Genomic DNA, 56,350 nt, shown 5'->3' on the forward strand with positions numbered 1-56,350 from the left:
CCGCCACCAATCCGCACCGCCACCAATCCGCACCGCCACCAATCCGCACCGCCACCAATCCGCACCGCCAGCGATCCGCACCGCCAGCGATCCACCCGCCAAAGATCACGCCGCCCACCCGCCCGACGGCGAGTTAGCCTGACGGCATGCTGACCGTGGCCGCCCGCGCCGACGTCCCGCCCTTCCACGTCATGGACGTGCTGTCCGCTGCCGCGCAACGCCAGCGGACCCACGGCGACGTCATCTCCCTGGCCGCCGGCCAGCCCTCCAGTCCCGCGCCGCGCCGGGTGCGCGAGGCCGCGGCGCGCGCGTTGCAGGAGCAGCCCCTCGGGTACACCGAGCAGCTGGGGATTCCCGAGTTGCGCGGTGCCATCGCGGGGCATTACCGGCGGTTGTACGACCTCGACGTCGCGCCGGAGGACGTGGTGGTGACGACGGGGTCGTCGGGTGCGTTCACGTTGGCGTTCCTGGCCGCGTTCGACGCCGGGGACCGGGTGGCGCTGGCTCGGCCGGGGTATCCGGCGTACCGGAACATCCTGAGGGCGTTGGGGTGTGAGGTCGTCGAGCTGCCGTGTGGGCCCGAGACGCGGTTCCAGCCCACGGTCGACATGCTCGACGAGGGGCTCAAGGGTGTGATCGTGGCCAGCCCGGCCAACCCCACGGGCACGGTCGCGCACGTCGAGCCGATCGCGCGGTGGTGTGCGGACAGCGGGGTTCAGCTGATCAGCGACGAGATCTACCACGGGATCAGCTACGGGGAGCCGTTGCGGTGTGCGTGGGAGACGTCGCGGGAGGCCATCGTCGTCAACTCGTTCTCCAAGGCCTTCGCCATGACCGGGTGGCGGCTCGGGTGGATGTTGCTGCCGGAACGCCTGCGCAGGGCCGTGGACTGCCTGACGGGCAACTTCACGCTGTGTCCGCCGGCGTTGGCGCAGTACGCCGCGGTCGAGGCGTTCCACGAGGACTCGTACGCGGAGGCCGCCGAGGACCTGCAGCGGTACCGGGTCAACCGGGACCTGCTGGTCCAGGGGCTCACCGACCTCGGGATCGACAGGCTGGCGCCGGCGGACGGGGCGTTCTACGTCTACGCGGACGTACGGCACCTGACGGACGACTCGATGGGGTTCTGCCGGCGGTTGCTGGACGACACGGGTGTGGCGATCGTGCCGGGGATCGACTTCGACCCGGTGGACGGGCATCACTTCGTGCGGATGTCGTTCGCGGGGGCCACCCAGGACATCGAGGAGGCCCTGCGGCGGCTCAAGGCGTGGATCTAGGAAAGCAACAAAACGGGCCCGGACGACGTTCAGACCACGAGAGAGAGGGGACCTATGTGGGCGATCATCGGGTGGCTGGCGGCGATCTGGATCGTGCTGGCCGTCGTCGGGGCCGTGGTGAAAGGGCTTTTCTGGCTCGCTGTGATCGGAGGGCTACTCCTCGCGGGCACGGCGGCTTTCGGAGCGGTCAAGTCCAAGCGGTGACCCTGGATTAAGCGGCGCGGACCGCTCACCATGAGGCGGTGCCGCCAGTCAGCGAGGCCCGCCTCGAACGGTGGGAGCGAAAGGTCGAGTGGCCGTTGACGGTGCTCGCCGTGGTGTTCCTCGCCGCTTACGCGTGGCAGGTGTTCGACGACCACGGGCCGATGCACTTCCCGCTGGAAATCGTGTTGTGGCTGGTCTGGGCCGTGTTCGCGGCCGATTTCGTGGCCAGGCTGGCGCTCGCGCGGGACAAGGGGCGGTTCCTCAGGACGCACATCTTCGACCTCGCCGTGGTCGTGCTGCCGATGGTGCGGCAGCTCCGGGTGTTGCGGTTGATCACGGTTATCGCGCTGTTGAACAAGAAGTTCCAGCACAAGATTCGGCAGCGGGTGAGCATTTACGTCGCCGGCGTGACGATGCTGGTGGTTTTTTCCGCGAGCCTTGCCGTCCTGGACGCGGAAAGGCACGCGGAAAACGCCAGCATCACCACGTTCGGCGACGCGCTGTGGTGGACGATGACCACCATGTCGACGGTCGGGTACGGCGACCGCTACCCCGTCACGGCCCAGGGGCGGCTGGTCGCGGCACTGCTCATGGTCGGCGGCATCGCGTTGCTCGGTGTCATCACCGGCACGATCGCCAGCTGGCTCGTGGAGAAGCTGCGCGGTGTCGAGGAGGCCGAGCTCGAGACCGCGCAGGAGCTGCGGAACCTACGCGCCGAGATCGCCGAGCTCCGTGCCGAGCTCCGCGCGGAGCTCAAGGCGCGCGGCAGCGGCTGACGTCCACAGCCGCGCGTCCCAGCCCACGGCCCGTGCGCCCTCCACGTTGACCGCGCGGTCGTCGAAGAAGAGCACGTCGGACGAGCCGATCACGGACTCCACGTGCGCGAAGATCTCCGGGTCCGGCTTCGCGCAGCCGAGGTCGCCGGAGAACACCAGGTGCCGGAAGTGCTTGGCCCACGGCACCTTCTCGGCCAGCCGCGCGAACGTCACCGGCGCGTTCGACAGCAACGCGAGCGGCACGCCCAGAGCGGCCAGGTCCTCGATCAGCGTGACGGTCTCCACCACCGGCTCGTCCAGCCAGCCCGCGTTGTCGAGGGCGGTCAGCTCGCGCACCGCGGCGTCGTCGAACGCCAACCCGAGCGCCGACCCGATCGTCGCCCAGTACTCGGCGTCCGATCCGCCGCGGTCGTACGCGTCGCGGTCCCAGTAGGCGGCCTCGAAGACGTCCAGGGGCACCCCGAGCCGGGACGCGATGAACGGCAGCGCGGGGTTCCGCTGGCTGATGACCTCGCCGAAGTCGAACACGATCCACCGCATCTCAGGCGTCCTCCCGCAGCCGGCGCAGCAGCTCGGCGATGCCGGACGAGTCCACGTCGCCGTGCGTGACGAACCGGACTTTGCCGGACATCGGACTGGCGAAAACCCCGAGTTCGCGCAACGACACGAGCGTCTTCTCCACGTCGGGCACCGTCGCCAGCACGATGTTCGTCGCCGGCTCCGGCACGTCCCAGCCCAGTGAGCGCAGCCCGCCGGCCAGGACGCGGGCGTTCGCGTGGTCTTCGGCCAGGCGGTCGATCCGGTCCAGCGCGACCAGGCCGGCGGCCGCCAGCACGCCACCCTGCCGGACCCCGCCGCCGAGCATCTTCCGCACCCGGCGCGCCTCGACGACGAACGAGGAGGACCCGGCCACGACGGACCCGACCGGTGCGCCGAGGCCCTTCGACAGGCACACCTGCACGGTGTCCGCCCCCGTGGTCAGCTCGCTGGGAGGCACTCCCAGCGCCACGGACGCGTTCCACAGCCGAGCACCGTCGAGGTGCACCGCCAGCCCGGCCGAGCGCGCGGCCGACACCAGCAGCGCGTGCTCGTCGGGCGTGGTCACGGTGCCGCCGGAGGCGTTGTGCGTGTTCTCCAGGCACAACAACGTCGTCCGCAGCCCGTAGTAGGGCGACTCGCCGCCGGCGGCGGCCACCACGGCCTCGGGGGACAGCACCGGCAGCCCGTGCGGCATCCCGCCCGCCAGCCACGCGGCCGTGCCGAGCTCGGCGTCCAGCACGTGCGCGCCCAGCGGCGCCAAGAACCGGTCGCCTCGTCGCAGGTGCAGGAACAACGCGATCAGGTTGCCCATGGAACCGGACGGCACCCACAGGGCGGCCTCGACGCCGAGCAGCGCGGCGATCCGCTCCTCCAGCGCCGCCATGGTCGGGTCGTGGTCCAGCACGTCGTCGCCGACCTCGGCCGACGCCATCGCGCGGCGCATTTCCTCGTCGGGCCGGGTGACGGTGTCCGAACGCAGGTCGATGGGGGTCACGCCGCCGATCACATCACATCCCGTGAACGACCAAGGGGGTGATGTAGCTCTCTCCGGGGGTTCGTGCAACCGTTGTTGCCTCAGTTTCCGTCCCGTCAGTGCAACTCGAGGAACGAGCGGAGAGCAGTCCGCGTGGATCAGCGCGACGAGCAGGAGTTCGCGGAGTACTTCGTGGCTCGCCGTGAGGCCGTGCGCCGAACGGCATACCTGCTGTGCGGCGACTGGCACCGCGCTGACGACTTCGCGCAGACAGCGTTCGTGGCGGTGCACAGGAGGTGGCGGAAGATCCGGGACAAGCAGGCCCTCGACGCCTACGTCCGGCGCACGCTCGTGCGCGCGGTGATCGACGAGTCGCGCAGGCCGTGGCGGCGCGAGAAGTTCACCGACGAGATGCCGGAACCGCCGGCGGCGGACACCGAGATCGGCGAGACGGTCGCGACCCGCGAGGCGTTGCTGAAGGGCCTGCGCAGGGTCCCGCCGCGGCAGCGGGCCGTGCTCGTGCTGAGGTTCCTGGAGGGGCTCGACGTCACGGCCACGGCGGAAGTGCTGAAGTGTTCGGAAGGGACCGTGAAGAGCCAGACCGCCCGCGGGCTGACCGCGTTGCGGGAAGCGCTCGGCGACACGATCGACGACCTGCGACCGGCGTCGTGACCGGCGAGAGGAGGACGTAGATGGACGAGCAGAAGCTCGCGGACCTGTTCCGCGACGCGGCACACGACGCGCCACCGGCGTCCTTCGACGCGGGGGACGTGCGCACGGCTTCGCGGCGTGCCGCGCTGCGCAGGCGCAACTCGATCGCCGCCGGCACGACCCTGGCCGTGGTGCTCGGCTTCGGCGGTGCCGTGGCCGCCACCGGCTGGTTCGGCCAGGACGGGCGCGACACGCTGAACAGTGCTGGGCAGCAGGAGAAGGACACGGCACAATCGCCGCTGACCGAACTGATGACTCCGCAACAGGCCCAGCCGCCCACGAAGAACTTCCCTGGCGACCACGGGGTGTCCACGCAGGGAGACCCCCGTTCGCCGGGAAGCACCGGCCCTTCGGCCGGTGATCGCGCAGTGCAGGGCTGCGCAGGTGTGGACCGAGAGCTCGCCGACGCCCTCGCCGGAGAGCTCTCGGTCTCACCGGACTTCGCCGAGCCGCCGGCGGTGACGTGCTCGCCGGACTCGCGCTCGGCAGCGTTCCGGATCGACGGCCTGACCGTCACCGCGATCGTCACGCCGCAGCCCTTCGAGGCGCCGGTTCCCGCGGCGAAGGTGCGGACCGCGAAGGGCCAGGACCTGTACGTGTTCACCCAGGGCGACGGCGAGCTGGAGGACAGGGCCAAGCCCATCGCGGACGCGCTGGCCCCCGGCTTCTGATCACCTACCGAGTACCCTGGCGCGACTATGACGGCAGCAACCCCCAAGGGTGAGCGCAGGCGGCAGGCGCTCGTCGAGGCGGCGTCCGCCCTGCTCGTGGAGGGCGGGTTCGACGCGGTCCGGCACCGCGCGGTCGCCGAGCGCGCAGGCTTGCCGCTCGCGTCGACGACGTACTACTTCGACTCGCTGGACGAGCTGATCACCGCCGCGGTCGAGTTCCACGGCCACGCGGAGCTCGCGAGCTGCCGGGAGCGGCTCACCGGGCTCTCCGACCGGCTCGCGGACACCGACGTGCTGGTCGAGCTGGTCCTCGACCTGCTGGTCGGCCAGGACGTCACCGACACCGAGACGATGCTGCTGCGCTACGAACGCCTCGTCGCGACCGGCCGCCGCCCGTACCTGCGGCCGTTGATGCGCGTGCTGTCCACGGAGCTGCACGAGCTGATCGCCGAGATCTTCACCAGGTCCGGCCGCGACATCACGGCCGAGCGGGTCGAGGAGCTGATCGCGCTGGTCGACGGCACGATGGTGAACGCCTTCATCGAGCTGAAGCCGGACCCGCGCGGCGCCGCGGCCAGGATGCTCCGTTCGGCTCTTTCGCGGCACGGGTGATGCAACCCCGCGTGTCCCCGCCGCGTTCCCCTGGTTGAGGACGCGAGAGGGGATCGCATGCGCAAGGCCGATGAGCAGGGCTTTCGCGAGTTCGCGGCAGCCAATGCCGCGTCTTTGCGACGCACTGCCTATCTGTTCTGTGGCGACTGGCACACGGCTGAGGACCTGATGCAGTCGAGCCTCATGAAGATGTACATGGCCTGGAAGCGCATCAAGGACCTGGAGAACTTGATCGCGTACGCCCGCAAGGTGCTGCTGCGCACCTGGCTGGACGAGAAGCGCAGGCCGTGGCGCAGAGCCGAGCAGCGCGACGGGGAGCTGCCCGACGCCGCGGACGCCACCGTGGACCCGGACACCACCAGCGCGAAGCTGTGGGCGCGTGAGCTGGTGCACACCGCGTTGTTGCAGGTGCCGCCGAGGCAACGGGCGGTGCTCGTGCTGCGTTATTTCGAAGACCTCTCGGTCGCCGAGGTCGCGGTGGCCATGGGGTGCAGCGAGGGAACGGTCAAGAGCCAGACGGCGCGTGGTCTCGCGACGCTGCGCGCCATCGTGGAGAAGCTCGACAACAGTTCGGGGAGGGTCGCGTCGTGAGTGAGCAGGAGATCCGCGAGGGAATGCTGCTGGCCGTCTGGGACGAGCCGCCGCTCGACTTCGACCCGGACAAGCTGATCAGGCGGGTCGAGCAGAAAAAAAGTCGTCGACGCGCGCTGGTCGCTGTGGGCGTGGCTACGGCGATGATCGCCGTGGTGTCGCTCTCGCTGCCCGGCCTGCTGCCGCGCGGCGACGACAGCCAGCTCGCCGCCGACCAGCCGGTCGTCTCGTCGGCGCCGGTGAACGAGCTGACCCGGAAGAAGGCGCAACGCATCGGCGACAGGCTGGCGGAGCAGCTCTCGGCGCGGATGACGAACCTCAAGGACGTCTCCGCGACCCTCGACCTGGGCGCTGTGTACGGCTACCCGCCGTACGCGCCGACGACGACGCGCAAGTCGTCCGATCCGAAGATGTCCGGTTATGTCTTCCTGACCGATCAGATCGGGCCGACCGCGCTGCGGGTGGAAGCCGTGGAGAACGGGTCCCCCACGAGGAGCACCTGCGGCGGCGCGATCATGTGCCGGGACGTGAAGCAGGCCGACGGGTCGCTCGTCACCGAGGCCGAGTTCGCCGAGGGCGGCCCGGACATCTCCCGCGCCGAGGCGGTCCGGCGGTTCGGGAACGGGTACGCCGTCACGATCTCCAGCCACAACTACAACCCCGCGTCGGGCAGCGGTCTGCGCCAGACCGTCCCGGTGCGTGTGGAGGTGCTCACAGCGCTGCTCATGGACGAGAGCATCGACTGGGAGTGAGTCGCGGGTGCACTAACCTGGCGGCGTGACGAAGCCCCGCATCGCCAACGTCCTCGCAGGTCGCTACGCCTCCACGTCGCTCGCGACGCTCTGGTCGGCCGAGCACAAGATCGTGCTGGAGCGTCAGCTGTGGCTCGCGGTGCTGCGGGCGCAGGCGGCCGCGGGCATCGACGTCCCGGCGACCGCGATCGCCGACTACGAGCGCGTGCTGGAGCAGGTCGACCTGGAGTCGATCGCCGCCCGCGAGCGGGTGACGCGGCACGACGTGAAGGCGCGCATCGAGGAGTTCAACGCGCTCGCGGGCCACGAGCAGGTCCACAAGGGCATGACCTCCCGCGACCTGACCGAGAACGTCGAGCAGTTGCAGGTGCTGCGCTCGCTCGAGCTGGTCCGCTCGAAGGTCGCGGCCGTGCTGGGACGCCTCGCGCGGCTCGCCGCCGAGCACTCCGGCCTGGTGATGGCCGGTCGCTCGCACAACGTGGCCGCGCAGGCCACGACGCTGGGCAAGCGGTTCGCGACGGGCGCCGACGAGCTGCTGGTCGCGTTCACGCGCCTGGACGAGCTGATCGCGCGCTACCCGCTGCGCGGCATCAAGGGCCCGGTCGGCACCGCCCAGGACATGCTCGACCTGCTCGGCACGCCCGACCGGCTGGAGGAGCTGGAGCGCACGGTCGCGGGCCACCTCGGCTTCGAGCGGGTGCTGACCTCCGTCGGCCAGGTCTACCCGCGCTCGCTCGACTTCGACGTCGTGTCGACGCTCGTGCAGCTCGCGGCGGCGCCGTCGTCGGTGGCGAAGACCATCCGGCTGATGGCGGGCCACGAGCTGGTGACGGAGGGCTTCAAGCCCGGCCAGGTCGGTTCCAGCGCGATGCCGCACAAGATGAACACCCGCTCGTGCGAGCGGGTCAACGGCTTCGCGGTGATCCTGCGCGGCTACCTGTCGATGGTCGGCGAGCTCGCGGGCGACCAGTGGAACGAGGGCGACGTGTCGTGCTCGGTGGTCCGCCGGGTCGCGCTGCCGGACGCGTTCTTCGCGCTCGACGGGCTGCTGGAGACGTTCCTGACGGTGCTGGACGAGTTCGGCGCCTACCCGGCCGTGGTCGCCCGCGAGCTGGACCGCTACCTGCCGTTCCTGGGCACGACGAAGGTGCTGATGGCGGCCGTGCGCGCGGGCGTCGGCCGGGAGACCGCGCACGAGGCCATCAAGGAGAACGCGGTGGCCGTGGCGCTGGCGATGCGGGAGCAGGGCCTCGCGCGGAACGACCTGCTGGACCGGCTCGCCGCGGACCCCCGGCTGCCGCTCGACCGGGCCGCTCTCGACGAGCTGCTGGCCGACCGCCTGTCGTTCACCGGCGTGGCGTCGGCGCAGGTCGCGTCCGTGGTGGAGCAGGTCGCCGCGGTCGTCGACAAGTACCCGGCCTACGAGCCGGAGCCGATCCTGTGATCGTCTCCGGCCTCGTCGTCTACCCGGTCAAGGGATGCGGCGGGATCCCGGTCCCGTCCTCGGCCGTCGACCTCACGGGACTGCGCGACGACCGGATGCTGATGCTCGTCGACGACGACGGCGTGTTCCTGTCCCAGCGCAAGGTGCCGGCGATGGCCGCGCTGCGTCCCTCCCTCGTGGACTCGTCACTGGTCCTCGGCGGGGAGTCGTTCCCGGTCCTCGCCGACGGCCCGCGGGTTCCGGTGACCGTCCACACGTGGCAGGGCTCGGCGATCGACCAGGGTGACGAGGCCGCGGCCTGCTTCTCCGACGCGCTCTCCCTGTCCGTGCGGCTCGTGCGGACGCCGCCGGACCTGCGCCGCGAGACGACCGGGGAGACCACCGGACTGGTGGGGTTCGCCGACGGCAACGCACTGCTGGTGATCTCGCTGTCCTCGTTGGACCACCTCAACGAGCGGATCCTGGACCGCGGCGGGGAACCGGTGCCGATGGACCGGTTCCGCCCCAACGTGGTCGTGTCCGGAGCACCGGAGCCGCACGTGGAGGACCGGGTGCGGCGCGCGGCGATCGGCGACGTGGAACTGGCTTACGCCAAGGACTGCGTGCGGTGCGCGGTGCCCATGGTCGACCAGGGCACCGGTTCCAAGGCCGGGCCGGAGCCGATCCGCTCGCTGGCGGCCTACCGGCGCGATCCCGACGGCGGCGTCACCTTCGGGATGAAGGCTCAGGTGGTGCGCACCGGCACCATCGCGACCGGCGACGAGGTCGACGTGCTGGAGTGGCAGGCCTAAGCCCGCTGCCAGCGCAGCCGGTTGCCGCGGTCCGGGTCCTTGCGGCAGACCAGCGGCTCGTCGCGCAGGCCGATGCCGCGCGCGCCTTCGGGGCCGCAGGTCGCGTTCTCGATGACGAGCAGGCCCCGCTGCGGGGGCTCCGTGGTCGTCGTGGGCTGCTGCACGGGCGGTGGCGGCTGCACCGGCGGCGGCTTCGGCTGCGTCGTCCTGGTCGTGGTGGTGGTCGTCGTGGTGGAGGTCGTGGTCTTGACCGTGATCTCGGCGACGTCCGGGGTCGGCACGATGCTGACCGACTGGGTCGTGCTCGTGTTCTGCGAGCTCGAGGCCGGCGATGAGACGGGGCTGGAGTCGATGCTCCACCCCGCCACACCCAGCACGACGAGCAGCCCCACGCTTGCCGCGATCGGGATCCACAACGCCTTTCTGGTGAGCACGGGTGCACCTTAAGCTTCTTCGGCCCCGATCTGTAGTCAGCAGGGGTGCGCGTCGATTTCGCGCGTCACGGGCACGTAGGCTGACCTGCGTGCCCACGCTCGCTGACTACCAGCACGTCGCCCGCGGCAAGGTTCGCGATCTGTACAACGTGGACGATGAACTGCTGCTGTTCGTCGCGTCCGACCGCATCTCGGCGTTCGACCACGTCCTGAGCACCGAGATCCCGGACAAGGGCCGGGTGCTCACCGCGATGAGCGTGTTCTGGTTCGAGCGGCTCACCCCGAACCACCTCGTCTCCTGCGACGACCCGCGGATCCCCGCCGAGGTCCGCGGCAGGGCGCTGCTGGTGCGCAAGCTCGCGATGGTCGACGTCGAGTGCGTGGCGCGCGGGTACCTGACCGGCTCCGGCATGGCCGACTACACCGCGACCGGCGCGGTGTGCGGGATCGAGCTGCCGGCCGGGCTGGTCGAGGCGTCCGAGCTGGATCCGCCGATCTTCACGCCCGCGTCGAAGGCCGAGATCGGGTCCCACGACGAGAACGTGTCGTTCGACGTCGTCGCGGCCAAGCACGGCGTGGAGCTGGCGTCGAAGCTGCGTGATCGCACGATCGAGCTGTACCGCGAGGCGCGCGCGTACGCGTTGACGCGCGGCCTGATCCTGGCGGACACGAAGTTCGAGTTCGGGCTGGACGCGTCCGGTGAGCTGGTCCTCGCCGACGAGGTGTTCACGCCGGACTCGTCGCGCTACTGGCCGGCCGAGGGCTACGAGCCCGGCCGCGTGCAGCCGTCGTTCGACAAGCAGTACGTGCGCGACTGGCTGACGTCGCCCGCCTCGGGGTGGGACCGCTTGAGCGACGTCGCGCCGCCGCCGCTGCCCGCCGACGTCGTCGAAGCCACCCGGCAGAGGTACGTCGAGGCCTACGAGCGGCTTACTGGCCGGTCCTTCGCTGACTGGCTCGCGTGAGTTAGTTCTGGTTTCACGCGGATGTCACCACGGCGTGGCGCACTCAGAACGTGCACTCACAGCTCGTGGTCTCACTGTCCGGCATCGGTCCGCAGACACTCGACCGATGCGCTGATCTGGCCGCGGCCCTCGGCCCGCGGCGGGTGCCGTTGTCGCTGCTCGTGGTCCCCCGCGAGCTCGGCAGGGCGCAGGAATGGGTGCGGCAGCGCGCCGCGCTCGGCGACGCCGTCGTGCTGCACGGCCTCAGCCAACGGCGGTTGCCCGCCTACGAGGCCGGCCTGCTGCTCACGGGTGCGCGGGTGCAGATGGACGCCATCGGGCTCAAGGCCGACACGTTCGCGCCCCGGCGCTGCGTCGCGTCGCCCGGGACGTTGCTCGCGCTGGCCAAGCACAAGTTCACCCGCTGCGCTGACGCGCACGCCGTCCGCGACCTCGGCACCGGTCTCGCGACGCTCGGGCGCCTGCACGCGCTGACCGAGCGCAGCAGCTTCGGTGAGCTGCGGTCACTCGCGCTGGTCTACGCGACGGCCAGGTCCGCCCGGCGCGGCGGGCTGACCCGGATCACCGTGGACGCCCGCGACCTGCACCGGCCCGGTGCGCGCCAGGCCGTGCTCGACGCCGTGGACATCGCACTGGCCCACGACGCCGCGCCGACGACCTACGTCAAACTGCCGTCTCCTCGCCGCGCGGTAGCGGCCTGACCCGCGTTCCCGCCGGCTTCAGGTTCTCGAAGTGCCGGTAGGCCATCTCCGGCATGGCGAGGACGGCCTCGTGGATGGGGACGGCGACCCGCGGCTCGACCGCGCGCATGAAGTCGACGGCCTCGCCGGTGCGCATCCACGGCGCGCCCGCGGGCAGGCCGAGCACGTCGACGTCCTCGTCGGGCACGAACAGCGCGTCGCCGGGGTGGTAGAACGCGCCGTCACCGATCACGTAACCGGTGTTCGGGATGACGGGGATGTCCTGGTGGATGACCGCGTGCCGGCCGCCGACGACCTTGACGGTCGTGTCACCGACCTTGAGGACGTCACCCGGCCGGGCGACCGTCGGGTTGACGACGCTCGGCGCCGTGCCCTCGTCGACGACCAGCAACGCCCGCGGGTTGGCCGCGAGCAGCGCGGGCAGCCTCTTCGCGTCGACGTGGTCGAAGTGCTGGTGCGTGACCAGCACCGCGTCCAGGTCCGTCACGTCCTCGAACCCGCTGGAGAACGTGCCGGGATCGATCAGGACGCGCGTGGTCCCGGTGTCGATCAGCACGCAGGCATGACCGAAGTGGACGAGTTGCACGGATTCCTCCATTACCGACGTTTGGCGGGCTGACACGGTCAGGTGACGTCGGAAGTATCAAAGAGCATGAGGAAAACCCTGCAACTCCTCACGGCACTGGCGCTCGCCCTGCCGATGACGACCATCGTCCCTGCTACCACCACCTCTACACCTGCTCAGGCGCAATCGCCGCAGACGCAGGAGATCGGCACCGAGGAGTCGCTCTCGGTCCGCGTGGGTGGCAAGTCCCTCTCGACCTCGATCGACCGGCCGGGATCCGGGTACGTGAAGATCCACTTCACCGACCTCCGCCTCCTGCCGGGTGACGTGCTCACGGTGTCGAACCCTGACGGCACCGAGAAGTACGCGTACACGAGGGACCTGAAGTCCTCCCTGACGGCGACTCCCGACGCGACCGGCTTCTGGGCCATGTCGATCACCGGCTCGACGGCCGTGGTGTCGGTGACGAACCCGCTGTCGCGCGTCCGGATCGACAAGATCACGCGCGGCTACACCGAGGCCGAGATGTCCGCGCAGCCGTCCGTGCGGAGCGTCTGCGGCACGAACGACTACAAGGACGCGGTCTGCTACCAGTCCAGCAACCCGACCGAGTTCGGCAAGACCGCGTCCGTCGCGAAGCTGCTGCGCAACGGCAGCTCGCTGTGCACCGCGTGGCGGGTCGGCCCCAACAACCGCCTGCTGACCAACAACCACTGCTTCACCAGCACCAGCGGCATCGAGGTGTGGTTCAACTACCAGTGCCCGACCTGCGGCGGCACCGCGTCGGCGACGACGACGAAGGTGCTGGCGGCGCAGGTCCTGCGCACCAACGCCGCGCTCGACTACACCCTCTTCACCGTGAACAACTTCGCGGCCATCAGCTCGTTCGGCTACCTCGAACTGGACGCGCGCGTTCCGGCCGTGGGTGAGGAGATGTACGTCATCGGTCACCCGGCCGGGAAGCTGAAGAAGCTGTCGTTGCGTGACGACAACAACGGCGGCGGCTACTGCGTCGTGCGCGCGGTGCGCGTGAACGGCAGCTCGTCGCAGTCCGACATCAGCTACATGTGCGACACCGAGGGTGGCTCGTCCGGTTCGCCGGTGCTGTCGAGGCGCACGCACAAGGTGATCGGGTTGCACCACTTCGGCGGCTGCCCGAACCAGGGCGTGCGCATCGACCTGGTGGCCGCGCAGATCAGCTCACTGCTGTAAGGATCTCCTGCTCCTCCGCCGCGGTGAGCCCGGCCTTGCGGGGCCGGTCCAGCCCGAGGCCGCGCTCGTACTCCAGCGAGTCGAGCGCGGTCTCGGCCAGCGGCCTGACCCGCAGCCCGTTCGCGAGCGCGTTGCTCACGTCGCGCCCGACCATCCGGGCCCACTCCCGCGGCAACCACAGCGGCAACGACCGCGGCCCGGCCCACGGGTTGACCTCCAGCCGCTGCAGCACGCTCTCCGCGACGGGCACGAGCTGCGTCCCGGGCGGCGCGGTGGCCCCGGCGATCTCCCCGATGGCCATCTGGAACGGCATCACCGGCCCGGTCGAGTCGTACGTGCCCGTCACCCGCTCCTCGGCCGCGAAGACGATCCACCGCGCCAGGTCGCGCACGTCGATGTGCTGGAACCCCAGCTCGGGGCTGTCCGGCACGACCACCCGGCCACCCCGGCTCAGCCGGGCGGGCCAGTACCCGAACCGGTCGCTCGGGTCGTCCGGCCCGGTGATCAGCCCGGCCCTGACGACGAACTCGCGCCCGGCGACGGCCTCCCGCACGGCGTTCTCGCTGGCCACCTTGACGCTGCCGTACCGCTCGGACGTGAACTCCTCCGCCGGGTCGTCCTCGAGCGGCGGCAGGAGCTCGTCGCTGCCCGTCGCGTGGTCCGCGTAGACCGAGATGCTGGACACGAACGTCCAGTGCGGTGTCGTCGGCCCGAACGCCTCCAACGCGTCCCGCACCCAGTTCACCGAGTACTTCGAGACGTCGACGACCGCGTCGAACCGCTCGCCGGCGAGCTGGTCGAACGCGCCGGGCCTGTTCCGGTCGAGCGGGACCAGGCGGGCGCCCTCGGGTACCTCGCCCGAAGCACCGCGAGCGCCGCACACCACGTCGTGACCCCGGCGGACGGCCTCCGCGGTGATCGCCTTGCTGAGGAACACGGTTCCGCCGAGCACCAGGATCTTCATGATCCCCAGCATCCGTCCGATCGGACCGGACTGCCAGCTGCTCCGCTGTCAGCGAAACGGCTCGATCGGCTGGTTCCGCTCCAGTATCGTTCGGACCCGGCCGATGCAGGCGAACTGCACTGCAAGAAGGAGGCACCGAGCCGGCGCAGGCTGATCGCCTCCCGGCTTGCCGGCGAGCGGGTTTCCGTGCGGCTGTACACACGCGGCTGTGGTTGAGGCGGCTCGGCAGACGTGCCTCGAGAGCCTCGTCACCGACCTGCTGAAGGTCGACGCCCACCGGCTCGTCCTCGACTCGCGTGACCAGCGCGACCGCTTCGACGCACAGACGATCCGCAAGCAGTTCCGCCGGAACAAGCCGCTTCACCCGATGGTGGGGGCCGGTGAAGATGTGCCGCCGAACACCTGTCGAGTTGATGAACACCCAGGTCAGGTAGGCTCTCCGAGTACCGCCAGCCCCCTCAAACCCGGGAGCAGTCTGTCGTGGCCCGAGTCGTCGTCGACGTCATGCCGAAGCCCGAAATTCTCGACCCGCAAGGCCAGGCGGTGGCGAACGCGCTGCCGCGCCTCGGTTTCGACGGCATCACCGCCGTCCGCCAGGGCAAGCACTTCGAGCTGGAGGTCGCCGACGACGTCGACGACGCCACGCTCGCCAAGATCGCTGAGAACTTCCTCGCCAACCCCGTGATCGAGGACTGGACCGTGCGCAGGGTCGAGGCATGAGGGTCGGTGTCATCACCTTCCCCGGCACGCTCGACGACGTCGACGCGCTGCGGGCCGTGAAGTACGCCGACGGGGAGGCCGTGCCGCTGTGGCACGGCGACCACGACCTCAAGGGCGTCGACGCGGTCATCGTGCCGGGTGGGTTCTCCTACGGCGACTACCTGCGGTGCGGTGCAATCGCCCGGTTCGCGCCGGTCATGCAGGAAGTGGTCGAGGCCGCGAACAAGGGGATGCCGGTCCTCGGCATCTGCAACGGCTTCCAGATCCTCGCCGAGGCGCACCTGCTGCCGGGTGCGCTCGTCCGCAACCACAAGCTGCACTTCGTGTGCCGCGACCAGTGGCTGAAGGTCGAGAACAACACCACCGCGTGGACCACCCGCTACGACCCGGGCGCCGAGATCCTCGTGCCGCTGAAGTCCGGCGAGGGCGGCTACCAGGCGAACGAGGAGACGCTGCGGGAGCTCGAGGGCGAGGGCCGGGTCGTCTTCCGGTACGTCGGCGAGAACCCCAACGGCAGCCGCAACAACATCGCGGGCATCACCAACGCCAGGGGCAACGTCGTGGGCCTCATGCCGCACCCCGAGCACGCCATCGACGCGCTCACCGGTCCCACCGACGACGGTCTCGGGATGTTCCTGTCCCTGCTCGACTCGGTGGTGAAGGCATGATCGACACCGTCAAGAACGCCGAGAGCACGCCGGACCAGGAGCAGCCCTACAAGGAGCTGGGCCTGAAGGACGACGAGTACGCGCGCATCAAGGAGATCCTCGGCCGCCGTCCCACGGACGCCGAGCTCGCGATGTACTCGGTCATGTGGAGCGAGCACTGCTCCTACAAGTCGTCCAAGGTGCACCTGAAGTACTTCGGTGAGACCACGACCGACGAGATGCGCTCCAAGATGCTCGCGGGCATCGGCGAGAACGCGGGCGTCGTCGACATCGGCGACGGCTGGGCGGTCACGTTCAAGGTCGAGAGCCACAACCACCCGTCGTACGTCGAGCCCTACCAGGGCGCGGCGACCGGTGTCGGCGGCATCGTCCGCGACATCCTCGCGATGGGCGCGCGGCCGCTCGCGGTCATGGACCCGCTCCGGTTCGGCAAGCCGGACGCGGCGGACACCAAGCGCGTGCTGCCCGGCATCGTCGCGGGCGTCGGCGGCTACGGCAACTGCCTGGGCCTGCCGAACATCGGCGGCGAGGTCGTGTTCGACGAGTCCTACCAGGGCAACCCGCTGGTCAACGCCCTGTGCGTCGGTGCGATGAAGGTCGAGGACCTCCACCTCGCCCACGCGTCCGGTGCCGGCAACAAGGTCATCCTCTACGGCGCGCGCACCGGCCTCGACGGCATCGGCGGCGTGAGCGTCCTGGCGAGCGAGACGTTCGACGACACCGCCGGCAAGCGCAAGAAGCTGCCGAGCGTGCAGGTCGGCGACCCGTTCACCGAGAAGGTGCTGATCGAGTGCTCGCTCGAGCTCTTCGAGAAGGGCATCGTCGTCGGCATCCAGGACCTCGGCGGCGCGGGCCTGTCCTGCGCGACCAGCGAGCTCGCCTCCGCCGGTGACGGCGGCATGCACGTCTGGCTGGAGCGGGTGCCGCTGCGCGCCACGGGCATGACCCCCGCGGAGATCCTCTCCAGCGAGTCCCAGGAACGCATGTGCGCGGTCGTCGAGCCCGCGAACGTCGAGGCGTTCATGGAGGTGTGCCGGAAGTGGGACGTCATCGCCACCGAGATCGGTGAGGTGACGGACGGCGACCGCCTGGTCATCACCTACCACGACGAGGTCGTCGTCGACGTGCCGCCGCGCACCGTCGCCCACGAGGGCCCCGTCTACCACCGGCCGATCGAGCGCCCGGCGGACCAGGACGAGCTGCAGGCGAACACGCCGGACAGCCTGCCCAGGCCTGCCGGTGACGAGCTGCTGGAACTCGTCAAGACCCAGGCTGCCAGCCCCAACCTGGCCTCCAAGCGGTGGGTCACGCAGCAGTACGACCGGTACGTCCGCGGCAACACCGTCCTGGCGCAGCCGAGCGACGGCGGCATGATCCAGATCGACGAGGAGACGCACCGCGGTGTCGCTCTCTCGACGGACTGCAACGGCCGCTACACCAAGCTCGACCCGTACGAGGGCGCGAAGCTCGCGCTGGCCGAGGCCTACCGCAACGTCGCGGCCACCGGCGCCACGCCGGTCGCCGTCACGAACTGCCTCAACTTCGGCTCGCCGGAGGACCCCGGGGTCATGTGGCAGTTCGAGCAGGCCGTGAAGGGCCTCGCGGACGGCTGCGCGGAGCTCGGCATCCCGGTGACGGGCGGCAACGTGAGCTTCTACAACCAGACCGGTTCCACGGCGATCCTGCCGACGCCGGTCGTGGGCGTGCTGGGCGTGATCGACGACGTGCGGCGCCGCATCCCCACCGGGATCGGGGCCGAGGCCGGCGAGACGCTGCTGCTGCTCGGCGAGACGAAGGACGAGTTCGGCGGGTCGGAGTGGGCGCACGTCGTCCACGGCCACCTCGGCGGTCTGCCGCCGAAGGCCGACCTGAAGCGCGAGAAGCTGCTCGGCGAGGTCCTCGTCGCGGGCTCCCGCGACGGCATGGTCTCCGCCGCGCACGACCTCGCCGAGGGCGGCCTGGCCCAGGCGCTGGTCGAGACCTGCCTGATCGGTGAGACGGGCGCGCGGGTGTTCCTCGACGGTGACCTGTTCACCGAGCTGTTCAGCGAGTCGGCCGGCCGCGTGCTGGTCGCCGTGCCGCGCACCGAGGAGCAGCGCTTCACCGACATGTGCACCGCGCGCGCTCTGCCGTGGCGCAAGGTCGGTGTCGTCGACCCGGAGTCGAACGCCCTGGAGATCCAGAACCTCGGTCAGCTCCCGCTCGACGAGCTCCGCGAGGCCTGGGAAGGCACCCTCCCCGCGCTGTTCGACTGATTTTCACGTAACGCGGGGGCCCTGCGTTTCCTCCTGGGGAACGCGGGGCCCCCGCGTTCCCGAAGCCGGGGTTAGCTGCTGGCTATGCGCTGGAGCTGCTCGAACCTGCCGTTGAACAGGTTCTGGTCACCGGGGAAGACCCCGGCCGCCTGCCACTGCCAGATCGTGTGGAAGTCGAACCCGACCGGCAGCGGGCCGAGCGTCGAGCTGTAGTGCGCGATCCACAACGGGTTGTTCGCGCCGAACTTCACCGAGCCGCCGACGCACTTGTTCCACCAGTTCGTGGACGTGTAGATCACCGGGTGCCGCTTGGTGCGGGCGAACACCGTGTCGCTGAACGCCTTCACCCACGTGGTCATCGCCGCCTGGTTCAGGTTGTAGCAGCTCTCGCCGTACGGGTTGTACTCCACGTCCAGCGCGGGCGGCAGGGTCTTGCCGTCCGGCCTCCAGACACCGCCGTTGTCGACGAAGAAGTTCGCCTGCGCGACGCCGTCGGACCGGTCCGGCAGGGCGAAGTGGTACGCGCCGCGGATCATGCCGACGTCGTGGGAGCCGTTGTACTGCTGGGCGAACTTCGGGTTCCGGTAGTGGGTGCCCTCGGTCGCTTTGACGTAGGAGAACCGGGCGCCCTTGTCCCAGGCGAACTTCCAGTCGACGTCGCCCTGGTGGCTGCTCACGTCCATGCCGGGCACTTTGCCGTCGGTCGGTGGCGACTGCGCTGTGCGCGGCACGCCACCGCCTTCGTGCTTGAGGATCTCCGAACCCGCGAAGTGGTCCGCGGAGCCCTCGGGCAAGGGCGCCGCGGACGCGGGAGCCGGCGACAGGCCGGCGACGATCGCCACGATGCTGATCAAGGTCCGCATGGACTAGATCGTGCGGCCATTCGGCTCAACCTGCTACCGGGGTCACCCGTCCAGGAGGGTCAACTCGTCCTCGGTCAGCTCCAGGTGGGTGGCGGCGGCCGAGTCGCGGATGCTCGCGGGCCGGGACGCACCCGGGATGGGGATCACCACGTCGGCCTTCGCCAGCATCCACGCGAGGCAGACCTGGTGCGGGCTCACGCCGTGGGCGTCGCCGACCTCCTTGAACGGGCCGCTCAACGCCCCCGCCTTGCCGATGCCGCCGAACGGGCTCCACGGCAGGAACGCGATGCCGAGCTTCGCGCACAGCTCCAGCTCGGGCTCGCTCGACCGGAACAGCGGTGAGAACTGGTTCTGCACGGCCGCGAGCCGGCCGCCCAGGACCTCGTTGGCCTGCACGATCTCGTCCGGGTTGAAGTTCGAGACGCCGGCGTAGCGGATCTTGCCGTTGTCCAGCAGCTCCTTCAGCACGCCGACCGACTCGGTGATCGGCGTCCTCGGGTCCGGCCGGTGGAACTGGTACAGGAAGATCTGCTCGACGCCGAGCCGCCGCAGCGACCCGTCGACCGCCTTGCGCAGGTACTCCGGCCGGCCGTCGAGGGCCCAGCCGCCACCCGGCTCGCGCGTGTGGCCGCCCTTGGTGGCCACGAACACCTCTTCCCGGCGACCCCTCAGGCCCTCGGCGATCAGCTCCTCGTTGTGGCCGAAGTCGGTGTCGTCGAGCGAGTAGGCGTCGGCGGTGTCGATGAACGTCACGCCCGCGTCCAGCGCGGCGTGGATGGTCTCGATCGCCTGGGCGCGGTCCGGCCTCCCCTGCACGGAGATGGGCATGCCGCCCAGGCCGATGGCACTGACTTCCACTTCTCCGATACGGCGCTTCTGCATGCCTCCCACTCTGGCCCCTCCTGATTAAGCTGTCCAACGCAGAGAAGTGATCTCATTGAGCATCACGGGTGATGAATCGTGGAACTGAGACAGCTCGAGTACTTCCTCGCGGTGGCCGAGGAGTGCCACTTCACGAGGGCCGCCAAGCGCATGCACGTCGCCCAGTCGGGTCTCTCGGCGTCGATCCGCGCGCTGGAGGTGGAGCTCGGCGCGCCGCTGTTCCTGCGCACCACCCGGCAGGTCGAGCTGACGCAGGCCGGCCTGGCGCTGTTGCCGGAAGCCCGCAGGGCCCTGCACAGCGTCTCCTGCGCCAAGGCCGCGGTCGCGGCGGTGCAGGGGCTGCTGCGCGGCACGTTGTCCGTCGGCAGCCTGCAGTGCCTGCACGTCGTGCACCTGCCCGCGGTGCTGGCGCGGTTCCACGAGCTGCACCCCGGCGTGGAGATCAGGATGCGCCAGTCCGGCAACGCCGACCTGGTCGAGGAGGTCCGCGCGGGACGGCTCGACCTCGCGTTCGTCACGCGGCAGCCGAAGATCGCCGACGACCTGCGGGTGCGGAGCCTCGCCAGTGAGCCGCTGGTGCTCGCGTGCGCGCCGGGGAGCCCGTTCGCCGCCAGGGAGTCCGTGGCGGTGGCCGAACTGGCCGGGCAGCCGTTCGTCGACTTCAACGCCGACTGGGGCACGCGGGACGAGGCCGACCGGGTGCTCGCCGCCGCCGGCGTCGAGCGGCACGTCGCCGTCGAGGTCAACGACGTGCACTCACTTCTTGACTTCGTCGCCTTCGGGCTCGGTGTCGCCCTCGTCCCCCAGTCCTTTCAGGTCAAATCCGATCGGGTTCACTTCCGCGTCCTCGACTGCGAGGTAGACGTCCCCCTCGCGGAAACGGTCGTCGTCACCGGCGCCGCGCCCGGTGCCGCCGCCGGAGTCCTGCTCGACATGGTCTTCGAGGCGCGGGCGGGCAGGCTTCGGGTCGCCGGCTAGCGCCCAGCCCTCGTGCGCGGTCCGCATCGCCGTGCCCGGCAGCACCTCCAGCTCGCCGGTCTGCCGCGGCGGTGGTGGATCGGTGAGCGCGAGGAACGTGCCGACGGTCGCGCCACCGAGCTCGACCTCGCGGAGGAACGTCACCTCGGTGAACGCGACCCCGCCCTCGAACTTCGTCTCCGCGAGGTTCAACCGCCCGTGGAAGGTGGCGCCGGAGAACAGCGTCGGCTTGAGGATCCGCATGCGGGGCAGCGTGGTGATGCCGTAGAACTGGGCCCGGCGGGCGGTGAACCTGTTGACCCGCCTGCCGTCGAGCCAGAAGTACTCGAGCGCCGCGCCGGTCAGGTCGAGGTCGAAGTACTCCTTCTTCTTGTCGCCCCACGAGAGCAGGTCGCGGATCAGCCGTTGCGCGGTGCGCCGGACCTGCTGCTCCTGCTGCACCTCCGGGTCGAGCTCCTTCAGGAACACCGTGTCGGGGTCGGCGCCGTTCTCGTCCCAGGCCGGGTGGTGGAAGGGGCGGCGCAGGTACGCGCACAGGACGTCGAGGACCGTCTGCTTGTAGCGCGACGTGGAGTTCGCCAGCCACACCAGCGAATGCATCGCGCCCACGCGGACCTGGTCGGCCTCGTTGCCCAGCATCTCCACCGAGCGCGCGAACCGCTCGTCGGCGACCTTCACGCTCTCCAGCTCGTGTTTGCGGTCGTTGAGCCACAACGCGTAGAGCGCGACGACGGCACCGCCCGCGACACCGGCCGTCTTCACGATCTCCACCGCCGGCGCCTTGACCGCCCAGAGCAGGACCGCGGTTCCCGCGGTGACCACGGCGGCGCAGACCACCGCGAACAGCCACCTCACGTCAGGACCTCCAGGCTTCCGGCAGGACGGGCTCCACCGCGAACGTACAGCCGTCCGCCTTCACATCGGCCCACTGCGAGTTCTCGAACTTGGTCGGGCCGCCGAACTCGGTCTCGGTGAACACGGCGAGGCCGCGCGAGCGGAACCGGCTGAACCACGCCTTGCCGCGGATCTCGGTGTGGTGCAGGTAGAAGCGGCCGTTCGACTCGGCCTCGGTGACGTAGAGGTGGCCGTGGACGAGCATGTGGTGGAACGAGTTGGAGTCCTCGAAGCGGGCCACCCGCATGTAGAGGTCGCCGACCTGCCGGTACGACAGGTCCATGAACTCCAGGTGGGCCTTGGTGAGGTTGAGGTCGTAGCGGGGCGCGTTCTCCTCGCCCACGCGCGGCAGCAGGTCCTCGATGAGCCGCTGGGAGGTGAGCCGGACCTCCAGCTCGATCTCCTCGGGGTCGTTCTTGGTCTTCTTGTACGGGCGGCGCAGGTAGGCGCAGAGGATGTCGAGCACGGTCTGCGCGTACTCGGGCCTGGACTTCGCGAGGCCGGCGAGCGCGTGCATCGCGCCCACCCGCACCTGGGCGGCCTCGTGGCCGAGCAGCTCCACGGCGCGCGCGAACCGCTCGTCGGCCACGCGGGACCTGTCGTGCTCGATGCGCTGGCTCTCGAGCTCCTGGCGCGCCTCCTCGACCTTGCGCCGCCGGTCGTTCAGCCACAAGGCGTAGAGCGCGACGATCGCACCGCCCGCGAGACCACCGGTCTTGATCGCCTCGTGCTTGGGCGCACCGGGGTCCACGAGCAGCAGCACACCGCCGACCAGCGCAAACGCGCCGATGGACGCGAGAATGGTCGACAGCAGCAAACTTTTCCTCACGAGATCGGCATTCTGCCAAGCGGCGGGTGCATGATGGGCCGGAACTGGTCCGAACGCGGGTGGGGTGAGTGGTGGAGCGGCCGAACTGGGCACCGGGGGACATCGACCTGGAACGTCCGAGCGTCGCGCGGGTGTACGACTACTGGCTGGGCGGCGCGCACAACTTCGCCGCCGATCGCGCGGTCGCGGAGAAGACCCTGGAGACCATGCCCGAGATCCGCGGGGTGGTGCTCAACCACCGCGCGTTCCTGCGCAGGGCCGTCCGCCACCTGCTCGGCCAGGGCGTCCGGCAGTTCCTCGACCTCGGCTCCGGCATCCCGACCGTCGGCAACGTGCACGAGATCGCGCAGGCCGCCGACCCCGGCGCCAGGGTCGTCTACGTCGACATCGACCCGGTCGCCGTCGCGCACAGCCGCTCGCTGCTCGGCGGCAACGACCAGGTGAGCGTGCTGCAGGCGGACGTCCGCGACTGGCGGCGCGTGCTCGGCTCCGCCGAGGTCGGCGAGCAGCTCGACTTCGACGAGCCGGTCGGCGTGCTCATGATCGCGCTCCTGCACTTCGTGTCGGACGAGGAAGACCCGCGGGGAGTGATCGCCGGCTACCGCGACCGGCTCGCTCCCGGCAGCTTCCTCGCGCTCTCGCACGCCGGTTACGACGAGTCGGACGTGGAGTCCACGGCCTCGGTCGAGGCCCGCAAGATCTACGACCGCGGCGTCACGCGCATGACGTTCCGCAACAGGGCCGAGTTCACCCGCCTGTTCGACGGCTTCGAGCTGGTCGAGCCAGGGGTGGCACGCGTGCCCGCCTGGCGCCCGGAGTCGGTGGACGACGTCGAGGAGGCCGGACGGTCGTTCCCCGGCTTCGCCGCGGTAGGCCGGAAGGCGTAGGGGTGACTGCGCACCGCGACCGGCCGTATGCTGCGCGTTCGTGGCGTTGAGGCCGAGCAGATGACCGAACGGGTTGACGACAGGGTGAGCGACGACCGCTCTCCCGCGGATCCGGCCGTGCTGGCCGGCGCCGAGTCGTTCGCGCGGAGCTGGGCCACGGCGGTCATCGGATCGAGCTACGTCCCGATGACCCGCGCCGAGGTCGCCCGGCACCTGCAGAACCTCACCGAGCTGCTCGTCGAGGCGCTGTTCGCGAGCCCGTTCCGCACGGCCCCCGGCTACGAGATCGGCTCCCGGCTGGTCGACGCCCACTTCACCGGCACCGACACGCTCGGCCGCACGATCCAGCTCCTCGGCGACGACCTGCTCGCCGAGCTGGGCGTGGCGGGGGACGAGCGCCTCCGGTCCCGCCTCGCCGCTCTGCAGGGCGCGCTGTCCGCCGGGTACGCCCGTGCGCTGCGCGAACGCACGCTCGCCGAGCAGGAGGCCATCCGCGCGGCCGTGCTGGACGCCCGCGACCAGGCGGAAGCGATGCTGCGGGCCTCGGAGGCCCGCTTCCGCGCGATGTTCACCGAGGCCGCGATCGGCATCGGCATCGCCGACATCGACGGCCGGATCCTGGACGTCAACCAGGCCTTGCAGGACATGCTGGGGTTCAGCGTGGAGGAGATGCGCCAGTACAACGTGCGCGACCTCATGCACCCCGAGGACGCGGGCAGCGTCTGGCGGCTCTACGACCAGCTCATCGCGGGCGAGTGCGACCACTACCGGGCCGAGAAGCGGTTCCACCGGGCCGACGGCGAGCAGGTCTGGACGCACCTGACGCTGTCGCTGGTCCGCGACGACCACGGCGAGCCGCAGTACCAGGTCGCGATGATCGAGGACGTCACGGACCGGCACCTGCTGCAGAACCGGCTGCGCTACCAGGCCTTGCACGACCCGCTGACCGGGCTGCCGAACCGGGCGCTGTTCCTGGAACGGCTCGCGCGCGTGTTCAACAACCGCGCCAAGCACGTCCGGGCCGGCCTGTGCTACCTCGACCTGGACGGCTTCAAGGTCATCAACGACTCGCTCGGCCACGACACCGGGGACCAGCTCCTCGTCGAGGTCGGCCGCCGGCTCGACCACTCGGTGTCCGGCCAGGGCAAGCTCGTCGCGCGCATGGGCGGCGACGAGTTCGTGATCCTGGTCGAGGGCTCGTCCGGCGAGCAGGACATCGTCGACGTGGCGGACCGGGTGCTCACCGAGCTGGAGGCGCCGATCCGCATCGCGGGCCACGAGCTGTCGATCTCCGCCTCCATCGGCATCGTCGAGCGGCAGCTGTCCGGCACGACGTCGGCGGACCTCATGCGCGACGCCGACATCACGCTGTACTGGGCGAAGGCGGACGGCAAGGCGCGCTGGGCGTTGTACGACCCGGAGCGCAACGCCCGCGAGGTCGCCCGGTTCACGCTGTCGGCGACGATGCCCCGCGCGTTGGAGCGCGGCGAGTTCTACGTCGAGTACCAGCCGCTGGTCCGCTTGGCGGACTCGAAGGTCACCGGCGTCGAGGCGTTGGTGCGCTGGCAGCACCCGGAGTTCGGGCGGCTCGCGCCGGACCGGTTCATCGAGCTGGCCGAGGAGACCGGCCTGATCGTCCCTTTGGGACGGTGGGTGCTGCGCAAGGCGTGCGAGGAGGCGCGGCGCTGGCTGGTCGAGTTCGGCGACGCGGCGCCGTTCGTGTCGGTGAACCTGGCCGTGCGGCAGTCCCGCGACCCCGAGCTGGTGCGCGACGTGAAGCGGATCCTCGACGAGTGCGCGCTGCCGCCGCACCACCTGCAGCTGGAGCTGACCGAGTCGGCGATCATGGGCACCGCCGACGAGCCGCTGGAGGCGCTGCGGGCGTTGTGCGACATGGGGGTGCGCATCGCGATCGACGACTTCGGCACCGGCTACTCGAACCTCGCGTACCTCAAGCACCTGCCCGTGCACGAGCTGAAGATCGCCGGCTCGTTCATGGAGGGCCTGCGCGCCGAGAACGAGGAGGACCCGGTCGACTCGCAGATCGTCGCGACGCTGGTGCAGCTCGCGCACGCGTTGTCGTTGGGCGTCACGGCCGAGGGCGTGGAGACGCCGGCGCAGGCCGCCAGGCTGCTGCGGCTGGGCTGCGACACCGGCCAGGGCTGGTTCTTCGCGCGGCCCGGTCCGCCGGAGAACGTCGACAGCCTGCTGCGTGGTGATCTCTAGCCCGGGGAACTCCCAGTGGCATGAAGCCCTTGGCGCTGGTCGTGCTCCTGCTGCTGATGATGACCCCGGTCGTTCGCGCCGCCGCCGACGTCGTCCCGCTGCCCGCCGACAAGCAGGCGTTCGGCACGGCCCGGTCCGCGGCGAGCCCCGTCTGGTTCACCCTGGGCCACCAGGGGCTCTCCGAGATCTTCCACCCCGACCTCAGCACACCCGCGACCCGGGAGACGCGGCTGCTGGTCGACGGCAAGCCCGGTCAGGCGCGCACCGAGCCCGCCGACGACCGGTCGCTCACGTTCCGGCAGCACCTGCGCGGCGACGGGTGGCGGGCCGAGATCACCTACGTGACCGATCCGCTGCGCGCGGCCGTGCTCGCCGACGTGCGGCTCACGGCTCAGCGCCCGGTCCGGTTGTCCATCGACCACGTGCCGATGAAGGGCGGCAGTTCGCTCGCGAGCACGTTGCCCACCGAACCGGTGCGACGCGCACACGGCACGTTCGCGGTCGGGTTCGGCGAGGGTGTCGCGCAAGCCGCGCTGGACCGCGGTTTCGACGTGGTGGCACGGGAGTACGCGCGGGGCTGGCACACCTACCTGGACGGCCTGAAGTGGCCGAAGTCCGCGGACCGGCGGCTCTACGACATGTCCGTGATGGTCCTGGCGGCGACCGAGGACAAGGCCAACGCCGGCGCGTCGATCGCGTCACCGAGCTTCCCGTGGGCCTTCGGGTTCGACCGCGAGCTGGCGCCGGAGCTCGGCCCGTACGCACTGGTGTGGCCGCGGGACCTCTACCACGTGTCCACGGCCATGATCGCCGCCGGCGACCGCGCGTTCGCCCAGCGGTCGCTGGACTTCATGCTGCGCGAGCAGCAGCAGCCGGACGGGCACCTGCCGCAGAACACCCGCGTCGACGGCACGCCGGTGTGGACCAAGGTGCAGCTCGACCAGACCGCGGCGCCGCTCCTGCTCGCCTGGCACCTGGACCAGCGTGACAAGTCCACTGTGGACGCTCTGCGCCGCTCGGCCGACTTCCTGCTCAGCTACCCGAACGCGCCGTTCAGCGAGCAGGAGCGGTGGGAGAACCAGGACGGCTACTCGCCCGCGACGATCGCCTCGGTCGTCGCCGGTCTCGTGTGCTTCGCGGACCTGGTGCAGCGCAACGGGGAGAACGCCGACCGCTACCTCGCCGCCGCCGACGCGTGGCAGCGGCAGGTGGAGGGCTGGACCGCGACGCGGACCGGGCCGTACGAGCCCAAGCCGTACTACCTGCGAGTCACCAAGGACGGGAAACCGGACCAGGGCACGAGGTACAACCTGGGCGACAACAACCCCACGGACATCGACCAGCGGGCCGTGGTCGACCCGAGCTTCCTGGAGCTGGTGCGGCTCGGCGTGAAGCGCGCCGACGACCCGGTCGTCCGCAACACCGTGCGGGTCGTGGACCGGCAGCTCAAGGAGCAGGGCTATTGGCACCGGTTCACGCAGGACGGGTACGGCGAGACGGCGGACGGCAGGCCGTGGAACATCAATTGGCCGACGCCGACCCGCACGTACGGGAGGCTCTGGCCGTTGCTCAGCGGTGAGCGCGGTGAGTACGAGCTGCTGGCGGGCGACAGGGCGAGTGCCGCCCAGCGCCTGCGCGAGATCGCCGCGACCGCGAACAGCGGTCTCATGCTGCCGGAGCAGGTGTGGAACGGCCGGGGGACCACCTCGGCCACCCCGCTCGCCTGGACCCACGCGCAGTACGTGCGCCTGGCGTGGTCGCTCGACCGCGGAACGCCGGTCGAGCGCCCCGCCGTGGTGGTGCGGCGCTACCTCGGCTGACGCGGAACCGGCTGGCGCGGAACCGGCTGGCGCGGAACCGGCTGGCGCGGAACCGGCTGGCGCGGAACCGCCCAATAGCCCGGCGGTCGCGGCCTTTCGCGCGCGGCGACCCGGTACGTTGGCCGGCATGCGTCGACTTGCCGTCCCGTTCCTGCTGGCAGCGGTCCTGACCGGGTGTTCTTCGACGGAGCGGGGAGCACCCTCCGCGGGTGGGAGGTCGAGCCAGGCGCCGGCGACCGGGACCTCCACCGGGTCCGCCCCGGTGGACCGCCCGAAGGCCGTCGACCTCGCCGCCCTCGACCCGTGCGCGCTGATCACGCCCGAGGTGAAGACCGCCCTCGGCATCCGGCTCGTGGCGCCGCGCGAGCCGCGGGCCGAGTACGGCGAAGGCAGCAAGACGTGCGGCAACAACTACGAGGACCGCACGTACTCCTCGTCGATCTACACGCTGCTCAACGGTGGCGTCGACCGGCTCAAGCAGACGGTCGGCGAGACCGAGCTCACCGCACGGCAGGCCGCGGGCTACCCGGCGTACGTCGACGGGCGCGAGTCCACCGGGGCCGGTCCGGCCTGCGATGTTTACGTCGACGCCCATGACGGGCAGTTGTTGCTGGTGACCGCGGTCGGCGGCTTCGGGGAGGACAAGGCCACAGTGGACGGGGCGTGCGCCGTGGCGCAGAAGCTCGCGGACGCCGTGGGCGGTGTCCTCGCGGCCGGGTGACGGATGAGCAGAACTACTCCCCTTCACCGGGAACCGGTCACCCGCGTCATGCATCAGAGTTAGAGTCGTTCCACAAGCACACGCGGCCCAACACCGGGGGGCCGTACTGAGGAGGGTGTGCCGTGCACATCGCGGACGGTGGGGGCAGCACTTCGTTGCCGCCGGAGTTCGGGCAGCGGAAGCTGAGGGTCGAGCCACACGCGATCCCGCAGGCCCGTGCCGCGTTCCAGCGCGCGCTCGACGAGTTCGACGCCAAGATCCAGCCGGCTGTGCACGACCTGCCGACGAGGCCGTGGGCTGGCGACCCGATCAGCAGCGAGACGTCGAAGGCGTTCAACGAGCAGACCTCGGAGAAGGCGCTCGCGGCGCTCAAGTTCTACCGCGCCCAGCTCGTCGGCGTGATCGACCAGCTGAAGCTGGTCGAGGAGCAGTACCGCCAGGTCGAGGGCGACAACGCGGCCATGTGGGGCAAGCACCTGCGGGACCAGGACTGAGAGGGGGCCTGACCGATGACCGAGCACCGCTTCCAGGGGTACGCGCACCCCGAGCTGTACAAGATGATCAACTCCGGTCCCGGCGTCGCCGCCTCCATCCCGGTGGAGCAGGGCTGGAAGCAGATCGCCGCGACGCTCGCCCAGATCGACGGCGACCTGCACGAGGGCCTCGCGAAGATGGGCGCGGACTGGGAGTCCGACGCCTCCGACACCGCGCAGGGCGCGTTGTCGCCGCTGGCCGAGTGGGCCGGTTTCGCCGAGTCCGGCGCGACCACGATGGAGAGCTCCGCGCGCCTGCAGGGCGAGTTCGTCGCCGAGGCGCGCAAGAAGATGCCCGAGGTCGTCCCGGTCACGACCGAGAAGCCCGGCATGATGGACATGGCGGTCGGCGCGCTGACCGGTCCGGTCGGCATGGCGCACGTCGTGGGCCAGCAGATGGACCACGAGCGGCAGGAGGCCGCGGCGGACAACGCCGCCGCCCAGGCCGTCAAGGTCATGGAGGACTACCAGTCCGACAGCCGCTGGAACTCCTCGACGCTCGGTGAGTTCCCGACGCCGCCGCAGGTCGTGATCGACACGCCGCCGCCCGCCGGCACGGGCACCGGCAGCGCGGGCCCCGGGTCCCACTCACCCACCGGGTACACGCCGTCCGGCAACGCGGGCAACACCGGCAACACCGGCACGACGAACCCGTCGTGGACGCCGCCGCCGGCCCAGACGACGCCCCCGCCGTCCTTCTCGACCTGGACGCCGCCCACCGACACCACGCACACGTCGTGGACGCAGCCCCCGTCGACGCCGCCGGTCCACACGCCGCCGACGAACCTCCCGCAGCCGATCCCGGCCCCGACGCCCACCCCGGCGCCGATGCCGCCCGGCGGCCCGGTCTTCACCCGGCCCACCACGAGCGGGCCCGGTGGCGGTTCCGGTGGCGGCCCCGGCTCCGGTGGCGCTCGCGGCGGTCAGCCGGGTGCCCCCGGCGGCAAGGCCTTCGGACCGATGTCCGGCTCGCTCGGCACGTCCGGCCAGGGCTCGGGGATGAAGCCCGGCGGCCTGCCCGGCATGTCCGGCCTGGGCTCCGGTCCCGACGCGCTGCGCGGCGGCATGGCCGGAGGCGCGGGCGCGGGCGCCGGCAAGGCCGGTGCCGCGGGTGCCGGCATGGGTGCCGGTGGCGCCCACGGCCGCAAGGGCGAGGGCGAGGACGACATCGAGCACAAGGCGGCCGACTACCTGGTCGAGACCGACGACGTGTTCGGCGACGAGCGCATGGTCGCGCCGCCGGTCATCGGCGGCTTCTCCGAGTGAGCACGTGAATGAGCCTGTTCGGCGGTCCGGCGGAGAGGGAGCCGATCACCCTGTCCGCCGAGGAGTTCGACGTGGTGTGGGAGCGGTTGGACGCCGGTCCCATGCCGCTCGTGCTGAAGGTTCCCTCGCCCGGTAAGACGCGCGACGAGCGCATGGCACTCGAGAACCGCGTCTACCGGCAGTTGGACCACCGCCGGCTGGGCAACTCGCGCGGGCTCTCCGCCGAGCTGGAGGGGCTCCTGCGCATGTTCGTCAAGCCGGAGCGGGAGGCGGACGGCCGCCTCTGGCTGGGCAGGAGCCTGCGCGTCCTCGCCGTCGCGAACGGCGACTGGGGCGCGCTGGCCACCCTGCGGGACGACCGGCTGACGTTCCAGCCGTGGGCGGGCTCCGGGCTCGCCTCCGCGGTGCTGTCCGTGCTGCCGGCGCACCCCGCCGGCACGGGTCTCTCGGTGACGCTGCCCAGCGCGGACATCGAGAAGGCGATCGCCCAGACCGACGGCTCGCCGAAGTCGATGGAGGCCGCCTTCCGCGGCGTCGGCCTGCGCGAGGACGACGCCAAGGCGCTGGTGAAGATGTTCACCGGGCTCGTGCACACCGGGAACTTCGGCGCCGCCGCCCGCGACAAGTACGGCAAGCGGTGCCGCCCCGAGCGCGTGGTCGCGTTCTTCGACACCGAGGAGGGCCGCTACCTGCAGCAACGCCGCGCCTCGAACGGTCAGCCGCCGTGGAGCACGTTCACGCCGACCGACGCCCGCCGGATGATGCACCAGGTGGACGAGCTGATCTCCGAAGCGGTGCGTTCCGCGAACGGCTCCGGTCTGGTTTGATCTGAGCACCGCCGCCGTGGCCAAGACCCCTTGGAGACGGCGATATGAACATCGACAGACGACGGTTCCTGCTGGCTACCGGGGCCGCGCTGGTCGGTACGCCCGCGTCGGCGGGGACTGCCTCGGCAGCGTCCCCCGCCGCGCTCTGGCAGGAGTTCGTGGCGAACCCCCACGACCACCCGCAGATCCCGAACGTGGCCTACGCCGGCCACCGGACCGGTGAGCGGCCGCCGCGGCGGCCCGTGCTGGCCAACGTCCTGCACTTCGGCGCCCGCCGCGACGGCTCGGCCGACGCGTCCGCCGCGATCAACGAGGCGATCGAGTTCGCCGGCCGTCTCGGTGGCGGCACGGTGTTCGTGCCGCCCGGCCGCTACCGGATCGACGACATCGTCCGCATCGGCTACGACAACGTGGTGCTGCGCGGCGCGGGCAGCGGGAAGACGACGTTGCACGCGACCCGGTCGCTGGAGGAGATCGTCGGCATCAACCGCAGCCGCTACGGCTCGGAGAACTCGGCGTGGAGCTGGTCCGGCGGCCTGGTGTGGGTCTGCCACCGCGACCGCTACCGGCCGCTGATCGACGCGATCAAGGCCCGCCGGTGGCCGTTCGAGGGCTGGACGGGCAACGAGCTGGAGGCCGGGGAGACGCTGACCGCGGTGTCCGGTTCCGCGGCACGGGGTTCGTTCGTGCTGACTGTCGAGAACGGACGGGAGCTGCGCGCCGGCCAGCGCGTGCTGCTGCGGCTGGACGACTCCGAGTTCTCGTTGCCGAAGCACATGTGCGGTGACATCCCGGGCACGGCGACCTACCGGTGGGACGACAAGGACAAGCTGCTGTCGTACTTCCCGTTCCTGTGGCCGGTGCGGGTCGAGTGGGTGCGCGGCGACAGGGTGAAGCTCGCGCAGCCGTTGCCGCTGGAGGTCCGCCCGGAGTGGAAGCCCCGCCTGACCACGACGGCCCCCGTGATCACCGGCGCCGGCGTCGAGGGCATCAAGATCGAGATGGTCAAGGTGCCTACCCCGAAACACCTGCAGGACAAGGGGTACAACGGGCTGGCGTTCCAGTGCGCGTGGGACTGCTGGGCCGACGACGTGCACGTCCACGACGTCGACAACGGCTTCCTCCTGGTGTCCTCCAAGGGGATCTCGCTGCTGAACACGCGGGTCTCCGGGCGGGGCCACCACCACGCCTACGCGACCCGCGAGCAGTCGCACGACAACCTGACCGACGGCTTCGTCATCGAGGCGCCGTCCGAGCCCTCGCAGGCGGGCGCGGGCAACCACGGCCTGAACGTGGAAGGCCTGTCCTGCGGCAACGTCTGGACGCGCGGCCGCATGGACCACGACGTCTTCGACACCCACCGCGGTCTGCCGTTCGGCAACGTCCGCACCGAGATCACCATCAACAACGTCGGCGCGCACGGCGGCAGCGCCAACGCGGGCCCGTTGTACGGCGCCCGTTTCGCGCACTGGAACGTCACCGTCACGAACCAGCGGGCCGGCAACGTCCGCATCGACGAGGTCGCCCCGTGCAGCGCCACCGTCGCGATCTCCGAGGTGCGCGACTTCGGCCAGATCGACAAGCCGGACTTCACCGGGCCGTTGAACTCCCGGCTGGAGCTCTACGGCACGACCGACGTGGCACCGCGCAACCTCTACGACGCGCAACGGAGGCTGCGCCGCTCATGAGGTGGCGATCCGCACCTGCTGCTTGAAGTAAGTGCAGAGGCCCGTTCCCGGTCGGTCGGGGAGGTGCGCCTGCCGGCGTGCGTCCACGATCGACCAGGACGGGTCCGCGAGCTTGAGCTCGACGCCCCACGCCAGGTCGTCCCGGATGAACTCGGGCACCTCCGCCCACGTGGAGGCGGTCACGACGACGTGCCGGGCGTCGGGGCGGCCGTACAGCGGGCCGTCCGCCAGGTGGAAACCGGTGGTGGAGCCGAAGGTCCTGGTGATCGACTCGGTCAGGGTCCGCAGCGCCGTCGTGCGGCCGGAGCCCGGTTTGCCGACGATCGCGCCGTGCCCGCCCTCGCCGAAGGCGGCGAAGAACACCTCGACCCGGTGCTCGAACGGGACGTCGCGCATCCCGAGAGGCACCGCGCGGTGCTCCGGTGAGATGGAGCCCAGCTCGTCGAGCGTCAGCGAGGGCCACTCGTGCAGCGGCGGTGGCAGCAACTGGTCGTGGAGGGGCTCGACCTTCTGCATCGCGCGCGGCAGCGACCGCGCCACCTCGCCGAGATCCGGTGGCAGCGCGAGGTTTTCGACCGATCTGCCGATGCGCCGGACCCAGCCTCCCGCGGTGAGCTCGAATCCATACCGGACGAACTCGCGCAGTTCGCCGGCCGGTGCCGTGTCGGACAGCAGCAGGTGCTGGCCGTAGGTGCGTCCCTCCCGTCCGAACGTCGTCAGGACGTCGACGAACTCCGGATGGGCTTCGAGCAGGCCGCGCACGCCGTCGACGCAGACGAGCAGTTCGGGCAACGGGTCGAGCGGGGCGCCCCGGGAGCGCGCTTCGCGGTAGTCCCAGGTGGTCCGGTGGTGACCGGCCGCGAGGATCCCGGTGCGCCGCTCGTGCTCGCCGCGCAGCGCCTCGGCGACCCGGCCGGCGATCGCGGGGCTCATGCCGCGGTACGACCCGTGCACGTGCGGTGCGTTGTCCAGCCCCGGGAACGCGCCGGTGCCGTGGAAGTCGACGAGCACGAGCTGGAGGTCGTCCGGTGAGTGCCACAGCATCTGGCCGAGCAGCACCGCGCGGTGGAGCTCTGCCCGGCGGCCGGCGGGTCCGAGCACCTCGCCGTGCGGTCCCATGCCGTCCTGGAGGCTGCTCGACTTGATGTCGATCCCGACCGGCTGGCCGTGCTCGTCCGTGCCGGCGGCGACGCGGAACTGCTCGCGGACCGGTCGCAGCCGCCAGGTCCGCTGCCGGTCGAAGCCGTCGGGAACCCCGTGCAGCGCCAGGAAACCGGGAACGGGCTCCGGTCGCCGCATCAGCTCGGGCAACGCGGCGGCCACGTCGTCGAGGTCCGCGGGCACGGTGCAGTCCGGAACCCGGTGGGGCGCGAGGTCGTGCGGGGCGTCGAGCAGGAGCTGCATGCCGGACTTGCCCGCGTCCTCGGCGACCCCCGCCAGGGTGGCGGCGAAACCGGGGTGCGCGGCGAGGATCTCCTCCAGGCCGGTGACGCAGACCAGCAGCTGCGGGAGCACCTGGTCGAAGCCGCGGTGGTCGAACACCGTCCACGTGATGCCGACGACGTCGAGGCGGCGTTGCGACTCGGCCAGCAGCATCTCGCTGATCTGCTCGGCCAGCGCCGGATCCGTCGCCACGCCCCGGTGGTGAGCGCGGACGTGCGGCGCCGAAGCCAGGCCGGCGAACGCGGCCGAGTCGTGCGCGTCGACGAGGACCGCTTGGAACAGCTTGGGCGAGTGCGTGGTCATCAGGCCCAGCACCAGGCTGCGGAAGGTCTCCGGGGTGGTCGTGTGGAGGTGCGAACCCGTCCGCCAGCGCCCGTCGGCGAGGTGGGTGAGCTCGACGACGGCGCGGTCGCCCCGCGGGCCGGCGCCGACCGGGACGCTCGACCAGTCGCCCTTCCACGCGGTGGCCTTGGTGAAGCCGCTCAGGCCGTGCAGCGCGAGGAAGCCCAAGCGCACGAACGACCGCAGGTGCTCCGGGACGTCGTTCGGCGCACCGGCGGTGATGACCACCTCGGTGTCGTGCGTCGAGGTGATCCACCTGATCGACTGGGCGAGACCGGGGTCGCTGCCGGCGCAGAGCCGCCAGTCGTCGACCAGCAGTGTCGCGCCGGGTTCAGCGCCGCGTTCGAACCACGCCAGCAGGTTCCGGCAGCGGCGCTGGTCGGCGGGGTCGAACGAGACCGCGACCTCGCCGGACGGGGAGCCGCGGCCGATGCGGTGGACCCGGTTCACGGGAGCGCGATCCGCACGGCTGTCTTGTCGCGCACCGACAGGCCGAGGCCGGGCCGGTGCGGCACGTGCGCCGCGCTGTGGGCGCTGACCAACGACGTGGCCGGGTCGTCCAGGCGCAGCTCGATGCCGAGCGCGAGGCTGTCCCTGATGAACGGCGGCACCTGGTCCCAGGTGCGCGCGGTGACGACGATGTGCCGCTGGGGGTCGAGCGGCTCGCCCGGCCCGTCGAGGAGCTGGAACCCGCTGAGGTCGCCCAGCGCGGCCGCGAGCGCGCGCAGCGCCGTCGACTTGCCGGTGCCGGGCGCGCCGACGATCGCCCCGTGCCGCAGCTCCGCGGTGAAGACGGGGACGAGGACGTCGCGGCGGTGCTCGTACGGCTTGTCCACCACGCCGATCGCGCCGGGCGGGAGCATGTCGAGCCTCAGCGCCGTGCCGTCGTCGCCGAGCGGTGGGAGCAGGATCTCGCGGGCGGTTCCGGCGCCGGCGGCGTGCGGCAGCAGCTCCAGCATCTCGACCAGGTCGTAGGTCGGTGTCGCGAGCGGCCACTCCGGCAGCTCGTACGGGGTCTGCGGCTCGCCGCCCGAGTACAGGACGTGGATGCCCAGCCCGCGACCGGCGCGCATCAGGGTGAGCAGGTGCTCGCGGAACCGCGGTTCCCTGTCGTAGAGGGCCTCCGGGCCGTCCACGCAGATCAGCAGGTCGGCGACCGGCTCCCGGCCGGCGGTCTCCCGGTAGTCGTCGAGGTTGCGGCACCGGCCGGCGTTGTGCACGAGCTCCTGGCGCCGGTGCAGCTCGCCCGCCAGCGCGTCCAGCAGCCGCGCCGGCAGCGCGTCGTCGGAGTCCGGCGTGACGGTGAGCGCGACCTGGGACGCGAACGCCAGCGGGTCGAAGATCCCGCTGCCGTTGCCGTCGATGAGCAGGTACTGCAGGCGCTGGGCCGGGTGCGTGGCCATCAGCCCGAGCAACGCGCTCTGCAACTGGTCGGGGCTGCCGCGGTGGACGGCGCTGCCGGTCTCCACCCGCAGGTGCACCGGCCAGCCCCGGTCGTCGACCCCGGCGGCCGCCACGAGGTCGTCCCGCTGCCACATGTCGCTGAGGTCGGCGTCGATGCCGTGCAGCGCGAGGAAGTCCGTCGGCTCGCCGTGCAGGTGCCCGCGCAGCCGGTCCGGCAGGTCCGCCCACTTCCGCGCCGTGACCACGACCTGCACGCCACGCGCGGGCCCGAACGCCGCGACCCACTCGACGGTCCGGTCCAGCTCCGGGTCCAGGTCGGAGCACAACGCCCAGTCGTCCACCAGCAGCACCGCCCCGGACGGCGCCCCGCGCTCGAACCAGTCGAGCAGGCTGCGGCAGCCCGACCGGTCGGCCGCGTCGAACGAGGCCGAGACGGGCAACGGGTCGGCGCCGCGGCCGATCCGGTACACGGCCATGCCCGGCGCGGCCTGCAGCGCCGCCGTCAACCGCTCCCTGGTCGCCTGCCAGGGACCGACGACGGCGAAGTTCCTGATCACCGTCCAGATATACCAACAGCGCCCTGGCCGCCGCTCGCCCTTCGCTAATGTGGGCGGCGTGCCAGCCAGAGCCGTCGACCCCGCCGAGGTGCGAGCCGCCGTCCAGGCCGTGCTCCCGTGGCTGCGAGGCGAGGCCGAGCAGCCCGAACGCCCCGTGCTGGCCGCCGCCGTCCGGCTGAGCCTGCGCACCCTGGAGCAGATCGCGCCGGGCCGCACCGTCGAGGTCCGCGTGCCGCCGTTCGCGGCCGTGCAGTGCGTCGAAGGCCCGCGCCACACCCGCGGCACGCCCCCGAACGTGGTGGAGACCGACGCCCGCACGTGGCTCGAACTGGCCACCGGCGACCTGGCCTGGCCCGACGCCGTGGACGGTGCCAGGGTCACGGCGTCGGGGACCAGGGCCGACCTCTCCCACCTGCTCCCGGTCGTGAGGTTCTAGCCGCACCGGGCTCCGGCCGCTGTGCGTGGCGGCAGGTGGTGCGGCCGGGCGCGGACCCGTGACCGGCTTCGCGACCACCACCGCACCCGTGAGCAGGCCGGCCCGCCGTCACCGGCGTACCGGCCAGGTGCGCGCCTAGAACCAGGAGCCGATCTTCTTCACCGCGCCGCCGACACCCTCGACGACGTCCCGCCCGACCTCCACCACGTTGCCCGCGGTGTCGACCACGACGTCGCCCGCGTCGCTCGCGACCTCCCTGGTCGTGTCCCAGGCGTGGCCGGCCGCGTCGCCCCAGTCGCCCCGCGAGATGTCGTCGACGACCTGGCCACCACCGCGCCAGAGGTCCTCGCCCATGTCGACGACCTCCTTGCCGGTGTTGACGCCCCAGTCGACGACGGGACCCACACCCGGCAGGTCCGACCCCGGCACCTCGCGCGGCGTGGGGGCGTCCTGCCACCGCTGCTCGCTGACGTCGCCGCCCTGGCCGTTGGCGATCTTGGCGAGGTTCGCGAGCGACTCGGAGTCCTTGTCGTAGTAGGCCGAGTGCGCGTGCCCGATGCCCGACTCGCCCGACGTGCCGAACGTCCGCGCGCCGAAGGAGGAGTCGTACGGACCGGTGGACGACCCGTCCTTGGTGAACCAGTCGCCGCTCGTCGCCTGGATGACCGGGTCGTGCTCCGTGCCGCCGACGTAGACGTGACCGCGTCCCGCCGTGAGCTGGTCCACGTTGGACGCGCCCACACCGGGCGAGCCGACGAACGCGATGTCGTCCGCCTTCAGGCCGTTGTCCATGGCGGAGTAGCCGACGACCGTGCTGCCGTAGCTGTGGCCGATCACCGTGACGTGGGCGTTCGGGTTGGCCGCGCGGTAGCCCTCGACGTCCTTCGCCAGGATCGCGCCGCCCTCGCGGGCCTGCGCGGGGTCGTTCACCTGACCGGGCAGGAACTCCGGCGCGTCGTAGCCGAGCCACTGGATCGCCGCACCGTTCTGCCCCATCTCGGCGCTGAGGTTCGCCGCCTGGTCGAGGCCGAAGCTGCTGAGCTTGGACGTGGTCCCCGGCACGCACACCGCGACGTTGTCCGCCGTGTCCGGGTTGCCGAAGGCGACGGCGATAGCGCCTTCCTTGGCGCCTGCGCCGTCCGGGCTCCACGCGAGCACGAAGGCCCGCTTGCCGCTCTCGTCGCTCAGGTCGGCAGCCGTCTCCAACGCGCCGAGCGCGTCGTCCGCGTTCTTCGCGCGACGTGCCGCTTCGTCGTACCGCGCCAGCAGCTCCGAACCCCTGGCGTCGTTGCGCAGGGCCCGCTGGCCTTCCGGCGAGTCCGGGTCGACGCCGAGTTCGCGTGCGCGATCGGCCAGCTCTTGCTTGAGCTGGTCCTTCTCCGCGGCGAACCGCGCCGCGTCCTCCGGGATCCGCTTGCGGTTCGCGTGGTCCAGCACCTCGGCCGGCAAGCCGCGGAGCTGGCCGAGCTCCTGGTACTTCGTGTTCTTGAGCGCTTCCTGCTGTTCCCGGCTGAGCGACTTCCACCAGTCGGCGACCGCCTTCGGATCGCTTCCCGGCGGCGGCACGGGAGGCAACGGCCCGGCGGCACCGGCGCGCTGGACGGCACGGCTCCACCCGCTGTCCGACCGCGCCGACTCCTCGAAGCCGGGCGGGATCCTGGTGAGGGCACCCGCGTACGTCCGGAGGACGTTCTCGTAACCGGACTTGACCTTGTTCAGCGCGTCGTTGACCTGGTTGGCGAGCGCACGGGTCTGCTGCTCGTCCATGCCGGGCGGGCGGCTGCGCCACACGCTGATCGCCTGGTCGGCGGCACCCCGCATCTGGCCGTAGGCGCGGGAAGCGGCCTGCACGACGTCGACGCCCGCACCGAGGCGTTCGCCCGCGGCCTTGGCGGCCGAGGCGGAGAGCCCGGCGCGCGCGGCGAACTTCGAGGCGGTGTCGCCGGTCCAGCCGCCGGCCGCGGTCCTGCCGCCCTTGGCGACGGACTCGCCCGCGCGGCCGACGGCGCTGATCGCACCGGTGATCGGGTCCGCGGCGGCGGCGATCCGGCCGGCGTCCCCCGCCGCCAGCCTGCCGTACAGGTGCTCCGGGTCCGGGTAGCTCACCGGCCGCCTCCCAGTCCCTGCATGAGCTTGGTCAGCGCGGACGCCTGGTCGTCGTCCGTGCGCTGGTAGTCGTCGGCGTTCGACACGAGGCCCTCGGCGGCGTCGGTGAGCCACGCGGAGCCGCGCCGGAGGTCCTGGGAGTGCGTGCCGGCGAACTTCGCCACCGCGTCCGCGAACTCGGCGGCGGCGTCGAGCTCGCCGAGCGCACCGGCGTCGAGCCTGAGCATCGAGATCATCTCCGCCGCCTCGAGCACCGCGTCGGAGCCGTTGCCGAACTCCTTGGACGCGGTGCGCAGCAGCTCTGGCTCAACGCCGAACATCGCCACCCCCGTGTTGGTCCTCGGTCACTGCGACGCAGACACATGATGGACGGTTCCCCACTCACGCGTAGGACGTTTCCGGCACGATGTCGGCCATGGTGCAGACGGGGTGGACGGCTCAGCGGTGGACCGCTGTGTTCATCGAGCAGGTGGAGATGTTCCGCAAGGCGGTGGCGGGCGCGGACCCGGCAGCCGACGTGCCCACGCGCCCTGGGTGGACCGTCCAGGACCTCGTCGTGCACCTCGCGCGCTTCCTGCAGACCTCCACCGCCTACCTGAGCACCGGCAGCCGCGCCGCGATGCCGCCGCCGCCCCCACCGGCCGGGCTGTCCCCGCTCGAGTACCTCGACCTCCAGGTGACCGAGGCGGCGGAGGTCCTCGCGGCCGTACCAGGGAACCGCCCCGTGTGGACGTTCTCACCGGCAGCGCCTGATCTGGCGTGGGTGTGGCACCGCCGGATCGCGCACGAGACGGTGCTGCGCCGCTTCGACGCGCAGACGGTCGTCCGCCAGGTCGTCGCCACGGACGCCGACCTGTGCGTGGACGGCATCGACGAGGTGCTGACCACGATCGTCGCGGCCAAGCTCGACGGTGACGTGCCCACCATGACGCCCGGCACCGCCGTGGTGCGGCCCACCGACGTCCCGGAGTCCTGGTTGATCTCCCTGGCGTCGGACGAGGCGCCGGAGATCCGTGCGGCCGCACCGGGCGAAGAGGGCGACGCGCAGGTGACCGGTGAGGCCGAGCTCGTCTACTTCTGGCTCTGGAACCGGATGAACCTCAAGGAGATGACGGGCGATCAGCGCGTGCTGGACGTCCTCCAGGTCGGGCGGGGGCACTGATGCGCAAGCTCGCCGCGGCACTGCTCGGTTGCCTGCTGCTCGCCGGGTGCGCGGCGAGCTGGCAGGCGCGGGAGGTGCGGTACGAGATCGTGTCGTTCGACGACAGCACCCCGACCGAGATCTTCAAGCTCGAGCTGGTGGGCGATGCCCCGAAGGGTGCGCTGGACCCGGCCGGGCTGGCCAGGCTGTCCAACACGAAGAGCGACATCACCGGTGGGGCCGGTGTCGGCGACGAGGTCCTCTGCCTGGTCGAGCAGGAGAAGGGCAGCGCGTTCGGCAACTCGAACGTCGTGACCCGCGTGAAGACCTGCAAGAAGGCGTGACGGGCCCCACCCGGTCCCGTCCCGCGGCGGCGGTACGCGGTGCCGGGAGGCCCGATCCGGCCGTTCCTGCGGCCGAACGCATGAGCTTCGTCACCTCACCAGGGGTTCGGAGGGGGTATATCACCTGGTGCTCCACATACACTCGGGTGGCAGCCAGCCCCACTCGTTAGGGAGCCAACTCGGTGGTCGCAGACCATTCCCAGCCCGAACAGGAACCCCGTGAGGAGTGCGGCGTCTTCGGCGTCTGGGCTCCCGGTGAGGACGTCTCCAAGCTGACCTACTACGGGCTCTACGCCCTGCAGCACCGCGGCCAGGAGGCGGCGGGCATCTCCGTCGGCGACGGGGCGCAGGTCGTCGTCTTCAAGGACCTCGGGCTCGTCAGCCAGGTCTTCGACGAGCAGGTCCTGCAGAGCCTCAAGGGCCACGTGGCCGTCGGGCACTGCCGCTACTCCACCACCGGGTCCACGACCTGGGAGAACGCGCAGCCGACGTTCCGGACCACCGCCGCCGGGTCGGGCCTGAGCCTCGGGCACAACGGCAACCTGGTGAACACCGCCGAGCTGCTGGAGAAGGCCAAGTCGCTCGGGATCGTCGAGCGCAACGGCGCCACCACCGACTCGGACATCCTCTGCGGCCTGCTCGCGCACGCGGCGGCCGACAAGGGCATCGAGCAGGCCGCGCTGGAGCTGCTGCCGACGGTGAAGGGCGCGTACTGCCTGACCTTCTCCGACGAGAGCACCCTCTACGCGGCACGTGACCCGCACGGCGTGCGCCCGCTGGTGCTGGGACGCCTCGAACGGGGCTGGGTCGTGGCCAGCGAGACCGCGGCGCTCGACATCGTCGGCGCGAGCTTCGTGCGCGAGGTCGAGCCGGGTGAGCTGATCGCGATCGACGAGGACGGCCTGCGGTCGACCCGGTTCGCGACCCCCGAGCCCAAGGGCTGCATCTTCGAGTACGTCTACCTGGCCAGGCCGGACACGACGATCTCCGGCCGCGGCGTCCACGCGACGCGCGTCGAGATCGGCCGCCGCCTGGCCAAGGAACACCCGGTCGAGGCCGACCTGGTGATCCCGGTGCCGGAGTCCGGCACGCCGGCCGCGATCGGCTACGCGCAGGCCAGCGGCATCCCGTACGGGTCGGGCCTGGTCAAGAACGCCTACGTCGGCCGGACGTTCATCCAGCCGTCGCAGACGATCCGCCAGCTCGGCATCCGGCTGAAGCTCAACCCGCTGCGCGACGTCATCCGCGGCAAGCGGCTGGTCGTCGTGGACGACTCGATCGTGCGCGGCAACACCCAGCGCGCGCTCGTCCGCATGCTGCGCGAGGCCGGCGCGCTCGAGGTGCACGTGCGGATCGCGTCGCCGCCGGTCAAGTGGCCGTGCTTCTACGGCATCGACTTCGCCTCGCGGGCGGAGCTCATCGCGAACGGCCTGGACGACGACGGCATCCGCCGGTCGGTCGGCGCCGACTCGCTCGGGTACGTGTCGCTCGAGCAGCTCATCGCGGCGACCGAGCAGCCCAAGACGCGGCTGTGCTCGGCGTGCTTCGACGGCGAGTACCCGATCGAGCTGCCGCAGGACGCGCTCATCGGCAAGCACCTGCTCGAGGGCCTCAAGGGCGTCTCGGGCTCGGCCGCTCCCGTTCTGCCGAACGGCTATGGTGCCGAAGACGCACTGCGACGTCCCTGATTTCTGGGCACGTCCCCGAGCACCCGGATCCAAGTGGAAGAAGTTGACGTGACCGACAGCGCCAAGGCCACCTACGCCGCCGCCGGAGTCAGTATCACCGCAGGTGACGAGGCGGTGGAGAAGCTCAAGCCGTGGGCGGCCAAGGCGCACCGGCCCGAGGTGCTCGGCGGTATCGGTGGCTTCGCCGGCCTCTTCCAGCTCAAGCTCGACCGCTGGAAGGAGCCGGTCCTGGCGTCGTCCACGGACGGCGTCGGCACCAAGATCGCGGTCGCGCAGGCGCTGGACAAGCACGACACCGTCGGCATCGACCTGGTCGCCATGATCGTGGACGACCTGGTCGTGTGCGGCGCGGAGCCGCTGTTCGTGCAGGACTACATCGCGGTCGGCAGGGTCGTCCCGGACAAGATCGCGGCGCTGGTCAAGGGCATCGCCGAGGGCTGCGTCCAGGCCGGCTGCGCGCTGCTCGGCGGCGAGACGGCCGAGCACCCCGGCCTGATGGGCGACGACGACTACGACATCTCCGGCACCGGCGTCGGCGTGGTCGAGCAGTCCAAGCTGCTCGGTCCCGACCGCGTCCGCGACGGCGACGTCGTGATCGCCATGGGCTCGTCCGGCCTGCACTCCAACGGCTACTCGCTCGCGAGGCACGTGCTGCTGGAGATCGCGCGGATGCCGCTCGAGGGCCACGTCGAGGAGTTCGGCCGCACCCTCGGCGAGGAGCTGCTGGAGCCGACCAAGATCTACGCCAAGGACTGCCTCGCGCTGATCGCCGAGACGGAGGTCCGCGGGTTCTCGCACGTCACCGGTGGTGGCCTCGCCGCCAACCTGGCCCGCGTGCTGCCCGACGGCCTGCACGCGAGGCTCGACCGCGGCACCTGGACGCCCGCGCCGGTCTTCCAGCTCATCGCCCAGCGCGGCCGCGTCGAGCGCGACGAGATGGAGAAGGCGTTCAACATGGGCGTCGGCATGGTCGCCGTCGTGGCGCCCGAGGACGTCGACCGCGCGCTGGCCGTGCTGACGGCCCGCCACGTCCCGGCGTGGGTGCTCGGCGAGATCACCAAGTCGGAGGAGGGCGGCGCCGCCCTCGTCGGCGACCACCCGCGCTTCTGAGGCAACCTCCCGAGGCGGTCGCCGCGTAGTAAGCGGCGACCGAGGAGGGGGACTTGGACCGCGACCGCGAGTTCGGGGAGTTCGTCGACGCACGCGCTCTCGTCATGCGCCGCACGGCATACCTGCTGTGCGGCGACTGGCACCGCGCCGAAGACATCGTCCAGTCCGCGTTGATCAAGCTGTACGTGGCCTGGTCGCGCGTGCGCAAGGACAGCGTGGACGCCTACGCGCGCAAAGTGCTGGTGCGCACCGCCATCGACGAGACCCGGCGCGGGTTCTTCCAGCGCGAACGCATCGTCGACGCCGTGCCCGAACGCGCCGTCACGGACTCGGCCTCCGACCTCGACCTGCGCCAGGCGCTCGACGCCCTGCCACCGGGGCAACGCGCCGTCGTCGTGCTGCGGTACTGGGAGGACCTGAGCGTCACCGAGACCGCCCGCATCCTCGGCAGGACGGAGGGCACGGTGAAGAGCCAGGCGGCCAAGGGGCTGGCGGCGTTGCGCGAGCTGCTGGAGGACGAGCCGAAGCTGCGGATCTACCGCTCCGAGGTCATCCGCAAGGGCAAGACGAAGCTCGCCCGCAGGCGGGCCGCCATCGCGACGGCCGTGGCGTTCGTGCTGCTGGCCGGGGCGGGCATGGGCGGATACCTCGTCGCGGTGCCGCACGAGGCAGCGGCGCCGGCGATGTCGGACTCAGGTGGCGCGTTCGACCGCAACGCCGAGTTGACCGCAATCCTGCGTGAGGCGGACATCGTGCCCTCGGGTGTCACCGCGGGGGACGTGGGTGGGGTCAAGGCGCTGACCTTCTACTCGGACGGCGAGGACGCCCGGCGCGCGATGGCGCGGCTCACCGACTCCAAGGGCACGGGCGGGCTCACGATCGAACTCCTCCGGGGGAAGACCTACGAAACCAGCTGTGACCTGGTCTCGGGCGACTTCTGCCAGTTCGACCGCGTGAACGGCATCGCGGTCGTGACCTACCGCGAGCGCAGGGACGGCACGGTCATGTGGGTGGCGGAGGCGAGCCGGTCGGACCACAGCGCCATCCGCGTGGTGAGCGATCAGTTCGGCGCGTACGACCCCGGCCAGCCCGGCAGCGGCACCCGGGCCACGCGGCCGGAACCGGTCCTCGGCCGCGAGGCGCTGATAAAGATCGCGACGCTGCCGGGACTGACCTACTAGCCTTCGAGGTGTGGACGACGTGACCGTGACGAGGACGCTGGTGATACCGGCGTCCGAGTTGCGCGAGCGCTTCTCCAGGTCGGGTGGGCCGGGCGGGCAGGGCGTGAACACGGCGGACAGCCGGGTGGAGCTCTCGTTCGACGTGGCTGCCTCGCCGTCGATCCCCGCGCACCTCAAGAGCCGCATGCTCGACCGGTTGCAGAACCGGCTGGTCGACGGCGTCCTCACGATCGCCGCGTCCGAGCACCGCGCGCAGTTGCAGAACCGCGCCGCCGCACGGGAACGCCTCGCCGCGGTCCTGAGGGCCGCGGCAGCGCCGCCACCGCCGGTGCGCAGGCCCACGAAACCCAGCCGTGGAGCCAAAGAACGCCGCATCGCCGAGAAGAAACGACGCGGCGACACCAAACGCGGCCGTGGCCGGTCAGGCTCCTGGGACTAGGGCGTAGATCCGTTCGGGCCGTCCGGTCCCGCCGTACCGCAACCGGACCTCAGCGCGTCCCGCCGACACGAAGTGCTCCAGGTACCTGCGCGCACTGACCCTGGCCACGCCGGTCGACGAGGCGCACTCCGACGCCGAGAGCCCGTCCGGGTGCGACCGCAGCGCGCTCTCCACGAGTCGCGCGGTCTCCGGCGTCAACCCCTTGGGCAGCAACGGTTTCGAGGTCGGCCGAGCACCGAACACCTGGTCCACGTCGGCTTGCGCGGCCGTGCGCAGGCCGTGCAGCTTCTCCCGCAACGACGCGAAGTGCGCGAGCTGGTCGCGCAGGGCGGAGTAGTCGAACGGCTTGATCAGGTAGTGCAGGACGCCACCGCGCATCGCGCCGCGCACGGTGTCGACGTCGGTCGCGGCGGTGATCACGATGACGTCCACCTCCTCGTTGGCGCGCAACGACTTCAGCACTTCCAGCCCGCTCTGGTCCGGCAGGTAGACGTCGAGCAGCACGAGGTCGGGTTTCAGCGAGGCCACCAGCCGCAGGGCGTCCGCGCCGTTGTGCGCGACGCCGACGACCTCGAAACCGTCCGTGCGCGCGACGTAGCCGCTGTGGACCTTGGCCACCATGAAGTCGTCGTCGACGACCAGCACCCGGATCACCAGGGCAGCCTTGCCGTGAAGACCGAACCCGACACGCTCACCGAGCCCCCGCGCCGCAGGCACGCCCGTCGGATGAGCGCGAGCCCGATGCCGCGTTCACCGTGTGATGCCGCCTTGGTCGTGAACCCGTGCCGGAACACCTCCTCCACGAGTTCCGGCGCCACTCCCGGGCCGGAGTCGCGCACCACGACCTGGACCTCGTCGTCCACCTGCATCACACCCACCTCGATCCACTTGCCGGCTCCGCCGGGGGCGCCGAGCGAGCTCAGCGCGTCCAGCGCGTTGTCGACGAGATTTCCCAGCACCATCACCAGGTCCGCGGACAACGCGTCGTCGACGCGGCCCAGCGCGCTGTCCGGGGCGAGCCGCAGCCGCGTGCCGCGTTCGGCCGCGAGGGACGCCTTGGCGATCAGCAGCGCCGCCACGGCGGGGTCGCCGATCGACGAGCTCACCTCGGTCCGCCACTGGTCCTGCGCCGAGCTGAGCTGGTGGATGTAGTTGGTGACCTCGTCGTACTCCTTCAGGGCGATCAGCCCGGCGATCGTGTGCAGCCGGTTCGCGAACTCGTGCGCCTGCGCCCGCAGCGTGTCCGTCGCGTGCTGCGAGGCGTCGAGCTCGTGTTGCAGCGCGAGGAGTTCCGTGCGGTCCCGCAGCGTCACGACCGCGCCGGCGCCGTCGATCGGCATGCGGTTCAACGTGAGCACGACACCCTGCCGCAGCACGAGCTGGTCGACGCCCGTCGCCCGGCCGGTCAGCACGTCGCGCAGCCGGTCGTTGAGCTCCAGCTCCTCGACCGAGCGGCCGACGGCGTTCTCCGGCAACGCCAGCAGGTCGCTCGCGTGGTCGTTGACCAGCGTGATCCGGTTCTGCCCGTCGAGGCCGACGACGCCCTCCCGGATGCCGTGCAGCAACGCCTCGCGGTTCTCTACCAGCGCGGTGATCTCGTGCGGTTCCAGCCCGAGCGTCTGGTTCTTCACCCGCCGGGCCAGCAGCAACGAGCCGGTGACGCCGATGAGCAGCGCGATGGCCAGGTAGCGCAGGACGTCGACGGGCTGCTCCAGCGCGCCCGCGAAGATCCCCGGCTCCTCGGCGCCCGCGATCACCATCCCGTTGACCCGGCGGCTCACCGGGTCGAACACCGGGACGTGCGCCTCGATCGAGTCGCCGGTCGTCCCCGTCCAGGCCCTGCCCTCCAGCGCCGTGGTCCGGGTGTCCGCGGTGGTCCCGATCTGGGCGGGGTCCGGCGAGGCGATCACGAGCCCGCGGGCGTCGAGGATCAGCACGTACGAGGCGCCGGACAGGCTGCGGGCCGTCTCCGCGGGCGCGGACAGCTCCCGCCAGTTGCCCATCCGCTCCTGCACCAGCGAGTTGGCCGCCACGGTCTCCGCGACGGACAGCATCCGGCGTTCCTCGTTGGAGCGAAAGTTGTTGCCCGTCTGGACGACTGTCAGCGCGCCCACTGCGCACAGTAGCAACGTCACGACTAGGAGTTGCCAGGCGAGGAGCTGACTGGCCAGGGAACGGCGATGGCGCACGACACCTCCCGTGACCAGAAAGACCGAAAGAACCCTTAGAAGCGCAAGAGCGACATCAAGGTTTACACGAGTGCAACATGTCCAACCACGCGGACGAGAGGCGGGGATCACAGTGTCGGTGAAGGTGTGGGTGTCGGTGGCGACGGCGTTGCTCGCCGTCCTGCTGGTGCCACCGCTGCTGACGCCGGGTGCGGACAGCGGTGAGAGCGGCCAGGTGCGCTCGTTGCGGGTGCTGGTGCCGAACGCGCCCGGCGGTGGCTACGACATCACCGCCCGCACGGCGGCCAAGGCCATGGAGGACGCCGACCTGTTGCGCAACGCCGAGGTGTTCAACCTCCCCGGCGCCGGTGGCACGGTCGGCCTCGGCCGCACGGTCGGCGAGCGCGGCAACGGCAAGCTGATCATGTCGATGGGCCTGGGCGTCGTCGGCGCGGTGTACACGAACAAGTCGCCCAGCTCGCTGCTCGACACCACCCCGATCGCGAAGCTGATCGAGGAACCGGACATCGTCGTGGTCGGCAAGGACTCGCCGTACACGTCGATGCAGCAGCTCGTGGACGCGTGGAAGGCGAACCCCGGCACCGTGACCGTCGGCGGCGGCTCGGCTCCGGGCGGACCGGACCACCTGGCGCCGATGCTGATCGCCAAGGCCGTGGGACTGCCGCCCAAGACGGTCAACTACATCCCGTTCGACGGCGGTGGCGAGCTGCTGGCGTCCGTGCTGGGCGGCAAGGTCGCGTTCGGCGTCTCCGGCGTCGGCGAGTACCGCGACCAGATCCAGGCCGGCACGTTGCGGGTGCTCGCGGTGACGAGCGGGGACCGCATCCCCGGCATCGACGCGCCGACGCTGCGGCAGTCCGGTGTGGACGTCGAGTTCACCAACTGGCGCGGCATCGTCGCGCCGCCGGGCATCTCCGACACCGACCGCGCCAAGCTGGTCGAGGTGTTCACGCGGCTGCAGAAGACGCCGCAGTGGGCAGAAGCGTTGCAGCGCAACGGCTGGACCGACGCCTTCGCGCCGGGGGACGAGTTCAGGACCTTCCTGGAGAACGAGAACAAGCGGGTGGCAACGGTGCTGAAGGACTTGGGGCTGGCATGACGACCGACACGGCAAGGGAGCCGGAGGCGGGGCGGGAGCCGCGAGGCTGGTTCCGCGAACACTCCGAACTGGGCATCTGCGCGGTGCTGGTCGTGCTCGGCCTGCTGGTGCTGACCGACGCGCTGCGCATCCCCACCGACTTCGCCCAGCGCGGCCCGGTCGGCCCGAAGGCGGTGCCGGTCCTGGTCGGTTCGCTGCTGCTGGTCGTCGCGGTGCTGCTCGCCCGCGACGTGCTGCGCGGCGGCCGCGGCGAGGCGGAGACCGGCGAGGACGTCGACCTGTCCGCACCGGCCGACTGGCGCACGGTGCTGCTGCTGTGCGGCGCGTTCCTCGCGAACGCCGCGCTGATCGGCGTGGTCGGGTTCCCGATCTCCGGCGCGATCCTGTTCTGGGGCGCGGCCTACGCGCTCGGCAGCAGGGCCTACGTCCGCGACCCGCTGATCGCCGCCGGCCTGTCGGTCCTGACCTTCGCGGTGTTCAACAACCTGCTCGGCGTCCCGCTCCCCGGTGGCCCGTTGATGGAGGTGTTCTAGGTGGAACAACTGCTCGACGGCTTCGCGACCGCGCTGACGCCGACCCACCTGCTGTTCGCCGCGATCGGCGTGCTGCTCGGCACCGCGATCGGCGTCCTGCCGGGCATCGGCCCGGCGATGGCGGTGGCACTGCTGCTGCCCGTCACCTACGGCATGGAGCCGACCGGCGCGTTCATCATGTTCGCGGGCATCTACTACGGCGGCATGTTCGGCGGCTCGACCACGTCGATCCTGCTGAACACGCCGGGTGAGAGCGCCGCCGTCGTCACCGCGTTCGAAGGCAATCCCATGGCCCGCAGGGGACGTGGGGCGCAAGCGCTTGCCGCCGCCGCCATCGGCCACTTCATCGGCGGGATCATCGGCACGATCCTCATCGTGCTGCTGGCGCCGTTCGTGGCGAAGCACGCCGTCGACATCGGCGCGCCCGACCTGTTCGCGATCATGGTGCTGGCGTTCATCGCGGTGACGTCCGTGCTGGGCGCCTCGCGGATCCGCGGCGTGGCGTCGCTGCTCATCGGTCTGACCCTGGGCCTGGTCGGCCTGGACGAGATGACCGGCCAGCAGCGCCTCACGTTCGGCTCGCTGCACCTGGCCGACGGCATCGACGTGATCGTCGTCGCGGTGGCGCTGTTCGCGGTGGGCGAGGCCCTGTGGGTGGCGGCCCACCTGCGCCGCAAGCCGTTCACGCCGATCCCGGTCGGCCGTCCGTGGCTCTCGCGCGGCGACCTGAAGCGCACCTGGAAGCCGTGGCTGCGCGGCCCGGTGATCGGCTTCCCGTTCGGCGCGATCCCGGCCGGCGGCGCGGAGATCCCCACCTTCCTGTCGTACGTGGCGGAGAAGCGGCTCTCCCGGCACAGGGACGAGTTCGGCAAGGGCGCGATCGAGGGCGTCGCGGGCCCGGAGTCGACGGCCTCCGCCTCGGCCGCGGGCACCCTGGTCACGATGCTGACGCTGGGCCTGCCGACCACCGCGGTCGCGGCCGTGATGCTCGCCGCGTTCCAGACGTACGGCATCCAGCCCGGTCCGCTGCTCTTCCAGCGCGAAGCCGGCCTGGTGTGGGCGTTGATCGCGTCGCTGTTCATCGGCCTGACGCTGCTGCTGGTGCTGAACCTCCCGCTGGCGCCGTTGTGGGCGAAGCTGCTGCGCATCCCGCGGCCGTACCTGTACGCGGGCATCCTGTTCTTCGCCTCCGTCGGTGCCTACGCGGTGAACGCGGACATCTTCGACCTGCTGCTGATGTTCGTGATCGGCGTGCTGGGCTTCGGCATGCGCCGCTACGGCCTGCCGGTGCTGCCCGCGATCATCGGCGTGATCCTCGGCCCGGCCGCGGAACAGCAGATGCGCCGCTCGCTGCAGCTCTCCGACGGCTCGCTGACCGGCCTGGTGAACAGCCCGATGGCGGTCATCGTCTACGTGGTCGTCCTGGTGATCGTGTTCTTCCCGCTGATCAGGAAGTTCCTGCCGAAGCCGGCGCCGCCCGCCGCTCCCGCGCGGGACCGGGAGGAGATCGACGCCTGACCGCGGCACAGGAGGCCCCCGCCCGGCACCCGAGCGGGGGCCCTCTCACGTCCTGCCTGCCGTGAGCCCCGCCCGTTCGCGCAACGTCGCCCACAGCTCCATCACGCGGGCCACCTGCTGCTCGGGCAGTCCGCAGATCGTCACGAACGTGCGGACCTGGTGGGGCTTCGTCGGCAGCTTCCCGCGCCGGAGCAGCGAGTAGACCTGGCTGCGCGGCAGCACCCCGCCCGCCCGGCGGGAGATCTCCGGCAGCGTCAGCCCCGACCGCACGCGGACCGTCCGCAGCAGCTCGATGAACTCGGCCTCGGTCGCGGCCCGCAGCTCGGCCGCCGACGTCGCGACCAACGGCCGCACCGGCTCGTGGCCGAGGCCGAGCTCGGCCGCGAGGAGGGCGTTCACCTCGCGGTACGCCGCGATCGCCTCCGACCGCGGCCCCGGCCTCGCCAGCCCGGCCACGAGCTGCGACCAGAGCCGGTTCAGGCGCTCGAGCGGGTCGCCCTCCGGGTGGCTCATCGCTGGTCGTCCTGCCAGAACACCACCGGGTTCGCCGGCGGCAGCGGACCGAACCTCGCGCTGAACGGCCGGCTGCGGCTCACCGTGGCGGTCACGGCCAGAAGGGCGCTCGCGGTGGCGACGGCGATGACCGGTGAGTAGCCGTACGCGATCATCCAGCCGGTGAAGACGAACGCGGTCACCGCGAGCACGACGATGCCGGTGCCGGAGGTGGAGCACCGCCGGCGTGCGTGAGCTGCCCCGGTGGGAGGGGTGGGGGTCATGCGAACTCCTGATAGGCGTGCGAACGATTCGAGAACACGGAAAGCCGGAGTCGTGGAAAGCGTCGATGCGGGCTTCAGATGTCACCGCGGGACTCCGCGACATAACGGCTCGACCGCGATTCTGTCACTCACACGGGTGACCGCCAACTGATTCGCCGTCCAGGTTTTCCCAGGGGCGGAACGACGATGTGCGAAGCCGTCCAACGTCGTCCAATTGACCAGTTTTTGTCATTTGATTGCGCGGCGCGTCCGGTTGCCACCGAATGGTCGTCACGCGCTCCGCTGGCCGGGATCGTCGTCCCGGGGCTGGTCGAACCGCAGCCGCTGCCACTGCTCCACCCACTCGCCGAGCGCGGTGGCCGGCACGTCGCACGCGGCGAGGAACGCCCGCAACTGGTCCTCCCGCTTCGGGAAACGTTCAGTGCACAGCGCGTGAGCGGTGCTCTTCGGCAGGGTCAGGCCACCCGCGTTGGCCGACACCCGCTGGTACGACAGCCCTCTGGAGAGCCGGAGCTGGTTGAGCGCGCCGACGAACTCGACGCGGTTGGTGGCGCGGCATGCCGTCGCGAACGGACTGTCGTCCTCGCTGGGCGACATCGTGTCGGTCCTCCTGCTGCGGCGTTCTCGTTCATTACCGCGCCGGTTGTAACGAACTGGACCGCGGCGGCGAGAAAGAGAACGTTGTTCGACTGGTGGACGCGGATACTACCTGCGCGTCCCGCACCTTTGTCGAACCGATGACGCGCACCCGGATATTCCATGATCACTATTAGCCCGGGGTTTTCAGCAGGACAATCGTTCGCTTAGTTCATCCGCCGAGATCAGCGAGCCGACGGCGGGAGAATTGGTTCGTACCAGCTCACGGCGACCACCCCGTCCGCGGACGCGGACGAGGCGGTCGCGGGGGCGGCGGGTCAGCCGTGGGTCGGGAAGCCCAGGTTCACGCCGTGCTGCTGCGGCCACCGGGCCGTGATCGCCTTGGCACGGGTGTAGAACTTCACGCCCTCGGCGCCGTGCACGTGCGTGTCCCCGAACAGCGAGTCCTTCCAGCCACCGAACGAGTAGTAGGCCATCGGCACGGGGATCGGCACGTTGATGCCGACCATGCCGACGTGCACTCGCCGCTGGTACTCGCGCGCGGCGAGGCCGTCGCCGGTGTAGATGGCGGTGCCGTTGCCGTACGGGTTCGCGTTCACCAGCTCCAGGGCGTCCTCGAACGTGCCGACGCGCACCACTGAGAGCACGGGCCCGAAGATCTCGTCGGTGTAGATCGTCATGTCGCGGGTGACGTGGTCGAACAAGGTCGGCGCGAGCCAGAAGCCGTTCTCGCGGCCTTCCGGCGCGTACCCGCGGCCGTCGACGACCAGTGCCGCGCCGGCCGCCTCGCCGGCGTCCACGTAGGACCGGACCTTGTCCCGGTGCGCCCCGGTGACCAGGGGACCCATCTGGGCCGACGGATCGGTGCCCGGCAGCACCGAGGGGTGCAGCTCGCGGGTGCGTGCGGCGATCTTCGACACGAGCTCGTCGCCGATCTCGCCCACGGCGACGACCACCGAGATCGCCATGCAGCGCTCGCCGGCCGAGCCGTAGCCGGCGGAGACCGCGGCGTCGGCGGCCACGTCGAGGTCGGCGTCGGGCAGCACCACCATGTGGTTCTTCGCGCCGCCCAGCGCCTGGACGCGCTTGCCGGCCGCCGTGCCGCGCGAGTGGACGTGCCGCGCGATCGGGGTGGAGCCGACGAACGACGCCGCGGCGACGTCCGGGTGGTCCAGCAGCGCGTTGACCGCGAAGGCGTCGCCCTGCAGGACGTTCAGCACGCCGTCGGGCAGGCCTGCCTCCCCGAACAGCTCCGCCAGGCGCACCGACGCGGACGGGTCGCGCTCGGAAGGCTTCAGCACGAAGGTGTTCCCGCAGGCGATGGCGATGGGGAACATCCACATCGGCACCATCGCGGGGAAGTTGAACGGCGTGATGCCCGCGACCACGCCGAGCGGCTGGCGCAGCGAGTAGGCGTCGACGCCGCGCGAGATCTGCTCGGAGTGCTCGCCCTTGAGCAGGTGCGGGATCCCGCAGGCGAACTCGACGACCTCCAGGCCGCGTTGCACCTCGCCGGCGGCGTCGGACAGCACCTTGCCGTGCTCGGAGGTGATGATCGCGGCGAGCTCGTCGCGGTGCGCGTGCAGCAGGTGGCGGTACTCGAAGAGGATCCGCGACCGCGTCGACAGCGACGACTCCGACCACGACTGCGCGGCCTTCGCGGACGAGGAGACCGCGAGGTCGACGTCCGCCTGCTCGGCCAGCACGACCTGCGCGGAGACCTCCCCGGTGGCCGGGTCGAAGACGTCGGACGTGCGGGACGACACCCCCGTGGTGCGGGCGCCGTCGATCCAGTGGGGGATGGTGCTCAACGCGGTCCTCCTGGGGGAGCTGTCGTGGTGCGGACGACGAGTGACGGGTTCAGCAGGTGGCGGACGGGCTCGGTGCGCTCTTCGCGGACCCGTTGCAGCAGGGCGTCCGCCGCCAGCCGGCCGAACTCGGCGCGGGGCTGGTCGATCGTGGTCAGCGAGACGTGGCGCAGTGCCGCCAGCGAAGTGTTGTCATAGCCCACAACGGAAACATCGTGCGGCACGTGCAGACCGGCGTCCTCCAGCGCGGAGATAGCACCGACCGCATTGAAGTCGTTGCAGGACAGGATGGCCGTGGGCAGGGCGTCGTCCGCGAGCAACGAACGGATCGCCCGTGCCCCGGCGGTGTCGGTGTACTCGGACGACACGACCTGCGGCACGAGCCCATGCGCCTCCATGGCGGCGACGTAGCCGCGCCGGCGGGGGCCGGCCTGGCTGCCTTCACCGCCGTCCAGGTGGGCAATGCGCTTGTGCCCCAAGGAGACCAGGTGATCGACCGCGAGCCGCGCGCCCGTCTCGCCGTCGTCGTTCACCGTGTCCACAGTGGACAAGCGGGACGACCGGGCCACGAGCACGATCGGGAGTTGTTCGGCGGCTTTGCCGATGGCCGTCGCCGGCACGACCGGCGACAGCAGGACCAGTCCGGCGGGCCGGAAGGAGAGCAACGACTCCAGTGCGCGGCGCTCGCGGGCGGGCGAGCGGCCGCCGGTGTTGATGATGATGTCGAACCCCCGCTCGCGCGCGACCTCGTCGATGCCGTCGACCACCTCGGCGAAGAACGCGTTGTGCAGGTCGGAGACCATCACGCCGAGCACGGTCGACGTCCGCGACGCCAGCGACCGCGCCATGGCGTGCGGCGAGTACCCCAGCTCCTCCGCGGCTTTCAGGACAGCGCTGCGTCGCATCTCGCTCACCTTGGGTGAGCCGCGCATCACCAGGGACACGAGTGCGCGGGAGACCCCCGCGCGCAGGGCCACGTCCTCCATCGTCGGCCTGACCACCTCCGCACCACCTCCCCTCTTGACACCCCTGTGGCGGACGTTACAGCCTTAGAGCGCTCCAACCAATAGAGCGCTCTAACCCATCACGGCCACGAACAGGGGAAACCTGCGATGCGGATCGGAGTAGCGGGTGTCGGCAGGATCGGCACCATGCACGCGACCAACCTCGCCGCGCTGGACCGGGTCGACGAGGTGCTCCTCTTCGACCCGGTGCCCGGTCGTGCCGCGCAGGCGTCGGCCGGGGTCGGCGGGACGAAGGCGGTGGACGACCTGGACACGTTGCTCGGCAACGTCGACGGCGTGCTGCTGGCCACCCCGACGAACACCCACCCCGAGATGCTGCGCGCGGCCATCGCCCGCGGTGTCCCCACCCTGTGCGAGAAGCCGATCGCGAGCGACCTCGCCGAGATGACCCGGCTGGTCGAGGACGTCGAGTCCTCCGGCGTCGAGGTCCTCGTCGGCTTCCAGCGCCGGTTCGACCCGGCGATCCACGAGCTGCACCGCCGCATCCGCGCGGGCGAGGTCGGCGACGTCTACCTGGTCAGGGCCATCGGCAACGACGCGAACCCGCCGGACTTCTCCTACCTGCCCGCCTCCGGCGGCATCTTCCGCGACCTGCTGATCCACGACCTCGACTGCGTGCCGTGGCTGGTCGGCGAACCGGTCGTCGAGGTCTACGCGTCCGGCTCGGTCCTGGTGCACCAGGCGTTCGCCGATGCCGACGACGTGGACAACGCGGTCGTGCTGCTGAAGTTCGCGGGCGGTGCGCACGCCACGCTGGCCGGTGGCCGCCACGACCCGGTCGGCTACGACCACCGCATCGAGGTGCTGGGCAGCAAGGACTCGCTGGTCGCCGGCGTCGACGCGCGCACACCGCTGAACTCCCTGGAACCGGGCGGCCACGTCGCCGGACCGGACGCCTACCCCGGCTTCCCGGAGCGCTTCCACCGCGCGTACGTCAACGAGGTGGACCTGTTCACCCGCGTCGTGACGGGCGAGGTCGTGAATCCGTCACCGGCGCGAGAAAGTTTGATCAGCCTGCGCCTGGCCGAAGCATGTGAGCAGTCGCGCCGCACCGGCGCACCGGTGAGGATCGGGGGGAACTAGGCATGGCCAAGATCGCCGGCGCACCGATCTCCTGGGGTGTGTGCGAGGTTCCCGGCTGGGGCGCGGTGCTCCCGCCGGACACGGTCCTGGCCGAGATGCGCTCGCTCGGCCTGGCCGCCACCGAGCTGGGCCCGCCCGACTACCTGCCCGCCGACCCCGCGGCGTTGAAGGCGCTCCTGGGCAGCCACGACCTCGCGCTGGTCGGCGGCTTCCTCGCGGTCACGCTGCACGCGGACGTGCGGTCCACTCTGGACGAGGCGGCCCGCGTGGCCGCCATCCTCGAGGCGGGCGGCGCCGAGGTGCTCGTGCTCGCCGCCGCGACCGGCCTGGACGGCTACGACGAGCGGCCGCGGCTCACCGACGACGAGTGGGCCACGCTCGTGGACACCTGCGCGCGGATCCGGGAGATCGCCGCGGGGCACGGCCTCAGGACCGTGCTGCACCCGCACGTGGGCACCCACGTCGAGCGGGAGGCGGAGGTCGAGAGGTTCCTCGCGGACTCCGACCTGCCGCTCTGCCTGGACACCGGCCACCTGCTGATCGGCGGCACGGACCCGGTCGACCTGGCGCGCCGCCACCCCGGCCGGATCGGTCACGTGCATCTCAAGGACGTCCGTGGTGAGATCGCGGCGAAAGTGCGCGACGGCGAGCTCAGCTACACCGATGCCGTGGAACAGGGCATCTACGTGCCGCTCGGGGACGGGGACGTGGACGTGGAAGCGCTGGTGGAGCTGGTCCGGCAAGCGGGCTACACCGGCTGGTTCGTGCTCGAGCAGGACACCCGGCTCGGGGACGGTGGTTCCGCGGACAGGCCGCTGAAGGACACCGCGCGCAGCCTCGCGCACCTCGGAAAGATCCTCTGAAGGGACTGGAGACGATGAAGTCTCGCTTGGCCATCCGCGCGGGCGCCGCCCTCGCCGGTGCTGCTCTGCTCGCCGCCTGCAGCGGCCCCACGGGAACGAGCTCCCAGAACGCGGACAACGACAGCGCGCCGGCGAGCGGTGACCTCAAGGTCGCCGTCATCACGCACGGCACGGCGGGTGACGCGTTCTGGAGCGTGGTGAAGGTCGGCGCCGAGGACGCGGGCAAGCAGCTCGGTGTCGGCGTCACGTACAACTCCGACGGCGACCCCGGCGCCCAGGCGAAGCTCATCGACAACGCCGTGTCGCAGAAGGTCGGCGGCATCGTGGTGTCGATGGCCAACCCGGACGCGTTGAAGACCTCCGTCGAGAACGCGGTGAAGGCCGGCATCCCGGTCATCACGATCAACTCCGGCGGCGCGAAGAGCGCG

At 71.1% G+C, this 56,350-nt stretch carries 56 protein-coding genes and 2 pseudogenes (1 of these 58 running past the window's edge); 38 read left to right on the top strand and 20 right to left on the bottom strand.

Going from position 1 to position 56,350, the window contains the following annotated elements:
* Positions 1-146: 146 nt before the first annotated feature.
* The 3 genes from BMW88_RS02100 to BMW88_RS02105 are packed head-to-tail and all read left to right on the top strand — an operon-like array spanning position 147 to position 2,257.
* The gene (locus BMW88_RS02100; protein WP_089948612.1) at positions 147-1,277 is read left to right on the top strand and encodes a pyridoxal phosphate-dependent aminotransferase; all 1,131 of its coding nucleotides are present in this window, start codon (positions 147-149) and stop codon (positions 1,275-1,277) included.
* A 54-nt stretch (positions 1,278-1,331) separates the two neighbouring features.
* Positions 1,332-1,481 (top strand): hypothetical protein, encoded by a 150-nt coding sequence (locus tag BMW88_RS41590; RefSeq protein WP_177220889.1) that lies wholly within the window; start codon positions 1,332-1,334, stop codon positions 1,479-1,481.
* A 38-nt stretch (positions 1,482-1,519) separates the two neighbouring features.
* Positions 1,520-2,257 carry a potassium channel family protein gene (locus BMW88_RS02105; protein ID WP_089948613.1) on the top strand — a complete coding sequence of 246 codons (738 nt, stop codon included), beginning with the start codon at positions 1,520-1,522 and terminating at the stop codon, positions 2,255-2,257.
* Here BMW88_RS02105 and BMW88_RS02110 read toward each other — a convergent pair.
* Positions 2,189-2,797, bottom strand: a complete 609-nt coding sequence (locus tag BMW88_RS02110; RefSeq protein WP_089948615.1) for an HAD-IA family hydrolase — start codon at positions 2,795-2,797, stop codon at positions 2,189-2,191. The two genes, BMW88_RS02105 and BMW88_RS02110, sit on opposite strands and share 69 nt — an antisense overlap.
* Before the next feature lies 1 nt (position 2,798).
* Entirely contained in the window at positions 2,799-3,740 is a 942-nt protein-coding gene (locus BMW88_RS02115) for a threonine aldolase family protein (RefSeq protein ID WP_425434606.1), read from the bottom strand.
* Between the two features lie 183 nt (positions 3,741-3,923).
* On the opposite strand from BMW88_RS02115, the gene BMW88_RS02120 reads away from it, so the two are divergent.
* The 7 genes from BMW88_RS02120 to BMW88_RS02150 are packed head-to-tail and all read left to right on the top strand — an operon-like array spanning position 3,924 to position 9,342.
* On the top strand, positions 3,924-4,442 hold the full coding sequence (locus BMW88_RS02120; RefSeq protein ID WP_089948616.1) for a SigE family RNA polymerase sigma factor: 519 nt from the start codon (positions 3,924-3,926) through the stop codon (positions 4,440-4,442).
* Between the two features lie 20 nt (positions 4,443-4,462).
* Positions 4,463-5,152 carry a hypothetical protein gene (locus BMW88_RS02125; protein WP_089948617.1) on the top strand — a complete coding sequence of 230 codons (690 nt, stop codon included), beginning with the start codon at positions 4,463-4,465 and terminating at the stop codon, positions 5,150-5,152.
* Between the two features lie 27 nt (positions 5,153-5,179).
* A complete protein-coding gene (locus BMW88_RS02130) occupies positions 5,180-5,764 on the top strand; it encodes a TetR/AcrR family transcriptional regulator (protein ID WP_089948619.1) in 585 nt (194 codons plus the stop codon).
* A 57-nt stretch (positions 5,765-5,821) separates the two neighbouring features.
* The gene (locus BMW88_RS02135; protein ID WP_089948620.1) at positions 5,822-6,355 is read left to right on the top strand and encodes a SigE family RNA polymerase sigma factor; all 534 of its coding nucleotides are present in this window, start codon (positions 5,822-5,824) and stop codon (positions 6,353-6,355) included.
* Complete coding sequence (locus BMW88_RS02140; protein ID WP_089948622.1) at positions 6,352-7,107, top strand: hypothetical protein; 756 nt, start codon at positions 6,352-6,354, stop codon at positions 7,105-7,107. Before BMW88_RS02135 ends, BMW88_RS02140 begins: the two co-directional genes overlap by 4 nt.
* 25 nt (positions 7,108-7,132) lie before the next feature.
* The gene (gene purB / locus BMW88_RS02145) at positions 7,133-8,551 is read left to right on the top strand and encodes an adenylosuccinate lyase (RefSeq protein ID WP_089948623.1); all 1,419 of its coding nucleotides are present in this window, start codon (positions 7,133-7,135) and stop codon (positions 8,549-8,551) included.
* Positions 8,548-9,342, top strand: coding sequence for an MOSC domain-containing protein (locus tag BMW88_RS02150; RefSeq protein ID WP_218147976.1), 795 nt, complete (start codon positions 8,548-8,550; stop codon positions 9,340-9,342). The genes purB and BMW88_RS02150 overlap by 4 nt, the downstream gene beginning before the upstream one ends.
* On the opposite strand, the gene BMW88_RS02155 is transcribed toward BMW88_RS02150, so the two are convergent.
* On the bottom strand, positions 9,339-9,776 hold the full coding sequence (locus tag BMW88_RS02155; RefSeq protein ID WP_089948625.1) for a hypothetical protein: 438 nt from the start codon (positions 9,774-9,776) through the stop codon (positions 9,339-9,341). The two genes, BMW88_RS02150 and BMW88_RS02155, sit on opposite strands and share 4 nt — an antisense overlap.
* 89 nt (positions 9,777-9,865) lie before the next feature.
* Between BMW88_RS02155 and BMW88_RS02160 the strand changes: the two genes are divergently transcribed.
* The gene (locus tag BMW88_RS02160) at positions 9,866-10,741 is read left to right on the top strand and encodes a phosphoribosylaminoimidazolesuccinocarboxamide synthase (RefSeq protein ID WP_089948626.1); all 876 of its coding nucleotides are present in this window, start codon (positions 9,866-9,868) and stop codon (positions 10,739-10,741) included.
* Positions 10,742-10,791: 50 nt separating this feature from the next.
* Positions 10,792-11,442, top strand: coding sequence for a polysaccharide deacetylase family protein (locus tag BMW88_RS02165; RefSeq protein ID WP_089948628.1), 651 nt, complete (start codon positions 10,792-10,794; stop codon positions 11,440-11,442).
* Here the strand turns inward: BMW88_RS02165 and BMW88_RS02170 are convergent.
* A complete protein-coding gene (locus BMW88_RS02170; RefSeq protein ID WP_089948630.1) occupies positions 11,405-12,028 on the bottom strand; it encodes an MBL fold metallo-hydrolase in 624 nt (207 codons plus the stop codon). The genes BMW88_RS02165 and BMW88_RS02170 overlap by 38 nt on opposite strands.
* 66 nt (positions 12,029-12,094) lie before the next feature.
* Here BMW88_RS02170 and BMW88_RS02175 point away from each other — a divergent pair, with 66 nt between their 5' ends.
* On the top strand, positions 12,095-13,219 hold the full coding sequence (locus BMW88_RS02175; protein WP_089948631.1) for a trypsin-like serine peptidase: 1,125 nt from the start codon (positions 12,095-12,097) through the stop codon (positions 13,217-13,219).
* Here BMW88_RS02175 and BMW88_RS02180 read toward each other — a convergent pair.
* A complete protein-coding gene (locus tag BMW88_RS02180) occupies positions 13,203-14,183 on the bottom strand; it encodes an NAD-dependent epimerase/dehydratase family protein (RefSeq protein WP_089949426.1) in 981 nt (326 codons plus the stop codon). The genes BMW88_RS02175 and BMW88_RS02180 overlap by 17 nt on opposite strands.
* A gap of 480 nt (positions 14,184-14,663) precedes the next feature.
* Between BMW88_RS02180 and purS the strand changes: the two genes are divergently transcribed.
* The 3 genes from purS to purL are packed head-to-tail and all read left to right on the top strand — an operon-like array spanning position 14,664 to position 17,826.
* The gene (gene purS, locus BMW88_RS02185; protein WP_089948632.1) at positions 14,664-14,903 is read left to right on the top strand and encodes a phosphoribosylformylglycinamidine synthase subunit PurS; all 240 of its coding nucleotides are present in this window, start codon (positions 14,664-14,666) and stop codon (positions 14,901-14,903) included.
* Positions 14,900-15,571, top strand: coding sequence for a phosphoribosylformylglycinamidine synthase subunit PurQ (purQ, locus tag BMW88_RS02190; protein ID WP_089948634.1), 672 nt, complete (start codon positions 14,900-14,902; stop codon positions 15,569-15,571). Before purS ends, purQ begins: the two co-directional genes overlap by 4 nt.
* The gene (gene purL, locus BMW88_RS02195) at positions 15,568-17,826 is read left to right on the top strand and encodes a phosphoribosylformylglycinamidine synthase subunit PurL (RefSeq protein ID WP_089948635.1); all 2,259 of its coding nucleotides are present in this window, start codon (positions 15,568-15,570) and stop codon (positions 17,824-17,826) included. The genes purQ and purL overlap by 4 nt, the downstream gene beginning before the upstream one ends.
* Positions 17,827-17,897: 71 nt before the next feature.
* On the opposite strand, the gene BMW88_RS02200 is transcribed toward purL, so the two are convergent.
* Positions 17,898-18,689: a lysozyme gene (locus tag BMW88_RS02200; protein ID WP_089948637.1), complete on the bottom strand. Its 792-nt coding sequence runs from the start codon at positions 18,687-18,689 to the stop codon at positions 17,898-17,900.
* Positions 18,690-18,731: 42 nt separating this feature from the next.
* A complete protein-coding gene (locus BMW88_RS02205; protein WP_089948639.1) occupies positions 18,732-19,571 on the bottom strand; it encodes an aldo/keto reductase in 840 nt (279 codons plus the stop codon).
* Between the two features lie 78 nt (positions 19,572-19,649).
* Between BMW88_RS02205 and BMW88_RS02210 the strand changes: the two genes are divergently transcribed.
* The gene (locus tag BMW88_RS02210) at positions 19,650-20,549 is read left to right on the top strand and encodes a LysR family transcriptional regulator (protein WP_089948640.1); all 900 of its coding nucleotides are present in this window, start codon (positions 19,650-19,652) and stop codon (positions 20,547-20,549) included.
* A 114-nt stretch (positions 20,550-20,663) separates the two neighbouring features.
* On the opposite strand, the pseudogene BMW88_RS44405 reads toward BMW88_RS02210, so the two are convergent.
* Positions 20,664-21,188: pseudogene (locus tag BMW88_RS44405) on the bottom strand (pentapeptide repeat-containing protein); the annotation flags it as partial.
* Positions 21,189-21,405: 217 nt separating this feature from the next.
* Positions 21,406-22,272, bottom strand: coding sequence for a pentapeptide repeat-containing protein (locus BMW88_RS02220; RefSeq protein WP_089948642.1), 867 nt, complete (start codon positions 22,270-22,272; stop codon positions 21,406-21,408).
* 71 nt (positions 22,273-22,343) lie between these two features.
* Here BMW88_RS02220 and BMW88_RS02225 point away from each other — a divergent pair, with 71 nt between their 5' ends.
* The 8 genes from BMW88_RS02225 to BMW88_RS02260 all read left to right on the top strand — a co-directional run bounded on the left by BMW88_RS02225 (position 22,344) and on the right by BMW88_RS02260 (position 32,240).
* The gene (locus BMW88_RS02225) at positions 22,344-23,159 is read left to right on the top strand and encodes an SAM-dependent methyltransferase (protein WP_089949427.1); all 816 of its coding nucleotides are present in this window, start codon (positions 22,344-22,346) and stop codon (positions 23,157-23,159) included.
* 60 nt (positions 23,160-23,219) lie between these two features.
* A complete protein-coding gene (locus tag BMW88_RS02230; RefSeq protein WP_177220891.1) occupies positions 23,220-25,385 on the top strand; it encodes a putative bifunctional diguanylate cyclase/phosphodiesterase in 2,166 nt (721 codons plus the stop codon).
* A 20-nt stretch (positions 25,386-25,405) separates the two neighbouring features.
* Complete coding sequence (locus BMW88_RS02235) at positions 25,406-27,205, top strand: glycoside hydrolase family 15 protein (protein ID WP_089948644.1); 1,800 nt, start codon at positions 25,406-25,408, stop codon at positions 27,203-27,205.
* A 127-nt stretch (positions 27,206-27,332) separates the two neighbouring features.
* Positions 27,333-27,926 (top strand): DUF3558 domain-containing protein, encoded by a 594-nt coding sequence (locus BMW88_RS02240; protein ID WP_089948645.1) that lies wholly within the window; start codon positions 27,333-27,335, stop codon positions 27,924-27,926.
* Between the two features lie 122 nt (positions 27,927-28,048).
* Positions 28,049-28,420: a hypothetical protein gene (locus BMW88_RS02245; protein ID WP_089948647.1), complete on the top strand. Its 372-nt coding sequence runs from the start codon at positions 28,049-28,051 to the stop codon at positions 28,418-28,420.
* Between the two features lie 15 nt (positions 28,421-28,435).
* Positions 28,436-29,725, top strand: a complete 1,290-nt coding sequence (locus BMW88_RS02250; protein ID WP_089948648.1) for a PPE domain-containing protein — start codon at positions 28,436-28,438, stop codon at positions 29,723-29,725.
* Between the two features lie 8 nt (positions 29,726-29,733).
* Positions 29,734-30,552 carry an ESX secretion-associated protein EspG gene (locus tag BMW88_RS02255; RefSeq protein WP_089948649.1) on the top strand — a complete coding sequence of 273 codons (819 nt, stop codon included), beginning with the start codon at positions 29,734-29,736 and terminating at the stop codon, positions 30,550-30,552.
* A gap of 44 nt (positions 30,553-30,596) precedes the next feature.
* The gene (locus tag BMW88_RS02260; protein WP_089948650.1) at positions 30,597-32,240 is read left to right on the top strand and encodes a glycosyl hydrolase family 28-related protein; all 1,644 of its coding nucleotides are present in this window, start codon (positions 30,597-30,599) and stop codon (positions 32,238-32,240) included.
* On the opposite strand, the gene BMW88_RS02265 is transcribed toward BMW88_RS02260, so the two are convergent.
* Together BMW88_RS02265 and BMW88_RS02270 are read right to left on the bottom strand one after the other, a co-directional pair.
* Positions 32,235-34,475: a type VII secretion protein EccC gene (locus BMW88_RS02265; protein ID WP_089948652.1), complete on the bottom strand. Its 2,241-nt coding sequence runs from the start codon at positions 34,473-34,475 to the stop codon at positions 32,235-32,237. The two genes, BMW88_RS02260 and BMW88_RS02265, sit on opposite strands and share 6 nt — an antisense overlap.
* Entirely contained in the window at positions 34,472-35,986 is a 1,515-nt protein-coding gene (locus BMW88_RS02270; protein WP_089948654.1) for a type VII secretion protein EccC, read from the bottom strand. Before BMW88_RS02270 ends, BMW88_RS02265 begins: the two co-directional genes overlap by 4 nt.
* 58 nt (positions 35,987-36,044) lie before the next feature.
* Between BMW88_RS02270 and BMW88_RS02275 the strand changes: the two genes are divergently transcribed.
* Positions 36,045-36,422, top strand: a complete 378-nt coding sequence (locus tag BMW88_RS02275; protein ID WP_089948655.1) for a sterol carrier family protein — start codon at positions 36,045-36,047, stop codon at positions 36,420-36,422.
* Positions 36,423-36,557: 135 nt separating this feature from the next.
* Here BMW88_RS02275 and BMW88_RS02280 read toward each other — a convergent pair whose 3' ends face one another.
* The gene (locus tag BMW88_RS02280; protein WP_089948657.1) at positions 36,558-38,528 is read right to left on the bottom strand and encodes an alpha/beta hydrolase; all 1,971 of its coding nucleotides are present in this window, start codon (positions 38,526-38,528) and stop codon (positions 36,558-36,560) included.
* Complete coding sequence (locus BMW88_RS02285; protein WP_089949429.1) at positions 38,525-38,848, bottom strand: type VII secretion target; 324 nt, start codon at positions 38,846-38,848, stop codon at positions 38,525-38,527. The genes BMW88_RS02280 and BMW88_RS02285 overlap by 4 nt, the downstream gene beginning before the upstream one ends.
* A gap of 95 nt (positions 38,849-38,943) precedes the next feature.
* On the opposite strand from BMW88_RS02285, the gene BMW88_RS02290 reads away from it, so the two are divergent.
* The 6 genes and pseudogenes from BMW88_RS02290 (at position 38,944) to arfB (ending at position 44,431) form a co-directional block, all read left to right on the top strand.
* Positions 38,944-39,690: a maleylpyruvate isomerase N-terminal domain-containing protein gene (locus BMW88_RS02290; RefSeq protein WP_245777518.1), complete on the top strand. Its 747-nt coding sequence runs from the start codon at positions 38,944-38,946 to the stop codon at positions 39,688-39,690.
* The gene (locus tag BMW88_RS02295) at positions 39,690-40,013 is read left to right on the top strand and encodes a hypothetical protein (protein ID WP_089948658.1); all 324 of its coding nucleotides are present in this window, start codon (positions 39,690-39,692) and stop codon (positions 40,011-40,013) included. The genes BMW88_RS02290 and BMW88_RS02295 overlap by 1 nt, the downstream gene beginning before the upstream one ends.
* A gap of 182 nt (positions 40,014-40,195) precedes the next feature.
* Positions 40,196-41,701 (top strand): amidophosphoribosyltransferase, encoded by a 1,506-nt coding sequence (purF, locus tag BMW88_RS02300; protein WP_089948660.1) that lies wholly within the window; start codon positions 40,196-40,198, stop codon positions 41,699-41,701.
* 48 nt (positions 41,702-41,749) lie between these two features.
* Positions 41,750-42,811 (top strand): phosphoribosylformylglycinamidine cyclo-ligase, encoded by a 1,062-nt coding sequence (gene purM / locus BMW88_RS02305; RefSeq protein WP_089948661.1) that lies wholly within the window; start codon positions 41,750-41,752, stop codon positions 42,809-42,811.
* 53 nt (positions 42,812-42,864) lie between these two features.
* Positions 42,865-43,323: pseudogene (locus BMW88_RS43070) on the top strand (SigE family RNA polymerase sigma factor); the annotation flags it as partial.
* A gap of 679 nt (positions 43,324-44,002) precedes the next feature.
* Positions 44,003-44,431 (top strand): alternative ribosome rescue aminoacyl-tRNA hydrolase ArfB, encoded by a 429-nt coding sequence (arfB, locus tag BMW88_RS02315; protein ID WP_089948664.1) that lies wholly within the window; start codon positions 44,003-44,005, stop codon positions 44,429-44,431.
* On the opposite strand, the gene BMW88_RS02320 is transcribed toward arfB, so the two are convergent.
* Positions 44,414-45,085 (bottom strand): response regulator, encoded by a 672-nt coding sequence (locus BMW88_RS02320; protein ID WP_089949431.1) that lies wholly within the window; start codon positions 45,083-45,085, stop codon positions 44,414-44,416. The two genes, arfB and BMW88_RS02320, sit on opposite strands and share 18 nt — an antisense overlap.
* A complete protein-coding gene (locus BMW88_RS02325; RefSeq protein WP_425434590.1) occupies positions 45,082-46,566 on the bottom strand; it encodes an ATP-binding protein in 1,485 nt (494 codons plus the stop codon). Before BMW88_RS02325 ends, BMW88_RS02320 begins: the two co-directional genes overlap by 4 nt.
* Positions 46,567-46,750: 184 nt before the next feature.
* Between BMW88_RS02325 and BMW88_RS02330 the strand changes: the two genes are divergently transcribed.
* The 3 genes from BMW88_RS02330 to BMW88_RS02340 are packed head-to-tail and all read left to right on the top strand — an operon-like array spanning position 46,751 to position 49,770.
* Positions 46,751-47,719, top strand: coding sequence for a Bug family tripartite tricarboxylate transporter substrate binding protein (locus BMW88_RS02330; RefSeq protein ID WP_089949432.1), 969 nt, complete (start codon positions 46,751-46,753; stop codon positions 47,717-47,719).
* Positions 47,716-48,252: a tripartite tricarboxylate transporter TctB family protein gene (locus BMW88_RS02335; protein ID WP_089948667.1), complete on the top strand. Its 537-nt coding sequence runs from the start codon at positions 47,716-47,718 to the stop codon at positions 48,250-48,252. The genes BMW88_RS02330 and BMW88_RS02335 overlap by 4 nt, the downstream gene beginning before the upstream one ends.
* On the top strand, positions 48,253-49,770 hold the full coding sequence (locus BMW88_RS02340; protein ID WP_089948669.1) for a tripartite tricarboxylate transporter permease: 1,518 nt from the start codon (positions 48,253-48,255) through the stop codon (positions 49,768-49,770).
* Between the two features lie 45 nt (positions 49,771-49,815).
* Here BMW88_RS02340 and BMW88_RS41595 read toward each other — a convergent pair whose 3' ends face one another.
* From BMW88_RS41595 to BMW88_RS02360, 5 genes are all read right to left on the bottom strand, one after another.
* Positions 49,816-50,283 carry a helix-turn-helix domain-containing protein gene (locus tag BMW88_RS41595; RefSeq protein WP_177220893.1) on the bottom strand — a complete coding sequence of 156 codons (468 nt, stop codon included), beginning with the start codon at positions 50,281-50,283 and terminating at the stop codon, positions 49,816-49,818.
* Entirely contained in the window at positions 50,280-50,546 is a 267-nt protein-coding gene (locus tag BMW88_RS41600; protein ID WP_177220895.1) for a hypothetical protein, read from the bottom strand. Before BMW88_RS41600 ends, BMW88_RS41595 begins: the two co-directional genes overlap by 4 nt.
* Before the next feature lie 270 nt (positions 50,547-50,816).
* On the bottom strand, positions 50,817-51,143 hold the full coding sequence (locus BMW88_RS02350) for a hypothetical protein (protein WP_089948672.1): 327 nt from the start codon (positions 51,141-51,143) through the stop codon (positions 50,817-50,819).
* A gap of 317 nt (positions 51,144-51,460) precedes the next feature.
* Positions 51,461-52,954: a CoA-acylating methylmalonate-semialdehyde dehydrogenase gene (locus BMW88_RS02355; RefSeq protein WP_089948674.1), complete on the bottom strand. Its 1,494-nt coding sequence runs from the start codon at positions 52,952-52,954 to the stop codon at positions 51,461-51,463.
* Positions 52,951-53,952: a LacI family DNA-binding transcriptional regulator gene (locus BMW88_RS02360; protein WP_089948676.1), complete on the bottom strand. Its 1,002-nt coding sequence runs from the start codon at positions 53,950-53,952 to the stop codon at positions 52,951-52,953. The genes BMW88_RS02355 and BMW88_RS02360 overlap by 4 nt, the downstream gene beginning before the upstream one ends.
* A gap of 111 nt (positions 53,953-54,063) precedes the next feature.
* Here BMW88_RS02360 and BMW88_RS02365 point away from each other — a divergent pair, with 111 nt between their 5' ends.
* The 3 genes in view from BMW88_RS02365 to BMW88_RS02375 are tightly spaced (at most 14 nt apart) and all read left to right on the top strand, a layout consistent with a single transcriptional unit that may run on beyond the window.
* Positions 54,064-55,059: a Gfo/Idh/MocA family protein gene (locus BMW88_RS02365; protein ID WP_089948677.1), complete on the top strand. Its 996-nt coding sequence runs from the start codon at positions 54,064-54,066 to the stop codon at positions 55,057-55,059.
* A gap of 2 nt (positions 55,060-55,061) precedes the next feature.
* Positions 55,062-55,922, top strand: coding sequence for a TIM barrel protein (locus tag BMW88_RS02370; protein WP_089948679.1), 861 nt, complete (start codon positions 55,062-55,064; stop codon positions 55,920-55,922).
* A gap of 14 nt (positions 55,923-55,936) precedes the next feature.
* On the top strand, positions 55,937-56,350 hold the beginning of the coding sequence (locus BMW88_RS02375; protein WP_089948681.1) for a sugar ABC transporter substrate-binding protein. The gene runs 570 nt beyond the window's last position; 414 of the gene's 984 nt are visible here — the first part of the coding sequence; it begins with the start codon at positions 55,937-55,939; the stop codon falls past the right edge of the window.

The sequence above is a fragment of the Lentzea xinjiangensis genome (genome assembly GCF_900110955.1).
Taxonomy (GTDB): Bacteria; Actinomycetota; Actinomycetes; order Mycobacteriales; family Pseudonocardiaceae; genus Lentzea; species Lentzea xinjiangensis.

Excerpts from the sequence above, each read along its gene's own strand:
- BMW88_RS02115 (WP_425434606.1), bottom strand. The coding sequence starts at position 3,740 with ATGCGCCGCGCGATGGCGTCGGCCGAGGTCGGCGACGACGTGCTGGAC.
- BMW88_RS02295 (WP_089948658.1), top strand. The coding sequence starts at position 39,690 with ATGCGCAAGCTCGCCGCGGCACTGCTCGGTTGCCTGCTGCTCGCCGGG.
- BMW88_RS02125 (WP_089948617.1), top strand. The coding sequence starts at position 4,463 with ATGGACGAGCAGAAGCTCGCGGACCTGTTCCGCGACGCGGCACACGAC.
- BMW88_RS02175 (WP_089948631.1), top strand. The coding sequence starts at position 12,095 with ATGAGGAAAACCCTGCAACTCCTCACGGCACTGGCGCTCGCCCTGCCG.
- BMW88_RS02370 (WP_089948679.1), top strand. The coding sequence starts at position 55,062 with ATGGCCAAGATCGCCGGCGCACCGATCTCCTGGGGTGTGTGCGAGGTT.
- BMW88_RS02100 (WP_089948612.1), top strand. The coding sequence starts at position 147 with ATGCTGACCGTGGCCGCCCGCGCCGACGTCCCGCCCTTCCACGTCATG.
- BMW88_RS02240 (WP_089948645.1), top strand. The coding sequence starts at position 27,333 with ATGCGTCGACTTGCCGTCCCGTTCCTGCTGGCAGCGGTCCTGACCGGG.
- BMW88_RS02230 (WP_177220891.1), top strand. The coding sequence starts at position 23,220 with ATGACCGAACGGGTTGACGACAGGGTGAGCGACGACCGCTCTCCCGCG.
- BMW88_RS02260 (WP_089948650.1), top strand. The coding sequence starts at position 30,597 with ATGAACATCGACAGACGACGGTTCCTGCTGGCTACCGGGGCCGCGCTG.
- BMW88_RS02135 (WP_089948620.1), top strand. The coding sequence starts at position 5,822 with ATGCGCAAGGCCGATGAGCAGGGCTTTCGCGAGTTCGCGGCAGCCAAT.
- purQ (WP_089948634.1), top strand. The coding sequence starts at position 14,900 with ATGAGGGTCGGTGTCATCACCTTCCCCGGCACGCTCGACGACGTCGAC.
- BMW88_RS02290 (WP_245777518.1), top strand. The coding sequence starts at position 38,944 with ATGGTGCAGACGGGGTGGACGGCTCAGCGGTGGACCGCTGTGTTCATC.
- purL (WP_089948635.1), top strand. The coding sequence starts at position 15,568 with ATGATCGACACCGTCAAGAACGCCGAGAGCACGCCGGACCAGGAGCAG.
- BMW88_RS02285 (WP_089949429.1), bottom strand. The coding sequence starts at position 38,848 with ATGTTCGGCGTTGAGCCAGAGCTGCTGCGCACCGCGTCCAAGGAGTTC.
- BMW88_RS02365 (WP_089948677.1), top strand. The coding sequence starts at position 54,064 with ATGCGGATCGGAGTAGCGGGTGTCGGCAGGATCGGCACCATGCACGCG.
- BMW88_RS02255 (WP_089948649.1), top strand. The coding sequence starts at position 29,734 with ATGAGCCTGTTCGGCGGTCCGGCGGAGAGGGAGCCGATCACCCTGTCC.
- BMW88_RS02335 (WP_089948667.1), top strand. The coding sequence starts at position 47,716 with ATGACGACCGACACGGCAAGGGAGCCGGAGGCGGGGCGGGAGCCGCGA.
- BMW88_RS02130 (WP_089948619.1), top strand. The coding sequence starts at position 5,180 with ATGACGGCAGCAACCCCCAAGGGTGAGCGCAGGCGGCAGGCGCTCGTC.
- BMW88_RS02235 (WP_089948644.1), top strand. The coding sequence starts at position 25,406 with ATGAAGCCCTTGGCGCTGGTCGTGCTCCTGCTGCTGATGATGACCCCG.
- BMW88_RS02180 (WP_089949426.1), bottom strand. The coding sequence starts at position 14,183 with ATGAAGATCCTGGTGCTCGGCGGAACCGTGTTCCTCAGCAAGGCGATC.
- BMW88_RS02110 (WP_089948615.1), bottom strand. The coding sequence starts at position 2,797 with ATGCGGTGGATCGTGTTCGACTTCGGCGAGGTCATCAGCCAGCGGAAC.
- BMW88_RS02205 (WP_089948639.1), bottom strand. The coding sequence starts at position 19,571 with ATGCAGAAGCGCCGTATCGGAGAAGTGGAAGTCAGTGCCATCGGCCTG.
- BMW88_RS41590 (WP_177220889.1), top strand. The coding sequence starts at position 1,332 with ATGTGGGCGATCATCGGGTGGCTGGCGGCGATCTGGATCGTGCTGGCC.
- BMW88_RS02250 (WP_089948648.1), top strand. The coding sequence starts at position 28,436 with ATGACCGAGCACCGCTTCCAGGGGTACGCGCACCCCGAGCTGTACAAG.
- BMW88_RS41595 (WP_177220893.1), bottom strand. The coding sequence starts at position 50,283 with ATGAGCCACCCGGAGGGCGACCCGCTCGAGCGCCTGAACCGGCTCTGG.
- BMW88_RS41600 (WP_177220895.1), bottom strand. The coding sequence starts at position 50,546 with ATGACCCCCACCCCTCCCACCGGGGCAGCTCACGCACGCCGGCGGTGC.
- BMW88_RS02200 (WP_089948637.1), bottom strand. The coding sequence starts at position 18,689 with ATGCGGACCTTGATCAGCATCGTGGCGATCGTCGCCGGCCTGTCGCCG.
- BMW88_RS02350 (WP_089948672.1), bottom strand. The coding sequence starts at position 51,143 with ATGTCGCCCAGCGAGGACGACAGTCCGTTCGCGACGGCATGCCGCGCC.